We start from the raw sequence: 57,671 nt of genomic DNA, 5'->3' as shown, positions 1-57,671 counted from the left end.
AGACTTTAGCCTCAGGTGCTAATTCGTTAATTAACGACTGATACTCAGGTTCACAGGCAAAGACATTTAGCTGAGCAAATACGGGTTGAACACTGCCAACCAGCAGCAGTGTCAAACCCAATAATTTAGAACTGATGCGCACTGTGAGCTCCTAATGTCATAATGAACTGTAAAGTCACGCTGTGTTCATCTGTCGGCTTTAAACTTTCTTGACCTTGCTGGTTAGTGTATTGCAGACGGATCGTTGAGAAATGGCTGTGATGATAAGAAATTTGGAACTCAGTTTCTTTTAGTGATTGACGCTCTAACTCAACTTCATGTTTGCCGTCTTCTTCATGCTCATGAGCGACTTGTACATCAACACGACCGTAACGCAGCCCCGTAGACCACTTAGGTGACCATTGATATACACCACTTACATACCAACCTTGATGTGACTTATCATCCAAATCGTGTTGATGTTCATCGGCCGAAAATAAGTCCGTCATTCGGAAATATTCACCACTAAGCGTGAAGTGTTGATATTTAAAGTTACCATTTGGTGCCCATTTGTAAACCGCATCAACTCCGTAAAGATTCTTACCTGTGTATTTTGCACCGTGGTCATGACCAGAGTGCTTATCTTCACCTTTATGCTCGTCACCGTGATCATCGTCTTCTTCATGATGCAGCTCAGCAATACCATTTTGGTTATTTAAATAGCTTAAACCCATCATCCATGAGCTACTGTCATTAATATCACCACCAAACTTAGTGTAAGCCGTGTAAATTCCTACCTCTTTGGTTTTATGCTCATCGTTTTTAGCACGCATGTTTGCGCCCTTTAACGCTTCAACACCCATAGACCAATACAGATCAGTTGGTGCTACATAATCTAGACGCAAACCATCATCGAAATAATGTCCACCTAAGAATGCACGGTAAACCGCAGGGCGGTCAGTAAATGCATCGGTGTGCATGTGTAAGCTGTTAAGGTAACCGATATCAGATAAGAAACGACCACCACGAATAGAAAAACCAGCAGGAAGAGACATTGTCTGGATAAACGCTTCTTCCAGTTCAACTTCAGTTTCACTGCCGTCAGAGACTAAAACAGTGGTCATCTTACCGTAAAATGCATCATCAATATTACCGCTTAATGCCAGTTCCGTTTCACCTAAACCAAAACCTTTCTCACGATTCGACAATGCTTTTTGTTCACTTTGATAATAACCATTCAATACTGCACTGATGTTTAGCTGATTAGTCGCTGAACTTGCAGGTGCTTTCGCCGCAGCAAACATTGGGGTTGCTAACATTGATGCTAATAAAACTGATTTTGAGAATTTCATACATAACTCCATGTTCAGCTTACTTTATAAGTGGCTGATTTTTTTTATAACTTTAAACTTAAAACAATGGACGACAACGCAACGAAATACGGCTCGTAATACATAGCGTGGGGTTGACAACATCATGCACAGAGAGACAAAGAAGAAACAGCACTTCGTCTAGCGTTCGGGAAATCGTCGCCCATAACAAACACAAATGACTGGTTAGAAAAAGGAGTTAAAACGGGGGGGCTCTAGCACTGAAAAAAAACTCAAACTCAGCTGAGTGAGCTGTAACGACTTGCTCAACTTCAATATAAGTTTGCTGTGATACAGCAACAACAGGAACTGAGCTGCTGATGGTATGTTGCAGCTGATGATGATGAAAACAAAGAGTACAGTGCCCTGTAAGACCATCATTATCAGGATAATTTTGGGCGTGAACATGTGCAGAGCCAATCGCAGACAACAGCAGCAATACGGCACTAAGCCATATTATCCACTTATGTTGAAGTCGATGCTGGTGATTCACTGTTCAGTACTTGAGTTAACTAAGATTAGCTGCCGAGTGTAGATGATACAGTGTAACAATTTCAATGTTATTTTAATGAAAATTTTTCGACAACTTGATATCTCAGGTGTCTAGAACTTGGCAATGATTCGTAAATCCCAAAGGTCTCCACAGAAAAATCAAACGTTAAATCATTGACTTGCCTGACAAATACCTCGCATTCTTTGAGATGTAATTTTTTAGCTCTGATCAGAGAAATGTGAGGCACAAATTTCGTTTCAAATTGTAAATTGAGCGGTGTTAATGCCGTTAATACCTGTTCTCGGAGATCTGACAAATAACGGTTAGGCGTCGCTTTCGCCCATAAAATGGTTTGTCGCTTTAATGAAAAGTATCCACCACCAGTCACGCTCTGAATAAATGTGTTGGACTGAATATGTTTTAGAGCGTTAACCACTTGAGTGAGCTCTTCATTGGTGAGCCCACCTAAAAATGCCAAGGTAATATGAGGCTGTTCAAGTAATGAAGCATAGCCTAACGAAGTGAGTCGCTGCTGCCAAGGCTGCCAGATATCGTCAGGACACATGATCCCAATAAAAATTCGACGTCGCTTGGCAGTTTCCATCATCAGCGATATTTCTTCAGTTGGTCAGACACGTCTTCTTGTTCTGGTGCTTCAATGGTATGCACTTGATCCATAAAATGGCTGATGATCAGAGCCATCCCCATTATGGCCGCCAGCATATAGCTCAACACTTCGAACTGTTCAACGACATAACCTAAAATGAGCAAACCAACCAGCAAGTAAAAGCTCAGCATTTTTACTTGAGCAATACGAACATTCTTTCCTAGCCAAGCTTGGCAGTGATAACAGCGAATTTGAGACGCTAAACCATCACCCCGCTTTTCCTCAATTTTGGCCACCGACATATTCTTATGGCAATGTGAACACACTAATCCCATATTACCGCCCTGCTGCTACTACTTGTTTGGATTTGTTATGACTTTTAAACGGCTTTGAGCCCGTTTGTTTCGTCTTCTTTCCTTTACTCGATTTAGGATTAAATTGATCTTTACTAAATCGTGTTAACGCTCTTTGCCCATCTTTAGCGTTAATTGACGGTCTTCTTCGCCCCTGCTTCGACTCAGGCGGAACAAGATGATGAACACCATTACCAATCAAATCCTCTCTGCCCATATTCAATAAGGCTTCACGAATGAGCGGCCAACCGGCTGGATCATGGTAACGGAGCAAAGCTTTATGTAAACGACGTTGACGGCCTTTTTTCGGCACCATCACGTGCTCACTGTCTTGCTTCACATTGCGTAGTGAGTTTAGCTCAGTATGATAAATCGTAGTGGCATTCGCCATCGGCGATGGATAAAAGTTTTGCACCTGATCGAGCTTGAATTTTTGCGATTTCAGCCACAGGGCTAAGTTCACCATATCTTCATCACGAGTGCCCGGGTGCGCGGAGATAAAATACGGGATCAAATACTGCTTTTTGCCCGCTTCTTGCGAATATTTATAAAACAGCTCTTTGAATTTGTCGTAAGTACCCATGCCCGGCTTCATCATTTTCGACAGTGGGCCTTCTTCAGTATGTTCAGGAGCAATTTTCAAATAACCACCCACATGATGCTGAACTAACTCTTTGACGTAACGCGGATCTTCTGTGGCTAAGTCATAACGTACACCCGATGCAATCAACACCTTTTTAATGCCCGGAACATCACGGGCGGCACGATACAAATCAATCGTGTGTTTATGATCGGTATCCAAATGCCCACAAATGGATGGATATACGCAAGATAAACGGCGACAGGTGGTTTCAGCTTTTTCGCTAGAACAGCCTAATCGATACATATTCGCGGTTGGACCACCCAAATCAGAAATCACACCCGTAAATCCGGGGACTTTTTCTTGAATGTCTTTAATTTCACGAATGATCGAGTCTTGAGAGCGACTTTGAATAATGCGCCCTTCGTGCTCGGTAATGGAGCAGAATGAACAGCCACCAAAACAGCCTCGCATAATGTTAATCGAGGTTTTGATCATGTCATAAGCGGGGATTTTTGCTTTGCCATAGACAGGGTGAGGTACCCGCTGATACGGCAGATCAAACACCGCATCCATTTCATCGGTATTGAGTGGCCACGCTGGCGGATTTACCCAAACACCACGCTCACCATGCACTTGATACAAGGCTCGGGCACAACCCGGGTTTTGCTCTTGGTGCAAAATCCGCGACGCATGAGCATAGGAATAGTTATCTTTTGATACTTGCTCAAAGGTGGGCAGCAACACATAGGTTTTTTCCCACGGCTTAGGGCGTGGTGGTTGCACGCTAATGGCTTTAGGTTTCGACGGATCAAATACCTTGGCATTCGACGGACCCGACAAGTTCTGGCAACCGACATCATCAGCACCATAAGGGTTGGGAATGGGGTCAATTTTATGCAGCTGGTCGATTTTGCGTGAATCCATGCCTTTCCATTCAGGTAAGGGCTGATTACGCATCACCGCCGTACCACGAATGTTTTGCATGTCCGCAATAGTCTCACCCTTAGCAAAACGATGCGCGACTTCGGCCAGTGGCCTTTCTGCGTTACCGTAAATGAGAATATCGGCTTTTGAATCCATCAATACGCTGCGACGGACTTTGTCTTGCCAATAATCGTAGTGAGCAATACGGCGTAAACTGGCTTCAATGCCGCCAATCACTACAGGGACGCCTTTAAAGGCTTCTTTACAGCGTTGGGTATAAACAGTTACCGCGCGATCGGGACGTTTTCCGCCTTCATCGTTTGGGGTATACGCATCATCGGTACGAATTTTTCTGTCGGCGGTGTAGCGGTTGATCATCGAGTCCATGTTACCCGCCGTTACCCCAAAAAACAGGTTAGGCTTACCCAGCTTCATAAAGTCATTCTTGTTTGACCAATCTGGCTGAGAAATGATCCCCACCCTAAACCCTTGCGCTTCGAGCATTCGCCCAATCACCGCCATACCAAAACTTGGATGATCAACATAAGCATCGCCAGTTACGATAATGATGTCACAGCTATCCCAGCCTAACTTATCCATTTCCTTCTTAGACATAGGCAAAAACGACGCTGTGCCGTAGCATTCCGCCCAGTATTTTGGATAAGTAAATAATGTGGATTCGACTTGCATAACACCTCTAACGACAGAAAAGCCACCAACAAAAAAGCCGCTTATTTTAGCAGCTTTTTAAAGGGTGTTCTAAGGTTCAATTCAGCTGAGCGGTTTTTGCTTAAACTCATTCACCACAAATTCAATAAAGGTTCGTAAGCGCTGTGGTTGATAGCGACTTTTATGATAGATCAAATGTAGTGGTACGGATGCGATATGCCAATCATCAAAAACGGGGACTAGCTCGCTATTTTCCAGTGCTTGCTGACAATACAAGGTAGGCAGGCGAACAATGCCCTGATGCTGAATTGCCGCTTGAAGCAGCGCACGACCACTTTTACAGCGAAGACGCCCTTCCACATTCACTTCTGCCGCTGATTTAATATCATCTGCCGATTCAAATCGCCACTGAGAAACTGAGCCCGATAAACAGGTGTGTTGTTGCAGCTCTTGTGGATGCGATGGTTTTCCATGTTGTTTCAGGTACTCGGGACTGGCAAAGATATTAACGGCAATGTCACTGATTTTACGCCCGACAAACCCAGCGTCGTTCAGCTCACCCATTCGAAATGCGACATCAAATTGATCTTTGATCAAATCAATACGATGACTGCTGAAATCCAACTCCACATCAATATCTTTGTGCTGACTTAAAAATCGCGTCACTAACTCTGCCACCAGCTCTTCGCCTATCAAGCCGCCGACACTGTTTACATGTAAGCTGCCTCTCAGGTGATGTGTATCATCCACAGCTTGCTGCACCGCTTGCTCGATTGAGCCAAAGGCTTGTTTGCAACTGGTATAAAACTGCTGCCCGATATGCGTTAGTCGCTGCCTTCTTGTGGTACGCTCGATTAACGCCACCCCCATTTGTGCCTCGAGTGAGGCGAGTTGCCTTGAAACATGAGAGCGTGAGACCTGCATACGCTCCGCCGCTTGAGTAAAGCTGCCTTCTTCGGCAATTAATATAAACGCTTTGATGTCGAGGATATTGATGTGTTCAAGCATAACTTCTCTAGATCCACTAAATTTATTGTTGTTATACAGCAACAGTCTTTTGATCTAAGTACTGTATATCAACAATCGTTATACCTCTATTATGTTCACAACACAAAAAATGTTCGATAGAGGAAATACAATGAAAAAACTTGCTGTGATCACAGGTGCGAGCTCAGGTATCGGCGAAGCCATCGCCAAACGTTTTAGCGAAGCTGGTCATCCATTGTTATTAATTGCACGCCGTATTGAGCGTTTAGAAGCGTTAAATTTGCCAAATACCATTTGTGCCAAAGTGGATGTGACGGATGCAGAATCATTCAAAAACGCCATTACCGAGGCCGAAGCCGTATATGGCCCAACCGACTGTATCGTGAACAACGCTGGTATCATGTTACTGGGTCAAGTTGACGTTCAAGATCCTGCCGAATTTAAGGCTATGTTTGATGTGAACGTATTGGGATTACTGACAGGCATGCAAGCGGTATTAGCGCCAATGAAAGCCCGCAGAGAAGGCACCATCATCAACATCAGCTCAGTTGCTGGCCGTAAAGGATTTGATGATCACGGCGCTTACTGTGGCACTAAGTTCGCTGTACATGCGATTTCAGAAAATGTACGTAAAGAAGTCGCCAGCTCTAATGTCCGTGTGATCACCATTGCTCCGGGCGCTGTAGAAACGGAACTCCTCAACCACACCACATCAAAAGACATTGTTGATGGCTATGAAGAGTGGAAAGAGAGTATTGGTGGTGCGATTGAATCTGACGATATTGCTCGCGCAGTCACTTATGCTTACCAGCAACCGCAAAACGTTTGTATTCGTGAAATTGTGATTGCTGCGACTCGTCAAGAGCCTTAATAACAACGAACCCTGCAACATACAATCACTGTAATTCGTCATACTTGCGTGGGTATTGCGGATTAAACAAAATTCAAGTGCTTGAATTTACAAGAAAGGGTAAGCAATAAGCTGAATGTCCGAGGCATGGATACCGAGGACAAGCGCCCATGGATGGGCTTGCAGCGTTTCAGCGTTTGCTTATCCTCGCTTTCCTAAAAATGGGGATCACTTAGCCTTAGGGCGAAACGGCTTGATCACTTGCTCATCACATTCTAAAAATGGGCCTTCCATTAGGTCAATACAATACGGAATAGCAGGGAATACCGCATCTAAACATTCTCTGATGGATTTAGGTTTACCCGGTAAGTTCACAATGAGTGAGCTGCCACGCAGACCTGCAGTTTGTCGTGACAAAATCGCTGTCGGCACAAACTTTAACGATTCCGCTCGCATCAACTCACCGAACCCCGGCATCATACGATCGCACACGGCTTCTGTCGCTTCTGGCGTCACATCACGTTTTGCTGGGCCAGTACCACCCGTCGTTACCACCAAGCAACAACCTTGTTCATCCACCATTTTCTTTAAGGTGGCTTCGATTTGATCTTGCTCATCTGGGATCACTTGATACACAGGTTGCCAACTGGAGGTCAGATATTCTTTTAAGGTATTGATGATGCCATGACCGGAAATATCTTCATATTCACCTCGACTGGCGCGATCGCTCACAGTCACAATCCCAATTTTTGCTGTAGTCATTTGTGTTTCCAAAAATAAATAGTAATGGCTCAAGCCTATCATACTTATTCTGAAGATCCTTTGATGTTGATTCGTGTGTATTGCGGTTTTATACGATTTCCGTATGCTATCTGGATGACGATTTATATGTGGTTTGGCTGTTGGTATATCGCCATCAATACATTGACCTTAGTGCTATACGGCTATGATAAACACGCCGCTATTCGTAACAAATGGCGAATACCCGAAAAATATTTGCACCTAGTGAGCGTATTAGGCGGCTGGCTAACCGCTCGATTTTGCCAACATGGCTTTCGGCATAAGTTCAACAAATCAAGTTTTATGTGGCGATATTGGGGAAGTGTCATTTTGCACTTTGGGATCTTATTCGGTTTATATAAGTCGATTGGGTTCACCCACTGAAAACGTTCATAAAATAATGTCCTGAAGATTTTACTGTTAATACTAGGAGCAATAATACGAACGGCAACAGAAGCATACATCCATGTACTAACGACCATGACATCCTGTCATGGACGGTTGCCTTATCGCACTATTGCTCCTATTAGCCTTGTTCAATATCTTAAGGATCACACATCAGATTAAGACAATAACAATGAATAAAGAGACTGAGCAACCTTTGGTGATCGCGGGCCCCATACTAAGAAAGTGCGATACCGATAACTTTACCCTTTGGTTGGTGACCCGTGAGCCTTTGGTGAAGCCTGAGTTACAATTAGTGTGCTCTGGTAAACGTGACGTGTTCACAGAGTCAGAATTGCAGCTCAATCACATTCCTTTAGGCACTAATGCTCATCAGTACTTATTGCATGTTCAGCAGCCGAATTTATTACCGACAGAAACCCAAGTTCATTACCAACTCAACCATCAGCAAGGAAAGCCTGTCTTTGCTTCTATTGATGAACTCACATACCCGCAGCATTCATCACCACACTTTGTTTATAAGCCTGATATCAAACAGCTACTTCATGGCTCATGCCGTAATCCCCATCACCCCAGTGGTGATGGCTTAGTAAGAGCAGAGCAAACGTTAGCGATAAAACTCAATGATGATAACCGACCATCCTTGTTAATGCTCAGTGGCGATCAGGTCTACATCGATGATATTGCTGGTCCCATGCTTTTGGCGATTGCTCAGGTTGTAGACCAATTAGGATTAGTCGAAGAAGCCTTTGAACAAGCCCCCATCACTGGTAGTCGTGAGCTTAAATATGATGCGTTAAGCTTATATCACCGTGATAGCCAATTGTTGCCACAGGCCGAATATTTAACCGAACTTCACCTATTTAAATGGCGTAGAAAACACGAGATCTTTACCTCGCGCTTATCCCACAACCACCTCGTCAGCCTTGGAGAAATGATTGCCTACTACTTGCTGATCTGGTCGCCTGAACTGTGGCAGCATGTCGACTTACCCGAATCGTTACCGGGATTGTCAACCAAGCACCAAGCCCAATGGCACAAAGAGTGGCTAGCATTACAAGAATTCCAAAAAGGGTTAAGCTCAGTAAGGCGCTTGCTGGCTCATATTCCCACTTACATGATTTTTGATGATCATGATGTTACTGACGATTGGAACTTAAGTGCTCGTTGGGAACAAGCGGCTTATGAGCATCCGTTTGCCAAACAAATCATTGGTAATGCGCTTATCGCTTATGGGTTATTTCAAGGGTTAGGCAATACACCTGATAAATTGGCTCGGATGCAGCAACAGCTGAGTACTTTTTTTAAGGCGCCACAACCAAAAACACATCAGAATCTCATTCAATATATGTTGCGCTTTGAAGGTTGGCATTATGAACTCAATACATCCCCCAAAGTGATTGTGCTGGATACTCGTACTCGCCGTTGGCGCAGCGAAAATAGTCTCGCAAAGCCTTCAGGACTCATGGATTGGGAAGCGCTGATGGAGTTCCAAGAACAACTGATCGATCAAGACAAGGTGATCATTGTTTCTGCCGCGCCTATTTTTGGCGTCAAGCTGATTGAATCCATTCAGCGAATCGCCACATTTTGCGGCTTATCCCTACTGGTGGATGCCGAAAACTGGATGGCACATGGCGGGGCTGCCATGTGTTTACTCAATATGTTCCGCCACCGCCGAACTCCCAAAGAGTTTGTGATTTTATCGGGCGATGTACATTACTCCTTTGCTTATGATGTGAAGCATCGAAGTGAGCATTTTGATGCCAATATTTATCAGATCTGCTCCAGCGGCATTAAAAACCAATTCCCCGAAAAGTTGTTGCCTGTATTTGATAAGCTCAATGGTTGGCTTTACGGACACTATTCTCCATTAAACTGGTTTACCAAACGCAAACGTATGTCACTTCGTGGACGACGCCCCAATGGACATCGTAGCAAACGCTTAGTGAATAACAGTGGCATTGGCTTAGTGGCTTTAGATGAGAATGGCGCCCCAAGTAAAATTGCAGTATTGCATAGCGATAGTTCCATTACAGAATTCAAACCACCGCGCGATACCTATTTTGAATAATCTTTCTCAACAGACGGTTTGTTGATTAAATAACCATTAGTAAAAAATTAAAACTCATTCATTTTACTCATGATGGCTATTTTCTTGGGTGAAATAAGTAAATAATAAGAACCAACATTCACTAAGCCTTTAATTCAATGGTAAAAAATGGCTTTTCATGTGTACTGCTTCTAACTGTACTTTTGATTAGTTTGACAGCACAGGCCGATACGCCATATCAAAGACCATCCAACCCTAAATTCAAATCAGATGCAGTTGAAAGTTACATACAATCACAACAACAAAAGTTGAACTCTCCAGCATTATCGGCCTTATTCACACGTACTTTTCCTTACTCACTCGATAACACCGTATTTCAACAGAACGTTGATACTGCAACTGACATATATTCGCTAAGAACATATGTAGTAACGGGTGCCGATATACAGGCAATGTGGCTCAGAGACAGTACTAATCAACTGACCCCTTATGCATTCTTAATATCTAAAGATGAGCGACTATTTAAGCTATTAGTCGGCCTAGCCAATGCTCAAGCTGAATTTGTCCTAAAGGACAGCTTTGCCAATGCCTATGTTGTCCCTAATGGCGCTAACTCAACACATACTGACGATCAAACCTACAAGCAGTATCAGCAAGACGCTATGCACCCCCCTGTATTTGAACGTAAGTTTGAACCAGATTCTTTGGCCGCAGTCCTAAAACTTCAAAGAGTCATCCTCGAAAATGCAAGCACAGAACAAAAACAACAACTCATCGATGATATAGGGAAGTATTGGATGGGAGCTGACCACATCATTGTTAATGTGCTCAATGCTTGGACAGGTGATTTTGATGATCTCACAAACCCGACGAATCCATACTATTACTATTTTTCTCGGCCGGGTGCGAACGCATTAAATACACTTGAAAATGGTGTCGGAAAACCAAGTAAAACAACTGGGTTAGTTAGGACATTATTTCGGCCAAGTGACGATGCCACTGCACTTCCCTTTAACATTCCAGTTAATTTCATGATAGCCAGTGAATTAAAACGCCTTGCAACTCAATTTACCGCTATCGCCAACATTGATAATCAAGTCACTCCTAAATTAATTGAACTCTCAAACACAATCTTGCAAGCACTTAAAGTAAATTCAACAGAAGGCAGCAGCACCAGCACCCGATACTCGTATGAATTGGACGGCTTTGGTAATCGAAAGTTTATGGATGATGGTAATATTCCTTCCCTGCTTTCTTTACCTGTTATTGCCCCAAATTTATACGACACCACAATTTATCTGCAAACACGAAAGCAAATCTTAAGCTCAGCTATGAATCCTTATTTTTTTGAAGGAAATGACTCAATTCAAAGTGGGGTCGGCAGTCCACATACAGGACAAAACAGGATCTGGCCGTTGTCATTAATCAGCCAAGCAGAAAGCAGTACCGACGAAAACGAAATTAGGCAACTGCTTGCTGCACTCATTGATTCATCTCAAAAAAATGGTTTGATTTACGAGAGTTATTCATCATCAAATTATCAAGATATAACAAGGGAGAGTTTCGCTTGGGCAAATGCCGAGTTTGCCAACTTTGTCATTTGGCTCATAGACAAACACCCCAACATCGTATTAAAAAGCTAACAGGATATAGTTGGGGCAGCTCTTAAAGTACGGATTAGAAATGGAGATCACCTCAACCAACGTCGATTAGACCTTCCCTCTCTTAATAATTCGTTTAGCTTTTCTTTTTAACTTACTATCATCGCTCGATGATCTGGCTTGCTTCGCAAGCTTGATGGCTGCCTTCTTATCGCCTGACAATAATGTCAGTTGCGCCTCGCGAAGCTTAGGCCATTGTTCATAATATTTGGTCACAAACACAGGAGCGGTTTGAAATAACTGCACTGCCGCAATCGCTTTAGGCAACTCTAATTTCGATTCAACGGTATTTTTGGCTAACTCGTAATGCAGGATATACCAAGTGGCTTGCTTTTCTTCATCTTGTGGTTTTTTCAAGCTTATAGAGTCGAGCAATAAGGCATGATTATCGTTAAAACGTTTTTGGGAAAAATAATACCGAGAAGCCATTAATCTAAGTGGTAAATCTTGAGGGTAAGCCTTAAGTAAGCGTTGTAATTTGGCTTGCGCTTTTTCATCCTCACCCATGCCTTTGTAACTTGTAAAAATAGCTCGCCCACCTTCAAGCGGATGTGTTTTTTCAAGTTCTAACGCTAGCGCCAACGCCTTTTCATTATCACCGCCCACCATACTCGGTGCCGTGTTATAAAACCCAATGAGTGACTCTTGCACGTTCAACAAGTGGGGGGCTAACTCATACGCTTTTTGATAACTTTCTAAACAATCAGACGCATAGCCTGCCGCGGTAAAAATACTGGCATCCATGGCTTGATTAGCATACACATTACCTTTTAATACCCATTCTTTTGCTTGTGCTTTTTTATCGTCTTTCGGCAATACCTGTAAACGGGCATCAATCCATTCAATGGCGGTATCAAAATCTTTATTCCGATAAAACGCTATGACTTTATAACTGGCTAACTTGTAGGGTGCATCATCTTTTATTTCCGCGATCAGCGTATCCATTTTGTTTTCCGTTAATAGCTTTTTGGCTTGTTGCTCGGTATCTACGGCATGGAGCTGAAAACTGAGGAGTGCTGAAACAATGAGTAAGTTTTTTAACATTCTAAACCCCTTAAAATGAAACATATTGATAACAACAGAGTTAACCTACTTCATTAAGTTCACTTCGTCATTAACTGTTTAGTAAATATGTTTGTATTTGATAAGCTAAACTTACTATCAGTTTTGTCCTAATGGGTAAGCACGATGAGACGCCAAAATTACATTGATTATTGTTTTGCACAATTGCTAGAGCTGTTTGAACAAGCCAAACGTAATAAAACCAATTCGGAACTTAAAGCCCGAATCGAAGGTTTGTTTCAGGCGGGTAAAGTCCTTAATATTTATTCTGACAAAGAAGCTTTAGAGTTAATGGAACAGGCTCATTATCATGTATTTGGCGAAACCATGGCAGAAAGAAGTGAAAAGAAAACGGCCTTAAAACAAGCCATTGACCGTGGCGATGATGAGTTTATTGATATTCCAGCCTATGAGCGCCGTAATCAATAGCTCACATTTTATTAACAAGGCTTCATTCCTCATTCACGTCAACGTTATATACTGACCACTACACTTTCTTAATAAACATCATTAAGCAATAGAGAGTGTTATGTCGGTTCCAGTTTCACAACCACTTTTATCATTACATTCCGATGTGACTCAGTATTCTCCAAGTCATAAACCCTTTATATTTGATCCTCGTCGCAGCAGTCTACAGCGGTTTCAATCAACACCCGCATTCGTCGATTTTTCACGCAACTATAAAGAAGATATCAACGCCCTAGAAACACTTTGCTCTGCTGTATTAGATCATCATCAAGCCAGTTTAATTAATAATTATTTGATGCAATTAACTACAGAGTTACTCGATTGTCGGTCATTTTCAGATAATGAAGCACTGCAACTGGCCTATACCGACTTACGCCATAACTTCCGAGTCTTACTCAACCACTTACAAGCCAATAAGACCTTTCAAGCCTATGTATTACAAACTCTGTTTTTCACAGAATTTGAACCTACGTTGTGTCACATTCAAGAGTTGAACCAAAGTATTGTTGATATTATTCCTCAGCTGCCTATTCAAACTGATCCCAGACCGACCACTTCTACTTCACCAGCTCTGATCTCATCCCACAGTTCAAGTGACATGGGCACGTTAACTGAAGAGTCTTCCCAAAGTTCAGCCTCTTCTTTGCAACCAAGCCCAAAGCCAACTCAGCTTAAACATCGGCATAGAAAGCCCCCAAAACATAACAATCAACCCGTGCCAGAGGTAAAACAATCCGCTACAAAAGCACAAAGCAAAACTGAGCCTCAAACAGCCATAATCCATACACTCAAAGCAGAACTTGATGAGTTGAAGCAATCTGATGATATAAAATCGTATAACAAAAAGTGGGTTCCAAATATTTTTTTAGATGCCAGCGATAACGGCCTCTCGGAGCATCTCAGCCAACAACTCGCTTTGTCGACCAAATTTACTCATAGGTTAATGGTGTATGCATCAGGATTCATTGAACAGTTTGATAAGGCTGATCAACAAATTGTTCGTAGTCGTTTAAGATTGTGTTTAGCTGAAATTAGCATTAGTTCTAGCCTAACAACACCGCAAAAAATGTTGTTGACGCTAATGGCATTACCTTCTCAATTAAGCTGCTGCGAGGATTGGCTTCTCAGTACAGCAACAGTACATCGACTATCTACTCATAACTTGTCAGCAAGTTTGTTGATCCAAAGCCAACCTTTAGTAACACCTAATCGCCAAAATCTGAAGGAATGGGCCTTCATACTCAATCGAGATTGGGTATTTGCAGAGAGAGTTCCCCCTAAATCATCGCCCAAAACCAAACAAAGTAATCCACTCATGGAAGTATCTCCAGTACTAGACTCCGCAATAGTCGCTCAAAAATTTACTCTAGGGCAATTTAGACGATCTGTACTGTATATTGCCGATGATTTGTTTTATCAAGATAGCCGCTTAAGACAAGAGTTAAGTGTACTATTTCAAAGCCCTATCTATCAGTTAGTCCCGCAAGAAAATGCCAGTGAAAAAAAGCAAAAATCCTATAAATTGATCCAACAAATTTATCCTAGTTTTAATGTGAACCCCTTTGAACTGACGTCAAACGCTCAACGCCTTCAATTACAATTAGCCATAGTAGCCCTACTCCCTGGCACCCTCAGCGATAAGCAATGTTTCACTCAGCTCAAACAAGTGAAACACCTGCTCACACAATCGTTTGATACCTTAACAGGCCAATACCGCCTACTAACAGGGCAATCTCAAGATTTACCGGCTCACTTATTAGCCAGCAAGTTAGGTAATGATGACGTAGCGCAACGCCTGAAACCTCACATCTGCCAAAGAGTTTTCCAAACCTGTACCCTTGTATAACTAGGGCATAGATATGGCCTCTTCCAATATTGCTTTAGGTTAACAAGACTTGTCACTGATGCTCGATGAATAACATTAACCGCTAGATGTCTGAGTTTGCACCTCGTTTAAAAAGCCGCCATACTGAATGAATTCGGCACTAACAAGGTGAGAAAATTAAAATGACAACCATAAAAACACCCGTTGAAATGCTCGATTTCTGGGCCGACGCCCATGGAGACAAGGTTTATCTAAGACAACCGATTAATGGCCAATATCAAGATTACACTTGGCAACAAACTCGTCAAATGGCTCAACAAATCGCCGGCGGATTACGCCATCTAGGCTTTATGCCCGGAGATAAAATTGCTGTTCTGTCAAAAAACTGCGCCGAATGGTTTATTACCGACTTCGCTCTAATGCTTGGCGGCTATGTTAGTGTTCCTATTTATCCAACCGCCAATGCCGATACCATCAGTTATTCTCTAGAACACAGCGGTGCTAAAGCCGTATTTGTTGGTAAATTGGATTACTGGCAAGATCAAGAACCCGCTGTCGCAGGAGATATTATTCGTATTGCGTTTCCTTATGACACCATGCCAGCACAGTATCAATGGCAAGACTTTCTGAAAATGGGTGAACCATTAACTAATGAGCCTTATCCTCAGCTAAATGACTTAATGACCATCATTTACACCTCTGGCTCAACGGGCAACCCTAAAGGCGCGATGCAAACCTTTGCCAGTTACGGTTGGACTTGCGGTTGCGCGGCCAACCACATTCAAGTGACTGAAAAAGATCGCCTTATCTCATACTTACCACTGGCTCATATTACCGAACGTGTTGCCATCCTTGGTACATCCATCTACAACGGGGCTCAAGTGGCCTTTGTTGAAAGTCTCGATACCTTTATTGATGATGTCAATCGTTGCCAGCCAACCTTCTTTTTATCGGTTCCGCGTCTATGGAGTCTGTTTCAGAAAAACATTATTGAAAAAGCCGGTGGCGCTAAGAAACTGAATACACTATTGCGTATTCCAATTCTAAACAGCTTGATCAAAAGAAAAATCCGCAAAGGCTTGGGACTCAATCAGTGCCGCTTATTTGGATCAGGTTCTGCACCACTGCCAAAAGCCATTATTCAATGGTTTGCAGGCATTGGCATTGAAATCTGTGAAGCTTGGGGCATGACCGAAAACTGTGCCTACTCCATTATCAATTATCCATTTAATCCACAAAAAATCGGCACCATTGGTGTACCCGTTGATGGCTGCGATGTTCGACTAGGCGACCAAAATGAACTATTAGTACGCAGTCCAGGATTAATGACTGGCTATTACAAAGATGATGCCACTACAGCACAAGTCTTTGAAGCCGATGGCTTCTTCCACACTGGTGATGTCGCAGACATTGATGCCGATGGTTACATCAAAATTACGGGCCGTATTAAAGACAACTTTAAAACGGCTAAAGGTAAATATGTCGCACCAGTGCCGATTGAGCGTAAATTAGCACAAGATACCCATATCGAACTCTTATGTGTCATTGGGGCAGGCCTGCCACACCCAATCGCTTTGGTGCAATTAGCAGAAGGTGCATCACTGATGCCACGTAATGAGGTTCGTCATGCACTCAAAGCGACACTAGACAACATCAACCCAACACTGGAGTCCCATGCAACCTTAGATGCCATCGTTATCGTCAGTGAACCATGGACCACGGAAAATGATGTGTTAACGCCGACATTAAAAATTAAACGCCATATTCTAGAGCAGCGATTTACCAGCATAGTTGAGGGTACTCGTGGCGCTGAAGTTAAGTGGGAAGATGAGCTTTGATTGGGTTACATTACAAAAAGTAAAAAAATTAACCAACTTTACTTGCAAAACGAAATGAGAACGATTATCGTTAACTTGCGTTCCAAAACTCACTCTTGAATGGTTTATGCGTTTCTCTGTTGGTATTCTTGAGTGAGTCAGCAAACATTGCTCACACTCTTTCTGCCGGACTTTTTGTCCGGCATTTTTTATTCCCTTATTTATTACCTTGAATAACACTAATCTAATATTCAATGCATTCCGCTTTTGTCGGTTGATTAGGAGCAGTTTAAAAAAAAGACAAAAAAAGCTTGCACACACAAATGATAATGATTATTATTTACCTGCGTTCCAAACACTCATTCTTGAACTCTTCAGTATGTACGTTGGTTTTGTTCTTGGACGGGTATGCAAGCACAACATTGCTCACACACTTTTTGCCGGACTCTTAGTCCGGCATTTTTTTTGATAAGCTATTACCACTATTCACTCTCTATATCGAAACTATGACTGTTTCATCTGTTGAAGCTGTGATCCTCGCTGGCGGTCAAGGGCGACGCATGCACTATCAAGACAAAGGTTTGGTTAACTATAAAAATCAGCCTTTGGTGCAACACGTCATTAACGCCATACACTCTCAAGTCGATAACCTTATGATCATTGCGAATCGCAATATAGAGACATATAAAGACTTCGGCTTTCCTGTCTTTACTGATGAGTTATCAGGGTTTCAAGGGCCTTTATCAGGCTTGTCCACCGCATTAGGCCATTGTCAGTCAGACTTACTGCTCGTGCTGCCTTGTGATACTCCACATCTGCCAAGTGCTTTGCTTGAAAAAATGCAGTACGCTTTGCATCATCATAACACCGATATCATCGTCGCCAGAGATCAACAAAAAGAGCATGCGGTGATCATGTTACTCAAGCGTCACCTCAAATCGGATTTAGATAAGTATTTAGCGTCAGGAGAGCGACGTGTCATGGCATGGTATCGTCGACATCATTATCAAACCGTAGAATTTGATACCAAACACTTTATGAATTGCAACTCACTTGATGAATTGGCGTGATACTCCGTAGAAATTGGAACTAGAGAAAGCGAAATGGCACTGACTCGTAAACAATGGAATAACATTATCATTTTGGCTAGTGCAGCGATGATTGGGACTCTGACACTTCTGCACAACAAAACCGAAAAAGTGCCTGAAGGAGCCTTGCCACTATTTGATCAACATACGGCATTACAGCAATTACAGCTTGGCGATTACACCTTAATCCATGAAGACAATCATTGGCGTTGTATGCCGAGCTTTGATCAGTGCCAGACATGGCGACAAGCGTGGCATCAATTGCGGATCAGCCCTATTGCTTCACCGACCTTAAGTGACGATCAGCATGAGCGACTCACCATCATTGTTAAGCAGTCTCCGCAGCCTCTGCAATGGCGTTACTATATTGCCGATGGGTTGTTGCAATCCGCCTCTGGGCAATGGTACAAAATCCCTCCAAGCTTACAACATAGTTTACTGCCTTCACGGTTAACACAAAAATAGAGTTTCCCTAATGCCAGAACTACCCGAAGTAGAAGTCACCCGCCAAGGGATCAGCCCTCACATTCTTGAGCAAAGTGTTGCTAAGCTTATCATCCGCAATCACAGTCTTCGCTGGCCCATCCCTGATGTGGCACATAACATTGTCGGTCAAACCATTAAAAGTGTTCGCCGCCGAGCCAAATATTTATTAGTTGAAACCAATGCGGGGATCACCATTATTCACTTAGGTATGTCAGGCAGTTTGCGCGTGCTTGATGAAAAAACCCCAGTAGAAAAGCACGACCATGTAGATTTAGTCTTGGGTAACCATAAGGTATTAAGGTTTAACGATCCTCGTCGTTTTGGCGCTTGGCTGTGGTATGAACTGCCGATTGAAACCCATCCATTACTGACTAAGTTAGGTCCTGAGCCATTAAGCGATGACTTTAATGTGGAGCAATTAGCACAAGCACTGAAAGGCAAGAAAAAAGCCATTAAGCTGTGTTTGATGGACAACCATATTGTCGTCGGTGTCGGCAATATTTACGCTAATGAAGCCTTATTTGCAGTGGGAGTTCACCCAAAAACCCCTGCCAATCGAGTAGATGTAACCAAACTGCCAAAATTAGTCGAAACAGTCAAAATAATCTTAGCTAATGCCATCAAACAAGGTGGTACCACCCTAAAAGATTTTACCAATGCCGATGGAAAACCGGGGTATTTTGCTCAAAAGCTGCATGTGTATGGTCGTGGAGGGAAGCCCTGCCATGAATGTGGCACTTTATTGAGTGAAATTAAACTTGGGCAACGGACAACGGTGTTCTGCGAGCATTGTCAGCTATTTTAAAGCAAGCTTGGGGGTAAAGCTGAATATCCCGTCCCTACCAAACCTCTATCTTATACCGCTTACGCAAATACTTCTGGCGGTATTTGGGTCAGCTCATCAAAAGCAGCGAAAGCATTCTGAAGTTTATTTTCATTCAGGGTTAAAAGGTATTTTCGATCCTCAAAACAGCCTGAAACCTTAACAGGAACCGTCATCAGCCCACCATTATCAGGAAAGTCAAAAACACTAAAAAACGTGTAACATACCGCACCATCATTAATCTCTATGGTTATCTTGCAAGGCTGCCTTGCTATCGCAAGTGAAGCCAATTGTTGTACCACTTCTTCGGTCATACTTATTTGCATCGACGATGTATCCAATGACACCTTAACTTCATCGTTAACTGCTCTGCACCTCACACTTTGAAGTTGTTGACTAAGCTGTGCTTTTTCAATCAATGCCTGAACTGAAGCACACAATATCCTTTCTACCTCAATCGCATTAACTTTGTCGGGTACGGCTTCTAAATCATTGTTATCACTGACACTGCCATGTACTTCTATTTTCACTTCGCCTTGTTTATCTCGTTTGCACTTAAATCCTAACCCTTCTTTAGCGTGTAGTGGTGTCATAATTTTAATCGGTAAAATTACGTCTCCAATCGAGTTTTCTGCAGTGAGTTCCATCAACTTGATTTGCTCAGCAAGGCTTGGACATCGAGTACTGCTTCTGAGGCTAAATGATTCAAAAGCTCTTTGTTGCAATTCAAGAACTGGAACCATAACAAATTGATCAGTATTGACTTCACCAGCAATGGCATCCAACTGCTTTGATTTATAGACTTTTAAGTCTCCTTGTACTTGCTTGGCTTGGGTTAGCATGACGGTTAGATAAGCGTTTTCCATTAAACGCAGCACACCACCCTGAATAAGTTTTTGTTTAGCCGTTAAATCCTCAAATTCAATCGGCCTAAGTGCATTATTTATTCTTTGTTCAGTACGCTCAAAAAACTCAACCCATATTTCATTACGCGCAGTTAAAAGGCATTTGAAGTTTAATTCCTTCTCACTTGTAGATACTTTGATTTCCAAGCATTGCACGAATGTATCATCAAGCTCTTTATACACTTGGTGCTCGGCAGTAAAAAAAGCGTTGATTTTCTCCTGTTGAGCTTTTGATAGAGGTTTCGCTTTACCATCCGCCTGCACCATAAAATGATCTTGACTCAACTCAATTGGAGTCAAGGTTAAATTAGCCGCCGTTGCCATAGTTACCTCAAACTTTAAACGTAGTTGATTATTAATTCAGAACTCTTGTTGTAGGGCAAGTTAAAGTAAATTAATGGATATAGTGCTGGATACTGTTAAAATTTTGCTGAACTCTCAGCGAATAGATGTGTGAATAGGACATTCATGTTCTGGTGTACAAAGAGCGTGCGTTCAATCTTGTCGTTGTAATATGAAAACTAATCAGCTCACTCTGGCATTGTAAACAGGACGATTGGTAGCTGCAAAGTTCTCAAACAGCTCAATCGCTTGTTGATTCATAACGCCTTCAACAAGTTCAATCCCCCTACTTTCAAGTTCTTGACGCCAATTCGGCGTCATAGGCCCTTCATCAAATCCAGTGATAGCTTCAAGCTCAGCCCCAGCTCCCGCAATCATCACAGAACGCACACCTGACCATAAAATGGCACCAAAACACATAGCACAAGGCCGCCAATTAATGACGATTTGATGAGCAGGAAAACCACCTCGACCTAAATCATAATGAGATAGTACTTGTTGAGCCATCGACAATGCCATCACTTCTGCATGCGCTGAAGAGCATTGAGTTGGAACCACACGATTGACCCCCATTGCGACTAGCTTTCCTGTATCCCGTTCAAACACGCCAGCGGCAAACGGGCCGCCTGTATTCCTCTGAAAGTTATCTGTCGCGCACTCAAGCACCAATTGCATTTTCTTTTCATCAGAGTCAAAGTGTTGTGGCAAAGTTGATAATTTATGAGTTAACCATGAAGGTAAATCAAGTTGAAAACTCACTTGAGTCGGAATGAATGGAGTTTGTTGGCACATACGAAGAAACAGTCATTAACCATAATCGTATATGAACATATATAATCGCTTGATTTCAGTTAATTTTTATTAACAATAGCAATTAAAAAATAATTATTTCCTCTTCCAGAAGGCACTATGAAACACTCCCCGTTCCCATACGCTACATTGTTCATTGCCATATCTACATTCGTTTATTCGATGTACGTCACTTTCGATATCAGTGGTTCTGCGTTTTCCAATGTCAAAATTGTCCAATTAGAAAAATATGGAGCCATTCGCCTTGAACACTTATTACAACTTGAATTTTGGCGACTATTTGTCTCACAAATAATCCATGTTAAATCACTACACATGCTGTTTAATGTTTGCTCATTTATAGTCTTAGGTTTCTTGGTTGAGCGAAATATTGGAACTATTAAAATGTTAATGGTGTGGTTAATTGGTGGGTCTTTAGGAACTATATTTAGTACACTATTTGTAAAATACCCATGGAACTTGGGTACTGGAGGATCTCAAGCTATCATGGCTATTTCAGGACTTGCTTCAATTCTAATTTTCCGAAGAATCGACAGTTCTAAATGGCTAAAATTCGCCTTGGCATTTGCCTTTATTCCTGCGTTGTCGCTTGATTTGATTTTTTCTCATTACCCGAAACCAGGTCATACATTAAGCTTTATTTTTGGCTTAATAATTGGTGCATGGATGTTTAAGAGTGAAAGGGGGATTGTATCTAAGAAAGAGCCCCCTTTAAGGAGGCAAGGGTAAGTATTTAAATGAGTTTACAGCTTCGCTTTCACCGCCTTTACTACTTCAGGATGAGTAAAAGCACTGATATCGCCACCATGCCTGACCACATCTTTAACCAGTGTTGATGAAATAAAGCTATTTTCAGATTTTGGCATCAGTAATACGCTTTCCAAGGTTGGGTTTAAGGCTCGGTTCATATTGGCAAGCGTCAATTCATACTCAAAATCAATCGTGGTTCTAACACCTCGTAGTAATACATTGGCACCATGCTGTTTGGCAAAATCCACCAACAAACCACTAAAGCCTTGAACGTCGACGTTGCCAAATTGTGCAGTCACTTTTTTAACCAAGGCCACACGTTCTTCTAAATCAAACATCGGCTGCTTTGATGAACTGTTGGCTACGCCGATAAGCACTTTATCGAACAACTGACTACCACGAGCAATTAAGTCTAAGTGACCGTTGGTAACGGGATCGAAGGTTCCAGGATAAATGGCTATGTTCACGAGGTTTCCTTGAGAATTAAATGAGTTTGACGTACATCTTCACCTGATGGTGATTGGAACGCTCTTAAATCGAATTCGGGCAGAATAGCAAAAATATGATCAAAAATATCCGATTGAATGTCCTCGTAGGCATTCCAATTCGTGTCATTGGTAAACACATAAATTTCGATGGGCAAGCCCTGCGAAGTTGGATCAAGCTGCCGTACTAGTAACGTCATATCTTTATGAATTTTTTGATGATCATGCAAATAGGCTTTCAAATAAGCTCTGAAAGTACCCACATTGGTCAAACGGCGACCATTAACGCTTTTTTCAAAATCCACAATACCCGCATTAGTTTTTGCCAGCTCAGATTCGATGCGTGGAATGTAATCTTTTAAGTGATTGACCCGCAATAACTCACGTTTATCATCATCCGTTAAAAAGCGAACACTGGCTAAATCAATGTATACCGCACGTTTTATCCTGCGCCCTCCTGATTCAGACATGCCTTGCCAGTTCTTAAAAGCATCCGAAACTAGAGCATAAGCGGGGATCATCGAAAAGGTTTTGTCCCAATTTTGAACCTTAACCGTAGTCAATGAGACTTCAATGACTTCACCATCTGCGCCATATTTGTCCATTTGGATCCAATCACCCACGCTCACCATTCGATTAGCGGCCAATTGCACCCCCGCGACAAAACCTAAAATAGTGTCTTTAAACACAATGGCGAGTAAACCAGTGGCGACACCTAAACCACTAAGAAAGTAGAGAGGGGATTCATTAATGATGGCCGCTATCGCCAGTACGGCGCCGATAAGGAAAAGAAACAACTTTGTTAACTGTACAAAGCTTTTTGATGGTATCCGTCGACTCACTGAAGAACGTTCAAAGAGGGTTTCACCCACATCCAAAGCCGCATAAATAGCACGAATAATAAACACCACAGAAAATGCACTTAATATTCGCTGCACGCCAGTCGCCAGTGTCTGGTGCTCAGATAAAATGTAGGTCATCTGCTCAGACAACACTAAAATCGGCAACACCATTACCGCTTTATCAAACACTTTATGCTTGATAAGTAAATCATCCCATTGGGCTTTTGTACGGTGAATAAGGGCATGAATGAAACGCAAAATTACACTTTTGACCACTAAGTACAGCAGCCATACCAATACGATGGCAATAATAAGCATGATCATAGCCGTCAACGCTTCAGCTAAGCCTGTACTAAACCCATGTTGTAGTAACCAGGCATTGACATCGATAGGAAAATCTTTTTCCATTACGCATCCCTCTATTTGAATCAAACATCTAAACAATCATGGGATCTTTGGCAAAAATAGCCGCATCACCAATCAGGTTTATGGAGAATATATTATGTTATTGGGTCAACTTGCTTTACCTGAATTATTAGCGCACCTAAAGAATTATCCTGATTACGATGCTGATTATCAGGTTGATGTTGACAGTCTAACCCCTGTTTTAAATTTCAACAAAGAAATTACCATCTCAGTGATCATTGGCACTTGGTGCCCAGATTGCCATCGTGAAGTGCCACGCCTTGCTAAAGTCATTGACGCGATTAACGGTAAGCAGGTAACTGTGGAATATATTGGTGTGGATAAACAAAAAACCGATCCTGATAACATCAGCGCTCAGTTTGACTTTGAACGTATTCCAACCGTCATTGTGCAAGATGGAACACAAGAGTTGGGACGTATTATTGAACAGCCACAACAATCTTTAGAAAAGGATTTAGTGGCTATTTTGACTCAATGAGCATTAGATCAGTGAATACAGCACACCTTCACGCAAAGCACCACCGGATAAATTGACCGCGTTGAGATCCAATAGCTTAAAGAGCGCCAGCATAATTGCGACCCCGGCGGCGAGTGTCGGTGCTCTTTCTTGAGACAAGCCTTCAATATTACTCAGCTGATGGCATGATTCATTAAGGATCTCTGCTTTAATGCTTTGTAAAAACTCAAAGGTAATAGTCTGATCTTGTTCTCTATGCTTAAGCAGTTCAATCAAGGTTTGTAACGTTCCAGAAGCGCCGACGGCTTTTGTGCAGCCAAAAGCTTTAAGCTGAGTCAGACTGTCTCCCAGTTGCTCTGCAACCCGTTGTTCTACGGCATCAAAATCAGTATTTCGATATGGAAAGTGTGAAAAATGAGGATGATTCATGCTAACACAGCCAATCGCCTTACTCACTTTAAACAAAATATGATTACTATCTCCCACCACAAACTCGGTACTTGCTCCGCCAATATCAATCACCAAACGACGGTCATCACCTTGGGTGGTATGCCACATACCTTGATAAATATATTCAGCCTCTTCGTTACCAGAGATCACATCAATTGGAATTGGCAAAAGTTTAAACGCTTGATCAATAAAAGACTGGCGATTGGCTACCTGCCTTAAGGTCGCAGTAGCAATGATTTTTATATCATCGCTACTGAGTTGGTGATGTAGAACTTGCTTAGCAAAATACGCCAAACACCCTAACCCGCGCTCAAAGGCATCAACATCAAGATTACCGTTGTCATCAATGCCATCCGCCAAACGCACTTTTTGCTTGTACTTAGCAATCACCACAGGATGACCATCAACCGCTTCGGCCACCAACATATTAAAACTGTTAGAACCTAAGGTGATGGCGGAGATCAGTCGACTCATCTAGTTGGATCTACGATGTCTAGGGTTACGATTTGGACGTGAATTTCGGTTTTGATTGCCTGAAGTTCGAGTTCCTGAACGTTCCCTTGTGGTTCTTGGTGTATGACGACGATGGATCGGCGCTGGCTTTGGAATATCATCCAACAGCGCTTCACGGTCATAGCCAGTCACCGGAATAGAGTGTTCGATGTAGCTTTCGATTGCAGGTAGGTTGAGCGCATATTCTTCACATGCAAAGCTGGCTGATACCCCTTTTTTACCCGCACGCCCTGTACGACCGATACGATGTACGTAATCTTCACAGTCATCGGGCAGGTCATAGTTGTATACATGAGACACATCTGAAATATGCAGCCCACGAGCGGCAACATCGGTGGCCACTAAAATATCGAGCTGACCTTTAGTGAATTGATCTAAAATTCGAAGACGTTTCTTCTGTGGTACATCACCCGTCAACAAGCCCACGCGATGACCATCACCCTCAAGCCACGACCACAGTTTTTCACACACATGCTTGGTGTTCGCAAACACAATGGCTTTATCCGGCCAATCTTCTTCAATTAACGAGAGTAGCAGTGGTATTTTGTCTTCTGCCGAAGGATAAAACAGCTCTTCTTTGATATTTTTAGAGGTTTTTTCATCAGGCGCAATTTCAACTTTCACCGGATCGTTCATGTGATCGTACGCCAACTCTTGCACTTTCATGGAAAGCGTCGCTGAGAACAGCATATTTAAACGGTCTTTAGCATCTGGCATACGGCGGAACAAAAAGCGAATGTCTTTGATAAAGCCTAAATCGAACATACGATCCGCTTCATCGAGTACCACGGCTTGGATCGCACTCAGACTCACAACACCTTGACGCACATAGTCGATGATGCGTCCTGTGGTGCCGATAAGAATGTCGACCCCTTTTTCCAGCACCTTCATTTGGGTTTCGTAGCTTTCACCGCCGTAAACAATGCCCACTTTTAATTTGGTGTGCTTCGATAAATGCTTGGCATCTTTGGCGATTTGAATGGCTAACTCACGGGTTGGCGCCATAATGATGGCACGAGGCTGGTTTAGCTGACGAGTATTAGATGATGGCGTTGCTAATAAATGGTTAAAGGTCGCCACCAAAAACGCCATGGTTTTACCCGTACCCGTTTGGGCTTGTCCTGCAATGTCTTTGCCTTCTAATAGCACTGGCAACGATAACGCCTGAATCGGCGTGCAGTATTCGAATCCGTTCTCTTTCAATGCCGACAGCACTTGTGGCTGTAGAGGTAAATCGGCAAACTTCTGATTTGATAAATGTGTTTCGCTCATAGCGTCGGCATACCAGTTATGGGTTGCAACTTATGGGTTGCAACAAAATTCGTGATGGTTTGTAATATCGCCATCGGTTTTTCGGTCTTATCCTCAACAATAGGAAGACGTAACTTGGCAATGATAACATGATGATTAATTAATCAGGTCATTGTCAGGTAAATAAACCATCGAGTATGGTTGATTTATATACGACTCAGGCTTGAATCTTTCAAACTGAGTCCCAATATACAGGTTAAGCCATTAACAAACCAGAAATGGCAACCTAACTGGAGAACATCATGAGCGATAAAATTGTATACCTAAGCGATGACGCCTTTGAAGCGGACGTATTAAATTCAGATAAACCTGTCCTAGTCGACTTTTGGGCAGAGTGGTGTGGTCCTTGTAAAATGATTGCCCCAATCCTTGATGACATCGCTGAGGAATACGACGGTCAAGTGACCATTGCAAAACTAAACGTAGACCAAAACAACATTTCGCCAGCAAAATACGGTGTTCGTGGTATCCCTACTTTATTACTGTTTAAAAACGGTGAAGTAGCGGCAACTAAAGTAGGTGCAGTTTCAAAAACTCAACTTAAAGAGTTCATTGACGCACAACTATAAGCTCACCTCTGAGCTTATCAGGAGCGCTTCACTCAAATATTGAATTGTGAACGCTCCTTAACAGCCTTGCCGAAATAATTTTCATATAGTTTGCTATATTTCTGGACGTTCGCCCAAGTTAGTGCTAATTTGTTAGTCATAAAACATTCTAAAATCTACCTTCTAGACATAACTCATAATCCTTAACCACGACGCCTGAGAACCTTTCAGCCGTTTGTTGCGTAATACAAGATCCCCAACATGAATTTATCAGAACTTAAAGAAATGCCCATATCGAAGCTGGTTGAACTGGCTGAGAGCATGAACCTTGAGAACATGGCGCGCGCGCGCAAGCAAGACATCATTTTCTCTATCTTAAAAGCCCACGCCAAAAGTGGTGAAGACATTTTCGGTGGCGGCGTTCTAGAAATTTTACAAGACGGCTTTGGTTTCCTGCGTAGCGCAGGTGGTTCTTACCTTGCTGGTCCTGACGACATCTATGTCTCTCCTAGTCAGATCCGCCGTTTTAACATGCGTACGGGTGATACCCTTTCAGGTAAAATTCGTCCACCAAAAGAAGGTGAACGTTACTTTGCACTCTTAAAAGTTAATGAAGTTAACTTCGACCGCCCTGAAAATTCTCGCAACAAAATCTTGTTTGAAAACCTAACACCACTGCACGCTGAAGAGCGTATCCGCATGGAACGTGGTAACGGTTCAACTGAAGACATTACCGCTCGTATTCTGGATTTATGTTCTCCAATCGGTAAAGGTCAGCGTGGTCTGATTGTAGCACCACCGAAAGCCGGTAAAACCCTTCTTCTTCAAAACATCGCCCAGTCGATCACCAACAACAACCCAGAAGTGGTGTTGATGGTACTACTGATTGACGAACGTCCTGAAGAAGTGACCGAGATGAAGCGCCTAGTTAAAGGCGAAGTGATTGCATCGACCTTTGATGAGCCAGCCAGCCGTCACGTTCAAGTGGCTGAAATGGTGATTGAAAAAGCCAAGCGTTTGGTTGAACACAAAAAAGATGTAGTAATTCTGCTTGACTCGATTACACGTCTAGCTCGTGCGTACAACACTGTGATCCCATCATCAGGTAAAGTACTAACCGGTGGTGTTGATGCACACGCTCTACACCGTCCAAAGCGTTTCTTTGGTGCGGCACGTAATATCGAACAAGGCGGTAGCTTAACCATTATCGCTACTGCGCTGGTTGATACTGGCTCTAAGATGGATGAAGTCATTTACGAAGAATTTAAAGGTACTGGTAACCAAGAACTGCACCTTTCTCGTAAAGCCGCTGAAAAACGTGTCTTCCCTGCGATTGACTTTAACCGCTCTGGTACTCGTCGTGAAGAGAAACTGACCACGGCAGAAGAGCTTCAAAAAATGTGGATCCTTCGTAAGATCCTCAACCCAATGGACGAAGTCAGCGCCATGGAATTCCTCATCGACAAATTGGCTATGACCAAAACCAATGATGAGTTCTTCGAAGCCATGAAGCGCGCGAAGTCTTAATAGACCTTTATCGGTCAATAAAGCCAGTCATATTGTGACTGGCTTTTTATTTCATACCTTATTATCTACGGAATATCATTATGGCTTGGATACAATTACGCTTTCATTCCGACAAAGAACACGCAGAAACCCTCGGTGATTGGTTAATGGAGCAAGGCTCTCTATCCATCACCTTAGAAGACGGGCAAGATCAACCGATCTTCGAACCTAAACTCGGTGAAACCCCATTGTGGAACGACACTATTGTTATCGCTTTATTTGAAGCCGATTGGGATCTCAATCCTATCGTTACTGAAATGCAGGCGATGCCCGAATTCAACGGTAAGCTGAATTACAAAATTGAGCAAATCGAAGATAAAGACTGGGTTCGCGAATGGATGGATAACTTCCATCCGATTCAATTTGGCAAGCGCCTTTGGATCTGCCCAAGCTGGCGTGACATCCCTGATCCTGATGCCATCAACGTCATTCTCGATCCCGGTTTAGCTTTTGGCACGGGCACTCACCCTACCACAGCATTGTGTTTGGAATGGTTAGACGGTTTAGACTTAGCACAATCGGATGTTATCGATTTTGGTTGTGGTTCAGGGATTTTAGCCGTAGCGGCGCTTAAACTTGGTGCTAAAGCTGTAACAGGGATTGATATCGACTATCAAGCCATTGAAGCTTCAAAAGCCAACGCTGAGCGTAACGATTGTGCTGAGCAGTTATCTCTGTACTTACCTGAGCAAACCCCAGCTGATTTAAAAGCCGATGTATTAGTAGCGAATATTCTTGCAGGTCCTTTGCGTGAATTGGCACCGCAAATTGCCAGCCATGTCAAACAAGGTGGAAAACTGGCATTGTCAGGTTTACTTAAAGAGCAAGCCATCGAACTGGCTGAGCATTACAGCCAATGGTTTGAGATGGATGAACCTGCCCATAAAGAAGATTGGAGCCGGTTAACAGGCATTCGCAAATAAATTATCACTTATTGGCATAAGTGAAACAAAGGCTGTGAGCTTATGCCAATCTCATCTTTTGATGATAAATATGCAGTTTAGGGTGTATTTTCACTTAAAATGTAAAAATCATGTTTCACTAACTGTGTTACAGGTATCACATCAATACAATGTCAAGTAAAAAACTTGCGTCTAGGTTATTTATTGACCTTTTCAAGCCGTGCAAAAAGGGCTAATATAGCGCCCCTTTGACGCACAAGGTGATAGTACGCATGAGAATTGGACCCTATCAACTGAAAAATCAGCTGATCGTGGCGCCAATGGCAGGCGTCACCGATCAAGCCTTTCGCAACCTGTGTCTACGTCATGGTGCGGCACTTGCCGTATCGGAAATGCTGTCTTCAAATCCCAAGGTCTGGGATTCTGAAAAGAGCAAAAATCGCATGGCGCACTCAGGGGAAGAAGGCATTCGATCTGTGCAGATTGCAGGAGCCGATCCAGAGTTAATGGCGCAAGCCGCCCAGTTCAATGTTGAACAAGGCGCTCACATCATTGACATCAATATGGGTTGTCCTGCAAAAAAAGTGAATAAGAAGCTCGCTGGCTCGGCATTAATGCAAGATCCAGCCTTGGTAAAAAAAATCGTATCAGCTGTGGTTGAGGCGGTTGACGTACCTGTAACGCTGAAGATTCGCACAGGATGGGATCCTGAACATAAAAATGGGGTTCACATCGCCCAAATAGCAGAAGCCTGTGGTATTGCATCCCTCGCCGTTCATGGCCGAACGCGACAATGCATGTACAAAGGCGAAGCGGAGTACGACACCATTGCTCACATTAAACAATCGGTATCCATTCCGGTGGTGGCAAACGGTGACATTACGACGCCTGAAAAGGCACGCTTTGTACTGGAAAAGACCGGTGCTGATGCCATTATGATTGGTCGAGGCGCACAAGGACGACCTTGGATATTTAGAGAGATTGAGCATTACTTACAAACTGGGGAACATTTGGCTCCCGTCAGTGACACTGAAAAGCGTCAAGTCATGCTTGAGCACCTCAACAAGCTCTATGAATTGTATGGCGAGTATAAAGGCGTACGCTTTGCTCGTAAGCACATAGGCTGGTATTTCGACCAAGATTCACAGCGTGAATTTCGAGCTCAATTTAACAAGCTTGAAGACGCTGAGCAGCAGTATTCCATGGTGGAATGCTATTTTAGAGATTAAGGGTTAACCCCCTAGTACAGATTTAGATTAAGAGCAGAATACGAATGTTTGATCAGACAACTAACACAGAAGTTCACCCACTAACCGTAGGCAAAATCGAAACAGCGAGCGGCGCAATCAAGCCACAACTACTTCGCGACGCAGTAAAACGCGCTGTATCTAACTTCTTTCAACAGTTAGACGGTCAGGATGCAGAAGAAGTTTATGAAATGGTGTTATGTGAAGTGGAAGCGCCACTACTAGACATCATTATGCAACACACTCGCGGTAACCAAACTCGCGCAGCAAACATGCTAGGTATCAACCGTGGTACCCTTCGCAAGAAGCTTAAAAAGTACGGCATGAACTAAGAATCACTCAGTAATATACTGATATTAAAAAGGCTTAACCGTAATAGGTTAAGCCTTTTTTGATGCTATGCCCCCAATATGTACCCTCAAAATATTTCTAACCTTTCCAGAGTCCACTAAATGGCATTATTCGACTCAAAAGTTGAGGCGAATAACCATGATATTTGCCTCAACTTAATTGATGAAGAGATCAAATTTCCAGTAACAGCTGCATTTTCTCCACCAATTCAGCGTGATTAGCACTGATATCATGTGATAACAATGGCAACTCAGCATGTTTCGCCAATGGCTTAGGCAGTGGAATATCCATCTCTAAAATCTCATCAACGCTGTCTTTAAACTTTGCAGGGTGAGCAGTACACAAAAAGATCCCAATTTCATCAGCTTGTAACTGCTCTTCAAGTACTTGATAGGCAATCGCACCATGAGGTTCACATAAGTAATCTTGTTGCCATAATCGAGTCAGGCTTTGTTTCACCTCTTCATCGGTTAAACGCCCATGACCAATATCGGCCAATGACCAATCATACTTTTTGATCAGCGCTTCCACTCTTGGCCAATTATTGGGCTGACTCACATCCATTGCATTCGACAAGGTGGGCACTGTTGCATTGGGTGACCACTGTCCTGACTCTAAATATCTCGGCACAGTATCATTTTCATTGGTCGCCGCAATAAAACGTTTAACTGGTAAGCCCATGGCTTTTGCCAGCAGCCCAGCGGTAAGATTTCCAAAGTTACCCGAAGGCACTGAAATCACCGCGTGCTGACGTTGCTCTTTAGGTAATTGAGCCAACGCTTCAAAGTAATAACAGGTTTGCGCCAGTAGACGGCTGATATTGATGGAGTTGGCACTGTTAAGTCCGAATTTCTTTCTGAGCTCAGAATCATCAAACGATTGCTTTACTAAAGCTTGGCAGTCATCAAAGGTACCATCGACAGCCAGCGTGTGAATATTCCCACCAAGAGTACAAAACAGCTTTTCTTGCAGGCTACTGATTTTACCTTTGGGATAGAGGATAACGACGTTGATGTTTTCCAGCCCATAAAACGCATGAGCAACGGCGGCACCTGTATCACCTGAAGTGGCGGTTAGGATAGTAATTTGCTCCTCACCTCGAATGGCCGCCAAGCATTGCGCCATAAAACGGCCACCAAAATCTTTAAACGCCAGTGTTGGACCATGAAAAAGCTCTAATGCAGAAATGTTTTCAGCCACGTTGACTAATGGGGCGTTAAACTGAAACGCTTGCTCCACCAGCTGACTCACTTGCTCTTTTGAAAACTCATCACCTATTACAGCGGATAAAATTTTGCTGCTGCGCTGATTAAAATCCATATCCAACAGGGCATCCATATCATCAAAATGCGGTAAAGATGACGGGAAAAACAAACCTTGTTCACGACCAAGCCCTTGGCGTACCGCCTGCTTAAAGCTCACCTGCTCTTGGGGATCTTTTAAGTTATAAAGCTTCATAATTGCTGTCCTGTTTGACGCGCCCCTTGTGGATCTAAGCGGCAGATATGGCAAAAACCGTGTTCATTCTGTAAATAGTGTTGCTCAAGCCAATGCTGAATACGCTTGGCATCGTCTAGGCTTTGAGCAATAGCAAATAACGTTGGACCAGAGCCAGAAATGCCTGCGGCAATCGCGCCTGCATCCATCGCGCCCTGCCGAGCTTGACGAAAGCCATTAATGATACGGGCTCGATATGGCTCAGCCACCACATCTTCAATACAGTCTGCAGCCAATTTAGGTTGCTGGCTGTAACAGGCATGGATAAAACTGGCGAGATTACGCCCGTGTGCGATCACATCTTGTTTGCGATATTGTGCAGGTAAAATAGCGCGAGCTTTAGCTGTTGAGACTTCAATACCGGGGTAAGCCATCACCCAATACCAATCATCAAAGCAGGGAATGCTTTGGCTGATGATGCCACTGCGATCTGGCATTAATTGCAGGCCACCAAGAAAGCAAGGAGCCACGTTATCGTAATGTACAGAGCCTGAAATTCTGCCTTCCATTTCTCCCATTAATTCCAGCAATTCACTGTCAGAAAACGGGTTTCCATGAAAGTCATTCAGCGCCACCAGCGCCGCCACAATAGAACAAGCTGAGGAACCTAAACCTGAACCGATGGGCATATTTTTCTCAAGCGTCATAGACACTGTTTTAAGCTCGACTCCTTTGCTGTCGAGTGCCTGAGCAAAGCGGAGATAACTGTGATAAACAATATTATCGTCAGGGTTTGATGGCAGCTTATCAACAAATCGCCCACCAACATCAAAGCGAAACGTGTCAGCCGCCGCCACTTGAACGCGATCCCCCAACAGCGAGCCGTCAATCGGTGTTACAGCCGCACCCAAAACATCAAAGCCAACACTCACATTACCAATAGAGGCTGGGGCATAGACCAACACTGAATCCATGTTCATTTCATCCATCGTTATACTTCTCGCTTCCATGGCAAACATCTTAAAATATCAGCAAACACGCCTGCGGCCGTGACGGCACCGCCTGCACCATAACCTCTTAGCACTAGCGGAATCGGCTGGTAATAGCGAGTGTAAAAAGCGAGTGCATTCTCGCCGTCTTTGATTTTATTCATAGGGTCGTCAGCATCTACAGCAGTGACTTTAACTTCACATTGACCGTCGTTGATTTGTCCAATGTATCTCAACACTTTGCCCTCAGCGGCCGCTTTGGATTGCAGCTGACTGAAGTAACTATCGGCTTCTGGTAATCGAGCGATAAACTCTTCGACCGTACCTGAATCATCAAAATCGGGGGGTAACAATGGCTGGACTTTGATTTGGTCAAGTTCCAGCTCTAAGCCACACTCCCTTGCCAAAATCAGCAGCTTTCTTGCCACATCCATACCCGATAAGTCATCGCGAGGATCGGGTTCAGTAAAGCCTTTATCACGGGCAATTAAAGTGGCTTGCGATAGACTCATTCCCTCATCCAGCATGCCACAAATATAGGAAAGTGAGCCTGATAAGATGCCTGAAAATTGATTGAGGTCGTCCCCCGCAAATAACAAGTTTTGTAAGTTTTCAATGACGGGTAAGCCCGCGCCCACATTGGTGTCGTATAAAAATTTCCGACGGTTTTTATTAGCACTTAAACGAAGTTGACGATAATAGGCTTGGCTATCGGTATTGGCCTTTTTATTGGCGGTAACCACATGAAAGCCCGCTTCTAAAAAATCCACATACTGACGCGAAATGGCTTCTGAAGCCGTGCAATCCACAATCACAGGGTTAATACGATGACGCTGTTGGATCAGATTCGACAGTGCTGACAATGAAAAACTTTGCTGGCTCTGAGTCAATTGATCTTGCCAGTTGTTCAAATCAACGCCGTCCGCATCCAATAGCATCTTGTCACGGCTTGCAATCCCAATTACACGAATGACGGTTCCCTGCTGTGTCAATACCGATTGCTGACGTGCGATTTGTTGCAGTAGTTCACCGCCAACACCACCACGCCCCAGTACGAATACATCTAAAAATTGCTGGCTGTTAAAAAGGTTTTGATGACAGGCTCTTATCGCCTCTTTCGCTTTATCTTGTGAGACGACGGCTGAAATCGAACGCTCTGATGAACCTTGTGCAATCGCGACAATATTAATGTTGGCTTCAGCCAGTGAGTGGAACATACGTGCGGCTACGCCTTTAGCGGTTCGCATGCCATCGCCGACAACAGACACAATCGCAAGATCAGACTGATAATCAATAGTCTCCAATAAGTGATTGGCCAATTCCAATTCAAATTCCTGATTCAGCAATCGGTTCGCGGCATTCAAATCATCACTGGAAATACAAAAGCTGATGCTGTATTCCGATGAAGATTGGGTGATCAGCACAATGGAAATCCCACCACGAGAAAGGGTGGAAAATACACGGGACGCCATGCCAACCATGCCTTTCATTCCCGGGCCAGAGACATTCACCATGGTTAAATTGGCTAAACTTGAAATCCCTTTTATCGCTTGCTCATCACAACTTTCAGGGCCAACAAGCGTGCCTTCAGCCTGAGGATTAAAGGTGTTTTTGATCAAGCAAGGGATATGATATTGAGCGATCGGAGAGATGGTTTTTGGATGTAACACCGCGGCACCAAAGTAAGATAATTCCATGGCTTCAGCGTAAGACAAGCGCTTAAGCAATTGAGCATCCGGTACCACTCGTGGGTCACAATTATAGACGCCATCGACATCTGTCCAGATCTCACAACATTTAGCATCGACACAAGCTGCCAAAACGGCCGCTGAATAATCAGAGCCATTGCGTCCTAAAACAACGGTTTCCCCTTGGGCGTTAGCCGCGGTAAATCCGGGGAGTAACGAAATCGCACTCAAGTCTAGTGGTGATTGCGCCATTTTTAATTTTGAGGCTTCAATATCCACCATGGCTTCACAATAACATCCTTCAGCCAATAGATATTGCTTAGGTTCAAGTACCACTGCCGACATCTCACCACTTTGCAATAACGCTTGCATTATTGCTACCGACAAGGCCTCACCTTGGCTGACCATCTGTGCATAAATATTATTCGGGCACTGCCCCAACAACACGATGCCTTTGTGCAAACGCCCCAGTTGCTCAAGCCTTTCTTCTAATTGCTGCGTGAGCATGGCCACATCGAATCCAGCACGTTTTTCGGCTAAACCTTCTAACAGACGAGTGAAAATAATCTGCACATGAGCAAGATGTTCAGCGCCCTGTTGCACTGAGGCAGTGGCTTGAGTCAGTGCCACTAAATGATTGGTCACTTGAGCAGGGGCAGATAACACCACGGCTACCGCACTTTGCTGGAAAGTATTTTCAATAATGGCTCCGACTCGATAAAAGCAATCAGGATCAGCCAATGATGAGCCACCGAATTTAACTATACGCATTGTTGTTTCCTACCGTCTGTCTATTCCTTTGGAATAGTCCTTTATACTCATGCTGCTTGAAAATGCAGATATAAAAAAACCCGTACCTTGGATGGTGACGGGTTTCGATGTTTGCTTCTGTGTTATGCAGCCAAATCTAACCCGCTCCGCTTGTTGTGCGGGTGGTAATAATCATGGTTGTGGTAATGGCATTATGTTTCACAGTGTTCAAACTCTTGTTTTGTTGGTTAAGGCATTCAATATGCGGGCTTTTTCACCGCTTATTTATTAGTACGCATTTAGGTTTCTAAAGTCAATAACAAAATGAATTATTATTCAACTCAGCCGCAAGTTTCATCACGTTGTAACATTAACCTTTTGATGTAATAAGTAAGGTTCGAATAAACATGGGATATCTCTGTAATGCCTGTGTTACCCTCTTTGCATCGATTGATTGAATAAACTTATCACATGTATCGTTTACTATGTTCCCTATTGGTAGGGCTCCCAATTGCTACTCTTGCTACCCCACTTCCTCAATTACCTGAAGCCGTAACCAATAATGCTGTGGCTCAGGTTTCCGATGGCAAAAACAGCTACTTATTGAGTTTTATGGGATTGGCTAAAGGCAAGGATTATCAAGACGTTCACGCCAAAGCGTGGGGACTCAAACTTGATGGACAATCTAAATGGCAATCGCTTCCAGATGTGCCGCATATTGAAGCATTAGCAGGACGCCTTGCCGCAACCGCTGTCGGAATTAAAGATAAAGCCTATATTTTTGGCGGTTACACTGTCAGTAAAGATCATAGCGAAATCAGCACTCGTGATAATTATCAGTTTGACATAAATACTCGTCGCTATACCCGTATTGCTGATATGCCTGTTGCCGTCGATGACACCTCTGGGTTTACCTATCAAGACCGTTATATCTATTTGTTCAGCGGCTGGCATCAAACGGCTAATGTCAATTTAGTACAAGTCTATGATATCAAGAGCGATTCTTGGGCTCAGGCCACCCCTCTACCTATCCCTGCAACCTTTGGTCAAGCAGTCGGCATGGTAAATGGCAAGATAGTGTTGTGTGACGGCGTTAAAATCCAAACATTTACAGATAAGAAACGCACCTTTGCTCCATCGCCTGAGTGTGTTTATGGGCAAATTGACGTTAAAGATCACTTAACCATACATTGGCAGAATCTGCCTCATTTTAAACTCCCTCATCACCCGCAACCAACGGCCTTGTATCGCATGGCAGCAAGAGGTGTCGCACAGTCAGGTAAGCAAGGACAAATCGTCTTCATTGGCGGCAGTGACAATCCTTATAACTACAACGGCATTGGTTACAACAGCAAGCCTAGCGAACCGTCACAATGGATGCTGCGTTTTGACTTAGCCAAACACCAATGGCTTGATCCTATCAGGCTAAAACAGCCCAGTATGGATCATCGTGGGTTATTACTTTACAAGCAAAACCTTATTCGTATCGGTGGCATGACAGCTGATCAGCAAGTGACCAATCAAGTCTTTATCGACCCGCTCTATTAACTTAGGTATAAATCGGTTTAGCCGTGTCAAAACCACAAGGAAAACCTATGAAACTGGAAATGATCTGCACAGGTGAAGAAGTGTTAGCTGGTCAAATTATCGATACTAACGCCGCTTGGGTCGCCAATGAGCTAATGGATCAAGGCATTGAAATGCAACAGCGGATCACGGTAGGAGACCGACTAGAAGATTTATCTTCCACCTTTATCGAACGCAGTCATCATGCCGATGTCATTATCGTCAATGGTGGTTTAGGTCCAACAAGTGATGATTTATCGGCTGAGGCGATGGCTCAAGCCAAAGGTGAAAGTCTGATTGAAAATACTGAGTGGCGACAACGCTTAGAAGCGTGGTTTAGTAAAAATAATCGCCCTATGCCTGCTAATAATTTAAAACAAGCCATGCTGCCAGAAAGTGCCATAATGGTGGATAACCCCGTCGGTACTGCTTGTGGATTCAGAGTGAAGCTCAATCGTGCATGGCTGTTTTTCACACCTGGCGTGCCTTCTGAACTAAAAGTTATGGTCAAAGACCAGTTACTGCCGTTTATCGAACAAGAATTTGGTAATTCTGAGCCTACTAAAGTCACCAAAATGCTCACCATTGGTGCCGGAGAATCTTGGCTTGCGGAGCAAATTCAAAATATTGAGTTACCTGAAGGCATTAGCTTAGGTTATCGCTCATCGGCACCTTACATTGAAATTAAGGTATTCGCTCGTGGCAAAACCGCTATAAATCAACTCGATAAAGTATGCGAGCAAATTAAGCTTTGTTTAACAGATCTGATTGTTACTACCAATATTCCTAACTTACCTCAAGCGATTCATCAACAATTGACACAGAAACATAAAACCTTGGCAGTGGCGGAGTCTTGCACAGGTGGAATGATTGCCGAGCAGCTCATCGCGCTCGCTGGCAGCTCACAATACTTGCAACATGCCGTAGTGAGTTACAGCAACGAAGCGAAGCAAAAATTATTGAATGTCAAAACCGAAACCCTTGAGCAATTCGGGGCAGTTTCTCGCCAAACAGCTGAAGAAATGGCAGTTGGCGCTCGACAAGTACTCGATTCAGATTTTGCTCTTGCCACCAGCGGCATTGCAGGCCCGGACGGCGGCAGCGATGAAAAGCCAGTAGGAACCGTAGCGATTGCGTTGGCATACAAAGGCGGTGTCGACAGTCAATTATTGCAATTTCCTAAGCGATCACGCACCGTAATTAGACAATTAGCCAGTGCTGTTGCTTACGATATGCTCCGCCGAAAATTAGAAAATCAGTCGGTTATTGTTAACTATCCTTCATACATTAACAGAAACTAATCTCAGGTCTATTAGTCGAAATCTATACTTAAGTTACGATATCAATGCGATGGAATGACTAATATGATTTCGACCGTTTACCGTAAAGCCCCTACCAGTCACATGCTTTCAGCTAAGCAAGTGCAGGCTTATATTACTGGTAGCGCGGCAAGTCATCAGCCCATCAAGCTCACTTTTTTAGGGACACCTTGGGATTGCTTAAAAGACAACGTCGTTAATCACGGAAAAAAACAACGCTTTCTTACTCAATTTCACACAAGTTTCACTGAAGCTGTAACAAAATATTATAAAGACATCTTTAGTAAAACCTATGCTATGGCAAGGCCACTTACTCGTAGTCAATCTTTACGCCAACTCACCCCCGATGAGCAAGTCAGTCTACCCATTGTGAGTTTTGACGAAGAGATAGGTAAAGACGTCGTTCTTGAAGACAGTATTTTTATCAGTGAAGCTGAAAAACAAGCGCTCGATCAAATTGAAACTGAACCATTAGCGTCAGGCAAGCTTCAATCCTCAAAACCAAGGCCGATCACTCGCAGCCAATCTTTACGTCAACTCAACGCTGATGAGTACGTTAGTTTACCTGTGCTTGGCGTTGACAAAGGCTCAGGCCACCCCGTTCTTGTTGAAGACAGTGTTTTTATCAGTCACGCTGAAAAAGAAGATCTCAAAAAACTAGAGTCTGAACAATTAGCATCAGAGTATGTGAAACCTGAAGAAAGCTATACCTCTGCAACTCAACAACTGTTAGTAAGATTTACCTTACTCGTTCAACACATACCCGAATGTGAGCGCAAGGCCTATAGTTTGAAGCTGGAATACACCGATCGCGATCCTGTAGAAACCTATACTTTAAGCTTATGTCGTGACGGTAAACCATTTCATAACGTAAAAGTACCGAAATATAACAGTAAAGAAGCGTTGAGCCGAGATTATTGTAGCGTAGTGTTCGAAATCACTCGGATGAAATTTGAGCTAGTACTCACAGAACAGCCTTTATTATCACCTGAAAAATACTTGAAAGATAGGTGTAGTAAAGTCGAACAGAGTGCCTCTGGCCGTGAAAATTTAAATTGTTTAGGTATTTCTCCTTTCAAACAAACGGTGATAATACGCAGTATTAGACCTGACGGCAATGACTGGATATTAAATGTTGAATTTGCCAATCGTCAGAAGGCAGAACTGACTCTTTCGCATGAAGAATATCTGAGCTTAAAAGCAGAGCTAAAACCAAAAAGTGAATACCCATCATTGGAATACTTATTCAAAGTACACCTAAAAACATTCAATGAACACAAGTTCAATAGTTTTTACCTACCAATCATTGAGAATTTAGGCTCAATGCTAAATGTAAGTCCAGATAGAAAAGACCTTGCGCCATTTTTTACTCCCTATTTGGAAGTATTTGACCCTATTTACGTAGGTGACATCCCACTGTCGACTTACATAAGAGGTCCCAGATTTACCCCACTAAAAACCAGCTGGGATTAAATTTCCAGCTGGCTTCTATCACGCTTACCCAGTATTACGCATCCCAGCAGCAACCCCTGCAATGGTTAACATTAATGCTAACTCTTGCTCTTTATCCATTTCAGGCGCTTTACGAGTACGTGCTAAAAGCTCTACCTGTAAAGCATGCAACGGGTCGAGATAAGGGTTTCGCAAATTAATCGATTCACGACTCCAAGGCGTACTGGCCATTAAGGTATCAGACTCTATGAGGTGTAATAAGGTCTCTTTACCTGAATGTAACTTATCACTTAACCGATGACCGAACCCATGTAATTGCTCGGGCACCAAGCCCTTCTCATAATATTTAGCGATGCTGGTTTCGGATTTTGCATACACCATTTCCAGCATGGAGAGTCTCGAATCAAAGTATGGCCATTGCTTCACCATCGTTCGAAGCGTATCGGTATAGCCCTGTTTTACCACTTCTTTGATGGCATCGCCTGCACCTAACCAAGCAGGTAAATTTAAGCGATTTTGTGACCACGCAAATGACCAGGGGATCGCCCTTAAGCTTTCAATGCCACCATCTTGACGACGTTTCGCAGGACGACTGCCTAGAGGCAGTTTCCCAAGTTCAACTTCAGGCGTGGCATAACGGAAATATTCCACAAACTGAGGATCATGACGAACCACATTACGATAGGCATGCAGTGATGTTTCCGACATCAACGTCATGACCTCTCGCCATTCAGGTTGAGGCTCTGGAGGCGGTAAAATAGAGGCTTCTAAAACAGCTGAGGTATACAAAGCCAAACTCTTACAGGCCATCTTAGGCAAACCAAACTTAAAGCGGATCATCTCCCCTTGTTCGGTGACTCGAATGCGGCCATCAACAGAACCCGGTGGTTGAGATAAAATCGCTTGGTGAGCAGGGCCTCCACCTCGACCAATGGTACCGCCACGACCGTGGAATAACGTCAGTTTAATATCCCACTGTTTGCACACTTTAACTAATTGCTCTTGGGCTTCATATTGGGCCCAAGACGCCGCTATCACCCCTGCATCTTTCGAAGAATCTGAATAGCCAATCATCACTTCTTGCGAGCCATTGATGTGTTCGCGATACCAATCGACTTGTAATAATTGATTGATACTGTCAGAGGCATGATTTAAGTCATCAAGCGTTTCAAACAGTGGTACGACAGGCATCGCCCATTGGCAACCCGCTTCTTTCAGTAATAAAATCACCGCCAGTACGTCTGACGGTTCTCGCGCCATGGAAATCACATACGATCCCATTGCTTGCTGTGATTGCTGAGCCACAACACGGGTTGTATCCAATACTTCCTGCACATTGGCTGATGGTTTCCAGTGCTGCGGGATCAGCGGTCGTTTGTTTTGCAGCTCGGCTAATAAAAAGGCTTGTTTTTGTTCTTCTGTCCAGCTGTTGTAATCCCCAAGATCGAGATAACTGAGCAGTTCTTGGAAAACTTCAGCATGACGACCAGAATCTTGGCGAATGTCGAGCTTGAGTAAATACACGCCAAAACACGACAAGCGACGCAGCGTATCCAGTAACTTACCATTGGCGATCAATGTCATACCCTTTTCAACCAAACTGTCGTACATCATGGTCAAAGGCGCGGCGAGATCTCGAGTGTGCCAAATCAGTTTCTTAATCGGTAATTCGGCTTCTTTGTCTTCTAATTTGATATCTAGAGCTTTAATGGTGCGCTTCAAGCGCTTACGAAGTTGCCTTAGCATGGTTCGATAAGGCACGCTGTCTGTGCCTACCGCTTCAATGAGGGTGTCATTGGCTTCATCCATAGAGAGCTCTGAAACCAGCTCATCAAGATCATTTAAATAAAGTAATGCTGCCCGTTGACGGTTGCGATACAAGACTTCTTGCGTCACTTCAGCCGTCACAAAGGGGTTACCATCTCGGTCCCCTCCCATCCACGATGAAAATTTAAGCGGCATGATGGTCTTGGGAAGTTGACGATTGAAATGCTTTTGAAATTGCCCATTTAACTGACGCATAAAGTCTGGCACCGCTTGCCACAACGAGACTTCCATAGTGGATAAGCCCCACGTGGCTTCATCCACTGGCGTTGGTCGCTGCTGACGAATTTCATTAGTGTGCCAAATCTGGCTTACAAGCTCTCTTAACCGTTGACTGTATTTTTGGTGCTCATCCTCATCTAGGCGATCACTATCTAATACAGATAAACAATGGATGATAGAATTGTATTTTTTAATCAGGGTTCGACGGGAAATTTCTGTAGGGTGAGCAGTAAGAACAATATCAATGGACGTTTCATTTAGGCAATTGAGGATTTGCCTTTCAGCATCAGGTTGCGATTTTAACCGTTCAAATAAATCATCAATCGGCTGAGGCGCACAAACTTTTTCATCACAATCGTGACTGATGGTATGAAATTGTTCAGCAATGTTGGCCAAGTTAAGAAACTGGTTAAATGCCTTTACAAAAGGAACGAGTTCTTCATCAGGGAGTTCAGATAAGATGGCCAGCATTTTACTGCGAGCGGTTTCATCACCATTGCGAGAATCTTTTGCCAATACTCGGATTTGCTCAACTTTCTCTAGAAAGCCTGTCCCCAGATGGTTCGACATTGTCTCACCTAAAATCTGTCCAAGCAGGTTTACATTAGCACGCAATGGCGCATAACTATCTACAGATAACACTCCCATACTGACTTCCTTTTTACTAAGACTTGTCAGTTACCTTACCCTATCCATTCATAGAATCGAAGTGTTTTTCCAGCTTGATCTTAGAGGTTAAACCATCTGTGACAGGGGGCTCAATCTCAATTAACTGATAGTCGTTATTGATCAACATACAGAGCATGCCTTTAAATTGATTCATGGTTTTCACTTTCAGTACCTTGTAACCTTTTGTTTGCACCCACTGCTCTTGTGCTCGTAATAATTGCTGAGCAACCCCAAGGTTACGGTAATCTTTTGCCACGCCACCGAGCCAACTGTAGAACTGTTCATTAGACAAGGCATAACCAATTTTGAATCCAGCAGGCTCACCTTCAATATAAGTAATTGATATTAAATACGATTTACCCTGCAATCGTTGCTGAATATTTTCGGCCGTTACACCGCGGTCTAGCTCAGAAATTTGCTGGCTGATCTCAATGATATCTTCTAGTAGCTCAGGAGTAAGTTGCTCAGTTTGAGTTTGAGTAATTTGGTACATAAGTTTCCAATATTAACTGGTCAGTCCACTTAGGTTAGCAAATAATCGATCAAAAACAAAAAGTAGAGGAAATTTATGTGCACACACTCTTAAAATCTTACCGCTTGATTTCAATCAGTATTATTTGCAAGTGCACGATATTGTTCGGCAAGAAATAAATTCAAAGGCCATGACATGTTTATTTTAAAATCACCCCTGATGATTAAAACCTCACCATCTGTTGTCATTTGCTGAATTTACATTCACATTTTGTATATTTTTTTCAATATACCTTTAGGCGTTTATGCTACTATTCAGGGCCTTCAAGGAATGTAATCGAAATCTGAACAGTTGTAGGATGTTTTCATGTCAGGCTCCCTTTCCCCTAATAATTTACTCAAACTTCCAATAAGCCGACTTCAACAAGGTATGTTCATTGAGCGATTACATCACCATGATACCGCTTTAAATATCAGTAACGCTGGTCAAATTCGAGATCTCAGTATCATCGAAAAATTTCGAAAACATAAAATCAAATTTGTGTGGGTCAATGCTGAACGTTCTGATCCTGCCTGCGGCCTTTTACCAAACGCTCTGTCTAAAACTGAAACATCAACTGACATTAAAGCCAAATCTGATCAGCTAGAGTACAAGTCACGTAACGCCAAACAACGACAACTACTTCGAGCCCAACACCACACTAAAACCAAAGCCTTATTAGGTGAAGCCAAAGGCTTAGTTCGTAAAGTCTTAGCTGAGACCTTTGAAGGTAAAGCCATTGAACTTACTGAATTTGAAGTCATGGCGGATAAAATGATCCATACCGCACTGACCGATATTGACGCATTCAAGTGTGTTGCCGCTTTGCGAACCAAAGACGCCTATTTGCTAGAACATTCAATTAATGTGGCTTTCTTGCTGGTCACCTTTGGAAATTTTATGAAGCTTCCTGCCAATACCATCAAAGAAATGGTTGTCGGAGGACTACTGCATGATATTGGCAAAATTTATGTGGACGATGCGGTATTAAATAAACCGGGAAAACTAAGCCCTGAAGAATACGACATTATTAAACAGCATCAATATCACGCCATCGACATCATTGACACTACGCCAGGATTATCTCAAATAAGCAAAGACGTGTGCTTAATGCACCACGAAAAGCTCGACGGCAATGGCTATCCCAAAGGACTCAAAGGTGACGAAATACCACTCCATGGACGCATGAGTTGTATTGCCGATATTTATGATGCGCTTACTGCAACTCGTTGCTATAAAGAAGCCATGAGCCCTGCTGCCGCTTTCAAGATTTTATTAAAACTCACCCCGTTCCACCTTGATAAAGATCTGGTGTATCAATTTATCCGTTGTATTGGCGTATATCCTACAGGCTCATTGGTGGAACTGTCGGACGGTCGTGTCGGCATTGTGTGGGACTCTCAAGATAGAGACACACTGCATCCTGTGGTTAAGTGTTTTTATTCGACCGAACACAAACGCTATGTCGAGGTCGAATACATAGACTTACTTGAGCAAGACGACCTTCACATTGAGCGTGGTGTCTCACCAAGCTCACTAAACGTCGATCCAAATCCATTTTATTAGGTTAGTTAGGTAATGAAATCGTTACCCGTAACCCGTGTGGCTGAATATTTTCAGCTGTGATATGACCTTGATGTGCGGCAATCGCCGCTTGGCTGATCGCCAGTCCCAACCCACAACCACCAGAGTTGCGATCCCTTGCACTATCAGGGCGATAAAAAGGCTTAAAAATATTCTCTAATTCCGATTGTTCAATACCACAGCCATCATCCTCAATAATCAACAATAGCGTGTCTTCATCTTGTGTTGAACAAATACTGATGGCCGTTTCAGCATAACGAAGTGCATTTCGTAAAATGTTTTCAACAGCGCGACAGAGTAAGGTAGCCTCCACTTCAATATTGAGCTCAGAGTCAATCTCCACGGTAAATTGTTTTTGCTGTTGCTCTGCTTCAAACTCGACGTCGGAAATCACCTGCTCTAAACAATGGCCCAATGATAAACGCTGCTTTTGATGCATCGTCTGGTTACTGACGCGAGATAAGGTTAACAGCTCTTGGATCAAGGCTTCAAGTTGCTCTGCTTCATAGCCAATACGCTCGGTTTCTTTGGTTTGCTGCCCTTTTTTATGGGCAACAGCCAAGGCTAATTGCAATCGAGTGAGCGGGGTACGAAGCTCATGGGACACATCACCAATCAAGCGTTGCTGCTGATTCACCATCTGCTCAATGGCATTCGCCATACTGTTAAAAGCACGAGCTAACTGCCCAATTTCGTCACTACGATTTAACGTAGCGCTGTCCACTCGACTACTCAGCTCTCCTTTTGCAAGGTTATCCGCACTGCGTTTTAGCTGTTTGAGAGGACGACCTAAATGCCAAGCCAGCACACTACACAATAGTCCTGAGAGTAGAATAGCAAGCGATAAAGTTAGCAACTTATATTCGGTAAACCAAAAAAACCAAGGTCGTGGATGGCGGTTTTCCATACTGCCATAGAGTGAATAGGTTTTATCTTGCACCTTAAATTGATAAGGGCCAAAAAAGATCCGCTCTCGAAATTGATGGCGGATCGGTTTTTGGGCATCATCGGCCATTAAGATAAAGCGCCGTAAATCTTTGGAAAAGTGACGCCGATTGAGTATGCGTCCTTCCTCGTTGGCGATGAACAACACAAATCGTGGATTGAAGCGCTTCAGTTTAGATATACGTCGAAGGTTTTCAGGCTTAAGTAAGCTAGGGTTGTTCTGTAGCCTTTTACCCGCTTTCACCAAGATTTTTTGAAGGTTCGTGGGTAGCGGTGCTTGATCGTGTTTTTTTTGAATTAATGGTAATAAAGCGACAGCTCCCAATGTTAACGAGCTGCACAGCCAAAAACCGACCAATAGCTTGATGAAAATTCGATTTGCCACGTTCGTTCTCGCTCCTTAAGCCAACCAAATGTACCCTTTGCCACGCACCGTTTTGATCCTAGGTCGACCATCTTCACGCTCAGGCAACTTTTTTCGTAGATTGGATAAGTGCATATCTAAACTGCGATCAAACGGCATTAAACGCTTACCTAACACCTGAAGATTCAAGGTTTCTTTACTGATCATTTCACCACAATGTTCTATGAGTGCCTGCAACAGTGCAAATTCGCAATCGGTTAATGGCAGAACTTGTTGCTGACAACGCGCTTCTTGTCGTGAGGTATCAATACTAATGTCATCATGGTGCTGCTCCATAACCTGAGTCGTATTACCTATCCGGCGTAAAATAGCCCGAACTCGCGCCACCAGCTCACGATCATTAAATGGCTTAGGCAGGTAGTCGTCTGCGCCCATCTCAAGCCCGACAACGCGGTCAATTTCATCGCCCCTTGCCGTCAACATTAATACAGGCGTTTGTTTTTGCTCCCTTAATTGACGCAACACCTCAAAACCGTTGAGCTTAGGCAGCATCACATCTAATAAGATCAGATCGAATTCATCGGCTAAGGCGTAATTCAGCCCTTGGGCACCATCATGGGCTAGAGTGAGCTCAAAGCCTTCCAGCTCAAGTAGCTGTCCTAATAACTCTGCCAAACCCTGATCGTCATCTACCAATAAAAGTCGTGCCATTAACTCTGCTCACTCAATTCTATTTTCGCTAATAATAGCAATATCTTATCAATTACCTTACTCATCTTTACTTAGCTTTACGTTTTACATATTCAAACTTACATTGCAATCCTTACACTTGCTAGCAACCCAGTTGATTTTCCCCAACGTAAGGAAGGTTGTTATGACTATTTCTACCCCTAAAAAACTGCTTGCCGCAGCCATGTTAACCTGCTCAGTACTGGCCCCTGTAGCCGTTTATGCAAAACCTGACACGGGTGCAAAATGCATGCAACAAGTGCAAAAGCGCAGTTTTCATAGAGTCATGAAGTTCTATCGTAAGCTTGACTTAACCGATACTCAAAAGCAGCAAGTAAGAGATATTTATAAAGCTTACAGACAAGAGCAAAAATCACTCAGACCAACTAAGGAAGACCGTCAAGCATTTGGTGATCAAGTCAAAGCATTGGTGCAAGCCCCAGACTTTGATCCACAAGCAGCAACAAACCTTGTTGATCAACGTAGCCAACTCCGTCAGCAACAAGCCGTTGCCAACATAAAGCTACGTCACGATTTGTATCAAGTACTAACGCCTGAGCAACAAGCGAAAGCAGAGGAATTGAGAGCCGCGAAAAAAGCGCGTTCAGATCAATAAACTCAGCTTAATACTACCATTTCTCCTTTTAGTGCCTGAATTTTCAGGCACGCCCTCTTTTTCCCCACTTTATTGTCGCCTATAATTTTAACATTCTGATTATTGGTCACTAAACCATGACTCAACAAACCGATTACGTCTTTTGGGTTAAATTCGCTAGCCGTGCTTCAGTACTGGTCGCGCTCACGCTTATCTGCGCTAAACTTCTTGCTTGGCTTTATTCTGGCTCTGCCAGTATGTTGGCCTCATTAGCCGATTCAACCTCTGATCTCGCCGCCTCTTTAGTCAACTTTTTTGCTTTGCGTATCGCCATTGCGCCAGCAGATGATGATCACCGCTTTGGTCATGGTAAAGCTGAGTCGTTAGCGGCGCTTGCTCAGTCAGCTTTTATTACCGGTACGGCATTGGTGCTGGTTTTTTATGGTGGAGAGCGCCTACTTGAACAAACTTCTGTAGAGCGTACCAATTTGGGAATAGGCGTCAGTGCATTTGCGATAGTGTTAACCTTTGGATTGGTTTTATTGCAGCGTGTGGCGCATGCCAGAACCCAAAGTCGTGTCATTGCCGCAGATGCGCTGCATTACAAAAGTGATTTGTTGCTTAATCTTTCTGTGCTTATCGCCTTGGTATTGTCGCAGTACGGTCTATGGTGGAGCGATGGTGTGTTTGCCATTTTGATTGCACTATATTTAGGTTGGCAAAGCTTACAATTGGGTAAAAATGCCATTAACGAACTGATGGATAAAGAACTCAGTGAAACCGTGCAACAACAGATTTTTGATATCGCAGTATCGCACCCTCAAACCCAAGGCGTGCATGATATTCGCACCCGCCAGTCTGGTCGCATGGTATTTGTTCAATTACATTTAGATTTAAATGCGGAGCTTTCTCTGTTCCAAGCCCATGAAATTGCGGACACCATCGAGAAGCAAATCATGCAGTTATTCGAACACTCAGAGGTCATTATTCATCAAGATCCGGTAAACAGCGACGGAACCCATACATAAATTTAAACCTAGAAAGTGCTCTTAAGGCTTGGTGCTTAATCCACACTTTGTTGTTATGTTAGGCAAGAAACCATTTGAAAAATGAGGTATCAATGACAGAAATTGGCGTATTACCCAACATTCGAGCAGCGCAAGCCTTAGCCGATTATCTCAAAGGTCAAGGTATCGCTTGTGAATTAGCCCCATCAGGCGAAGGGATCATTCTCACTATTATCGAAGACAGCCAAGTCGAAACGGCGGAACACATTCTCGACCATTTTCTGAGTCATCCTAATGATCCGCGATATTTACAGGCCTCATGGGATCATGGTGATACCCGTAATCGAATCAACTACGGCAGCTCAACGCAAGGGATCATTCAGCAATTTTTGCATAATAGTGGCCCACTCACGCTCATCGTTTTTGGTGTTTGTATCGCAATTTTTGCGTTAATGAATTTCGGATATGCTAATCAAATTTTCAATCAACTCTCTTACTTTGGTGCCATTGGCAGTGTTGGAAGTGAAACGGGTGAATGGTGGCGATTTTTCACTCCAAGTCTGTTGCACTTTTCTCTGATGCACATCAGCTTCAACCTACTCTGGTGGTGGTACTTTGGCGGCAAAATTGAAAAAAGAGTTGGTGTAGTCACCCTAGTCACTTTGTTATTAGTTGCAGGCACCTTACCCAACTTACTGCAAGCACACTTTACTGGTCCTAATTTCGGCGGTTTGTCCGGTGTCGTCTATGCCTTAATTGGTTACGTGTGGGTAATGCAACAACGCTGCCCCCAAAAAGGCTTAGCCATGCCACCAGCACTAATGATCATCTCTGTCTTGTGGATGGTATTGGGTTTTGCAGGGATCTTTCCCACAGCAACCGCCAATAGTGCGCATCTTGGAGGCTTGTTGATCGGGTTAGCACAAGGTTTCATTGACAGCAGACGTTTTCAATAATCTTTTCCCAAGCTGGCTTTACGCCAGCTCAATCACTTTAGCCACCATTTTATGGATACCGCTATAGGCTTCAGAAACGGAAGTAGCTAGCATGTAAGCAGGCGTACTCACTACCTTATTGGCTTCATCGACCACGATACTGTGGACATCAGCTTGTTGATGTACCCCTCCCATTTGAGTAAAGGCCGCTGCGGTATCCAAATCGGTACCTATTGTGCCTGTTGCTCCTTGACCAAACAGAGCCGGAATCATCATAGGCGCAATACACATTAATCCAATAGGCTTGTTGGCTTGTTTAAAGTTGTCCACAGTCATAACTACGTCTTGATTGATCTGACACTCAGTGCCTTTTACGGCAAAGTCACACAAGTTTTTCGCCGCGCCAAATCCCCCCGGAATAACCAGAGCATCAAACTCATTCACGTTCAGTGTTGATAGCGCTTTAATTTCCCCACGTGCAATACGGGCTGACTCCACCAGTACATTTCTCGTTTCACCTTCCACTACTTCGCCAGTAGCGTGATTAATGACATGCAGTTGCTCCATGTCTGGTGCAAAACATTGATAACGTCCTCCCTGTTGCTCAATGGACAATAACGTCAATACGGATTCGTGGATTTCAGCGCCATCAAAAACGCCACAACCACTTAAAATAACGGCTACCTGTTTCATTGTTGATTCCTACTCCAAAAATATTGTGAAAAATTGGTTAAATTTTAATTGATATGTACAAAAAACCTGCTAACTTAGATAAGGTTACACGCACTTAGGGATAAGATACATCAACACGGATCGATCTGCATGATCAGAATTAAATCCACAAATAACGATGAATTTTCAATCGTTTACCCCTCCCAAGAAGTTAAGATGCAAAACCATTAAAAACAATAGGTTAGCAAACAACATTGTTTTAGATCTATGATCGTATCACAGGATCAACTCACATAACTCACAGACTTATCCACAGGCTGTGAATTTTTGTCATGGCTGAAATTACTTGGATATGGCATGCTATCAACCAAGATCACTCATCAACTAATAATGCTTCGTCAATTATGCCAACAATCAAAGAAAATCCACTTGTTCTCGTCGACGGTTCTTCGTACTTATACCGTGCCTATTATGCTCCACCTCACCTAACGAATTCCAAAGGTGAAGCGACGGGTGCAGTTTATGGCGTAGTAAACATGTTGCGCAGCTTATTAAAGCAGTATTCCCCAAGTCATATCGCGGTCGTTTTTGATGCAAAGGGCAAGACATTTCGCAATGATATGTATGCCGATTATAAAGCTCATCGTCCTCCTATGCCGGATGATTTACGCAGCCAAATTGAACCACTCCATCGCATTATTAAGGCTTTGGGGTTACCGCTGATCTCCATTCCCGGCGTCGAAGCCGATGATGTTATTGGTACCATCGCAGTAGAAGCAAGCAGAGACGGTCGCAATGTGCTGATCAGTACAGGCGATAAAGATATGGCGCAATTGGTGGATGAAAACGTCACTCTGATCAATACCATGACAGATACCATCATGGGACCAGATGAAGTCACCACTAAATTTGGCGTTGGCCCAGAACTGATTATCGACTTATTAGCCTTAATGGGCGATAAAGCCGATAACATTCCGGGGCTTCCGGGTGTGGGTGAGAAAACGGCGCTCGCCATGCTGACTGGAGTGGGTGGCGTTGATAAGCTACTGGCAGAGCCTGAGAGCGTAATAGAGGTCGGTTTCCGTGGCAGTAAAACCATGCCGAAAAAAATTCGTGAAAACGCCGATGACCTCAAACTGTCTTATGAATTGGCTACCATTAAAACCGATGTTGAATTAGAGCAAACTTGGCAAGAATTACAGTGTCAACCAGCCAATAAAGATGAACTGATCAAATGCTATGGCGAGATGGAATTTAAACGTTGGCTAGCAGAACTGCTCGATTCCAACACCAATGTCGCTACTGCAACAGCTGATGTGGAAGATGAAGCCACACCAGAAGCCATTGATGCCGAATACGAAACCATTCTCACTGACGACCAGTTAGCCACTTGGCTAGATACCCTTGGCAATGCAGAACTAATTTGTATTGATACCGAAACCACCAGTCTTAACTATATGGATGCAGAGCTGGTTGGCTTATCCTTTTCCGTTGAAGCAGGCAAAGCAGCATACTTACCACTGGCACACGACTATTTAGATGCACCGCAGCAATTAGATAAAACTACCACACTTACTAAACTGAAACCGATTCTAGAAAACCCAGCCATTGCCAAAGTGGGGCAAAACCTAAAATACGATATCGCCATACTTGCCAATGTAGGTATTACGCTTAAAGGCATAGAATTCGATACCATGTTGGAGTCTTACGTATTTAACTCGGTCGCTTCTCGTCACGACATGGACGGCATGGCACTTAAATACCTTGGACATAAAGCCATTAGCTTTGAAGAGGTGGCTGGTAAAGGGGCTAAACAGCTGACCTTTAATCAAATTGATTTAGACACCGCCGCACCTTATGCCGCTGAAGATGCCGATATTACGCTGCGTTTACATCAGCATTTATGGTCACGCATAGAAAAAGTGCCATCGCTAGCCAGTGTGTTTAAAGACATTGAGCTGCCCGTATTGTCGATACTGTCAAAAATGGAGCGTAACGGTGTTCTGATTGATAGCATGCTGCTATCACAGCACAGTCAGGAGCTGGCGCAAACCATCTCTGATCTGGAGCAAAAAGCTTATGACATTGCTGGTGAGAAATTTAATTTAGGCTCGCCAAAACAACTTGCGGCGATTTTCTTTGAAAAGCTCAACTATCCGATCATCAAAAAGACACCAAAAGGTGCGCCTTCAACGGCAGAAGAAGTATTAGTCGAGCTGGCGCTAGATTATCCACTGCCAAAAATCATTCTAGAGCACCGCAGCTTGTCAAAGCTGAAAAGCACTTATACCGACAAACTGCCACTAATGGTCAATGGCCGAACGGGTCGAGTACACACCAGCTATCATCAAGCCAATGCGGCAACAGGTCGATTGTCTTCTAGCGATCCGAATCTGCAAAACATTCCGATCCGCAGCGAAGAAGGTCGTCGTATCCGCCAAGCTTTTATTGCACCAGAAGGTAAAAAAGTCTTAGCCGCCGATTACTCACAAATTGAGTTGCGGATCATGGCGCATTTATCACAAGATAAAGGTCTCCTAACTGCCTTTACTGAAGGTAAAGACATTCACAGTGCTACCGCGGCAGAAGTCTTCAGTGTTGATTTTACTGATGTGACTTCCGAGCAACGTCGCCGTGCTAAAGCCGTCAACTTTGGTTTAATTTATGGCATGTCAGCCTTTGGATTAGCAAAGCAACTCGATATTCCACGTGCTGAAGCGCAGTCTTATATCGATACCTATTTTGCTCGCTATCCAGGTGTTAAAAAATACATGGAAGACACGAGAGCAGTTGCATCAGAGCAAGGCTATGTAGAAACCTTATTTGGTCGCCGTCTGTACCTACCTGAAATCAACGCCCGCAATACCATGCGCCGTCAGGCTGCTGAACGTGCAGCGATTAACGCGCCGATGCAAGGCACCGCTGCGGATATCATCAAAAAAGCGATGATTATTGTCGATAACTGGATTGAAACGGAAACTCACGGCGAGATCACCATGCTAATGCAGGTTCACGATGAACTGGTATTCGAAGTCGATGAATCACAAGCCGATGCCCTTCAAGCAAAAATTTGCGAGTTAATGGCAACTGCGGCTGATTTAGATGTGCCACTATTAGCAGAAGCCGGTATTGGCGATAACTGGCAACAAGCTCACTAAAAAGCTCTATTAAGCTGGCGATCAAGCGTTTATTGGTCGCCATTTAATCAAAATCAAGATCCACTTCACATTATTTAACTTAAAAGCAGAAAACTGTTTTCCAATTTAGAACAAATCACGTAGTATCACTTCTGTAGGGTACAGAGGTTAAGATGTTCTATCTTTCAGACCTTTATTTCACTTTATAGTGACAGCCAAATTATGGCGCCTCAGCAACTTTTGCTGAGGCTTTTTTCTTTTTAGCCTTCCCATTTTTTATCTCTACTTCCAAGCAAAATCTACTTAGCAATTAATTATTTCTGGCTCTAAATAAAAAAGGCCAGCAATTTGCTGACCTATAGAAAAACAATTAATCAATTACTCATGTTCAAGTTCAGTTTCATCTTCATCAACAAATTCAACACGCTCTTGATACCAAGTGTTTAATATATTGAGCACTTTTGGCTTTCCTAAGCCTTTTAATGACGAAAACGGCTCAACTTGCACAGAGTCGCCAAAATCCGCTAACTTCTTACGGACTTGATTGACGGTTTTCATACGCGCACTTTGGGCCAATTTATCGGCTTTGGTTAACAGCGCCAATACGGGAAGTTCACTATGTACTGCCCATTCAATCATTTGCATATCAAGATCTTTTAACGGGTGACGACAATCCATCAATACAACAACCCCAGCCAAAGACTCCCGTTTTTGTAAATATTCACCTAAGGCTTGTTGCCATTTTTTCTTCATCGCCAGTGGCACTTGAGCAAAACCATAGCCAGGCAAATCCACCAAACGACACGCTTCGTTTATCTCAAAAACATTAATAAGCTGTGTTCGTCCCGGTGTTTTACTGGTTCTTGCCAAGCCTTTTTGTTCAGTTAATGCATTCAAAGCACTGGATTTTCCAGCATTAGAGCGACCAGCAAAAGCAATCTCAATTCCTTGACTCTCACCCAAGTGCTGATCCAAATGTTCAATATCTGGTGCACTGATCACAAACTTTGCTTTACGGAAATCTAATTCAGAGGCAGCCACGGTTTACTCCAACTTATTCAATCTCAATACTATAATTCAATTCGAATTACTTACTTTTCTACATTTTCGTGTAGAATATTAGGTTGATAACAATATTACCACGCTTACGGGCTTTGCTTGTAAGTTCAGGACAATAATCTTAACAAGAAGTTGGAACGCCATGAAAAAGTTAGCTCTTGTGCTGTCTGTCATTATTGCCGCAATTTCTGCACCAGCATTTTCAGCAGAAGGCAATGCAGAAGCCGGAAAAACCAAAGCAATGTTATGTGCTGCCTGCCACGGTGTAGACGGTAACAGTTTAGTCCCAATGTACCCAAAGCTAGCAGGGCAACACGCAGAGTACCTTGCAAAGCAATTACATGATTTTAAGAAAGGTTCAGCTTCTGCTGGCAAAGAAGGTCGTTTCGATCCAATCATGGCTGGCTTTGTTGCGACATTAAATGATCAGGATATTGCAGACTTATCTGCTTATTTTGCAAGTCAAAAATCAAAACCTGTAGCCGTTGCTGATGTGCCAGCAGCTGGAAAAATGTTGTATGAAGCAGGTGATGCTAAGCGCGGTATTACTGCATGTATGGCATGTCACGGCCCACAAGGTAAAGGCATGGGCATGGCAGGTTTCCCACACCTAGCAAGCCAGCAACCAGACTATATCAAAGCACAATTGACTAAATTCCGTAGCAAGTCGCGTCACAACGACTTAAACGGCATGATGCAAGATATTTCAGCGAAACTGACCGATGCAGACATTGATGCATTGTCTAAGTACATCGCTAGCTTAAAGTAAACACAATAAGCTATTGAATACTGAGCATTAGTTTTTTGTGAGTATAAAAAGGGCATTTTAATGTCCTTTTTTAACCCCAAAAAGCTTACGTTAACGTAAAGGTAATATTAACCACTTTTTTATTGACATTAATTTGTAACTTGGGTTTAATGCGCCTGTACCAAGAAAAACCCAGCTGTCGAACAAAGAAAAATAACTCCGTCGAACAGTTCTTGGCACAGATTATTTAAGAACAAGAATAAAGTTATCAATAATAAAAATACGATTTAAACCGCTCTCTAATAATAATAAGAGTTGAGGTTTCAACTTGAAACCCAGGTTCGCTACCGTTGTAAGGAACAGGTTAAATTTGACCAACCGCTCAATAGCATTGCCTTACTCAACAACAATAAAATAAACATGGATGGTTGATTCAGCATCAAAGAGGATGTTCGGACACAAATTAAAGTGTCACTCAGTCGTAATTACGACACTAACCAATAAAATGTCTGGATGACTCATAATAAAAAATGGTGCAGGGACAGCTGTTAGTAAAGATACCGACCGGGAGCGTCGCTACGCAGGTAAGGAAACTTGGTCAAGATGAATAAGGTGTCTATACACTTGTGCTACAGGCGGCAGAATCACTCTGCCGCCTTTTTTATTTTCAAATCCCGTTCGTGTTATACTCCCGCCAATATTTTCTTCTACCTAAAAAATTTGTTCCAATAAGGTTTTAGGTTTATCACTGGGATAAATATCCAATGGCTCGCAGTAAAAAAACACGCAAAGTGGGTGACAGTGCCCCTAAAAATGCTCCTCGCACAAAAAAGGCTGAGCGTATCGTCTCTAAGAAAAAGCGTAAGACCGGTAAAGCCTCAGGTAACCGTCATAACGAAGTCACACTCAAAAAGTCATCACCGACTTATGATCCCAGTAAAGATCCTCGCCATGGCAGTAAAAAAGCCATTCCGTTAACTGTTGAGCCAAAAACAGAAACAAAAGTAGCCAAAACTGCCTCTAAGCTACCAAAAATGAATGACGAGCAACGTCTACTCAGCTTGGAAGAAGATCCTCGTTTGAATCAGCTGTTAGATCAATTAGAGGAAGGTCGTACCTTAAGCGCAGAAGATCAGCAGTGGTTAGATATTCAATTAGATGAAATTGAACGTCTAATGAAAAAGCTGGGACTTGATGAGCAAGCCGAACAAGCACCTGCAAAAGTGTCTGATGATGATGCCTTATTCGACCGCTTTGAATCTGGTGCTGACGCGCTTCAAGATTATCAATAAGGGCAAATAACCATGACGGCTAGTCTACTTATTATTCCTGCAGTGTTGATTGTGGCAGCGTTAGCTGGCTATGCCACTTATTTGTTACTACAGCTTCGTAAACAAAATCAAGCTAAGGCAAAAGCGGAAGCGGACTATCAACAACAGTTGAAAGATAAACAAAACTCGGTAATAGCAGACATTCGTTACATTGCCGCAGCAATGCTTGAAGATCGCTGTGAGTTATCCGAGGGTGTTATGCGTATCGCACGGCTGTTTGAAGTCGCTTTACTGACTGAGCGTGTATCCAATCACTATCCGAATTTATACACGCATTTTGAGTGTATTAAAGATCATCCAATCAGAGAGCAACGCAAAGCACTGCCCAAACAAGAGCGAATGAAATTGGATTTAGCGCGGATGAAATCTGAATCAGCATTAGAAGCACCAATTCTGAAAGAAGCCGAATCACTGCAGCATTTTGAATTGGCAAAATTCAGCCATTAAGTCCTTATGAAAATATAGAGCCGCTGTTGCGGCTCTGTTCTCAGGTTAAGTTATCAACTATTCAACCACTCTCCCCGTTTTAATCACTACACTCGGCTGTTCAAGCAATCGAATATCACTCAATGGATTACCTTTCACTGCCACAATATCAGCACGCTTACCCTTGGCTAAATGACCAATATCATCCACGCCTAACACTTTAGCAGCCACTGAAGTGGCACTTTGTATGGCTTTCATCTCTGGCATACCTGCATTCACCATCAGTGCAAACTCTTTGCCGTTCTCCCCATGGGCGCCAACACCCGCATCGGTTCCAAAAGCAATGGTGACACCTGCTTTGTAGGCTCTAGAGAACATATCTTGCATTTTCGGACCAATGCTTGCCGCTTTGGGTCGTACGATTTCAGGGAAATAGCCATCAATTTTGGCTTTTTCAACCACAAAGGCACCGGCACTTAACGTGGGCACTAAAGCCACATTGTGCTTCTTCATCAAAGCAAAGG

General features: G+C 43.2%; 52 protein-coding genes and 1 pseudogene (2 of these 53 running past the window's edge). 28 read left to right on the top strand and 25 right to left on the bottom strand.

The window, feature by feature from the left end:
• The 7 genes and pseudogenes from E2H97_RS00900 to E2H97_RS00870 form a co-directional block, all read right to left on the bottom strand.
• A protein-coding gene (locus E2H97_RS00900) for a metal ABC transporter solute-binding protein, Zn/Mn family (RefSeq protein WP_133405376.1) crosses the window boundary here: on the bottom strand, positions 1-142 show its 5' end (the start). The gene continues 764 nt to the left of window position 1, outside the view; the window shows 142 of its 906 coding nt (coding positions 1-142); it begins with the start codon at positions 140-142; the stop codon falls past the left edge of the window.
• A complete protein-coding gene (locus E2H97_RS00895) occupies positions 126-1,331 on the bottom strand; it encodes a hypothetical protein (RefSeq protein WP_133405375.1) in 1,206 nt (401 codons plus the stop codon). The genes E2H97_RS00900 and E2H97_RS00895 overlap by 17 nt, the downstream gene beginning before the upstream one ends.
• Positions 1,332-1,548: 217 nt before the next feature.
• Entirely contained in the window at positions 1,549-1,842 is a 294-nt protein-coding gene (locus E2H97_RS00890) for a hypothetical protein (RefSeq protein ID WP_133405374.1), read from the bottom strand.
• A gap of 67 nt (positions 1,843-1,909) precedes the next feature.
• Entirely contained in the window at positions 1,910-2,449 is a 540-nt protein-coding gene (gene thpR, locus E2H97_RS00885) for an RNA 2',3'-cyclic phosphodiesterase (protein ID WP_133405373.1), read from the bottom strand.
• Entirely contained in the window at positions 2,449-2,784 is a 336-nt protein-coding gene (locus tag E2H97_RS00880) for a hypothetical protein (RefSeq protein WP_133405372.1), read from the bottom strand. The genes thpR and E2H97_RS00880 overlap by 1 nt, the downstream gene beginning before the upstream one ends.
• A gap of 76 nt (positions 2,785-2,860) precedes the next feature.
• Positions 2,861-4,999: pseudogene (locus E2H97_RS00875) on the bottom strand (YgiQ family radical SAM protein); the annotation flags it as partial.
• Between the two features lie 81 nt (positions 5,000-5,080).
• Positions 5,081-5,986, bottom strand: a complete 906-nt coding sequence (locus E2H97_RS00870) for a LysR family transcriptional regulator (RefSeq protein ID WP_133405370.1) — start codon at positions 5,984-5,986, stop codon at positions 5,081-5,083.
• 130 nt (positions 5,987-6,116) lie between these two features.
• Between E2H97_RS00870 and E2H97_RS00865 the strand changes: the two genes are divergently transcribed.
• Positions 6,117-6,836, top strand: coding sequence for an SDR family oxidoreductase (locus E2H97_RS00865; protein ID WP_133405369.1), 720 nt, complete (start codon positions 6,117-6,119; stop codon positions 6,834-6,836).
• Positions 6,837-7,043: 207 nt separating this feature from the next.
• On the opposite strand, the gene mog is transcribed toward E2H97_RS00865, so the two are convergent.
• On the bottom strand, positions 7,044-7,577 hold the full coding sequence (mog, locus tag E2H97_RS00860) for a molybdopterin adenylyltransferase (RefSeq protein WP_133405368.1): 534 nt from the start codon (positions 7,575-7,577) through the stop codon (positions 7,044-7,046).
• A 24-nt stretch (positions 7,578-7,601) separates the two neighbouring features.
• Between mog and E2H97_RS00855 the strand changes: the two genes are divergently transcribed.
• The 3 genes from E2H97_RS00855 to E2H97_RS00845 all read left to right on the top strand — a co-directional run bounded on the left by E2H97_RS00855 (position 7,602) and on the right by E2H97_RS00845 (position 11,696).
• The gene (locus tag E2H97_RS00855) at positions 7,602-7,979 is read left to right on the top strand and encodes a DUF1294 domain-containing protein (protein ID WP_218938230.1); all 378 of its coding nucleotides are present in this window, start codon (positions 7,602-7,604) and stop codon (positions 7,977-7,979) included.
• 193 nt (positions 7,980-8,172) lie between these two features.
• On the top strand, positions 8,173-10,074 hold the full coding sequence (locus tag E2H97_RS00850) for an alkaline phosphatase D family protein (RefSeq protein WP_133405367.1): 1,902 nt from the start codon (positions 8,173-8,175) through the stop codon (positions 10,072-10,074).
• A 191-nt stretch (positions 10,075-10,265) separates the two neighbouring features.
• The gene (locus E2H97_RS00845) at positions 10,266-11,696 is read left to right on the top strand and encodes a glycoside hydrolase family 125 protein (protein ID WP_170308215.1); all 1,431 of its coding nucleotides are present in this window, start codon (positions 10,266-10,268) and stop codon (positions 11,694-11,696) included.
• A gap of 66 nt (positions 11,697-11,762) precedes the next feature.
• Here E2H97_RS00845 and E2H97_RS00840 read toward each other — a convergent pair whose 3' ends face one another.
• The gene (locus tag E2H97_RS00840; protein ID WP_133405365.1) at positions 11,763-12,758 is read right to left on the bottom strand and encodes a tetratricopeptide repeat protein; all 996 of its coding nucleotides are present in this window, start codon (positions 12,756-12,758) and stop codon (positions 11,763-11,765) included.
• 144 nt (positions 12,759-12,902) lie between these two features.
• Between E2H97_RS00840 and E2H97_RS00835 the strand changes: the two genes are divergently transcribed.
• The 6 genes from E2H97_RS00835 (at position 12,903) to mutM (ending at position 19,265) form a co-directional block, all read left to right on the top strand.
• Positions 12,903-13,205, top strand: coding sequence for a hypothetical protein (locus tag E2H97_RS00835; protein WP_133405364.1), 303 nt, complete (start codon positions 12,903-12,905; stop codon positions 13,203-13,205).
• Positions 13,206-13,305: 100 nt separating this feature from the next.
• Entirely contained in the window at positions 13,306-15,090 is a 1,785-nt protein-coding gene (locus tag E2H97_RS00830) for a hypothetical protein (RefSeq protein WP_133405363.1), read from the top strand.
• A gap of 161 nt (positions 15,091-15,251) precedes the next feature.
• Positions 15,252-16,907, top strand: coding sequence for an AMP-binding protein (locus E2H97_RS00825; protein WP_133405362.1), 1,656 nt, complete (start codon positions 15,252-15,254; stop codon positions 16,905-16,907).
• Between the two features lie 485 nt (positions 16,908-17,392).
• Positions 17,393-17,956 carry a molybdenum cofactor guanylyltransferase MobA gene (gene mobA, locus E2H97_RS00820; RefSeq protein WP_133405361.1) on the top strand — a complete coding sequence of 188 codons (564 nt, stop codon included), beginning with the start codon at positions 17,393-17,395 and terminating at the stop codon, positions 17,954-17,956.
• Positions 17,957-17,989: 33 nt separating this feature from the next.
• On the top strand, positions 17,990-18,439 hold the full coding sequence (locus E2H97_RS00815; protein WP_133405360.1) for a hypothetical protein: 450 nt from the start codon (positions 17,990-17,992) through the stop codon (positions 18,437-18,439).
• Between the two features lie 10 nt (positions 18,440-18,449).
• Positions 18,450-19,265 carry a bifunctional DNA-formamidopyrimidine glycosylase/DNA-(apurinic or apyrimidinic site) lyase gene (mutM, locus tag E2H97_RS00810; protein ID WP_133405359.1) on the top strand — a complete coding sequence of 272 codons (816 nt, stop codon included), beginning with the start codon at positions 18,450-18,452 and terminating at the stop codon, positions 19,263-19,265.
• A 59-nt stretch (positions 19,266-19,324) separates the two neighbouring features.
• Here the strand turns inward: mutM and E2H97_RS00805 are convergent, their stop codons facing one another.
• Together E2H97_RS00805 and E2H97_RS00800 are read right to left on the bottom strand one after the other, a co-directional pair.
• Complete coding sequence (locus E2H97_RS00805; RefSeq protein ID WP_133405358.1) at positions 19,325-20,512, bottom strand: hypothetical protein; 1,188 nt, start codon at positions 20,510-20,512, stop codon at positions 19,325-19,327.
• A gap of 201 nt (positions 20,513-20,713) precedes the next feature.
• On the bottom strand, positions 20,714-21,322 hold the full coding sequence (locus E2H97_RS00800; RefSeq protein ID WP_218938229.1) for a nucleoside deaminase: 609 nt from the start codon (positions 21,320-21,322) through the stop codon (positions 20,714-20,716).
• Positions 21,323-21,439: 117 nt separating this feature from the next.
• Here E2H97_RS00800 and E2H97_RS00795 point away from each other — a divergent pair, with 117 nt between their 5' ends.
• Positions 21,440-22,069: a rhomboid family intramembrane serine protease gene (locus E2H97_RS00795; RefSeq protein ID WP_133405357.1), complete on the top strand. Its 630-nt coding sequence runs from the start codon at positions 21,440-21,442 to the stop codon at positions 22,067-22,069.
• A 14-nt stretch (positions 22,070-22,083) separates the two neighbouring features.
• Here the strand turns inward: E2H97_RS00795 and coaD are convergent, their stop codons facing one another.
• On the bottom strand, positions 22,084-22,557 hold the full coding sequence (gene coaD / locus E2H97_RS00790; RefSeq protein WP_133405356.1) for a pantetheine-phosphate adenylyltransferase: 474 nt from the start codon (positions 22,555-22,557) through the stop codon (positions 22,084-22,086).
• On the bottom strand, positions 22,554-23,825 hold the full coding sequence (locus tag E2H97_RS00785) for a mechanosensitive ion channel family protein (RefSeq protein ID WP_133405355.1): 1,272 nt from the start codon (positions 23,823-23,825) through the stop codon (positions 22,554-22,556). Before E2H97_RS00785 ends, coaD begins: the two co-directional genes overlap by 4 nt.
• A gap of 94 nt (positions 23,826-23,919) precedes the next feature.
• Here E2H97_RS00785 and E2H97_RS00780 point away from each other — a divergent pair, with 94 nt between their 5' ends.
• Positions 23,920-24,321: a thioredoxin family protein gene (locus E2H97_RS00780; RefSeq protein ID WP_133405354.1), complete on the top strand. Its 402-nt coding sequence runs from the start codon at positions 23,920-23,922 to the stop codon at positions 24,319-24,321.
• A 3-nt stretch (positions 24,322-24,324) separates the two neighbouring features.
• Here the strand turns inward: E2H97_RS00780 and E2H97_RS00775 are convergent, their stop codons facing one another.
• Positions 24,325-25,224 carry a Ppx/GppA phosphatase family protein gene (locus E2H97_RS00775; RefSeq protein WP_133405353.1) on the bottom strand — a complete coding sequence of 300 codons (900 nt, stop codon included), beginning with the start codon at positions 25,222-25,224 and terminating at the stop codon, positions 24,325-24,327.
• The gene (gene rhlB / locus E2H97_RS00770) at positions 25,225-26,535 is read right to left on the bottom strand and encodes an ATP-dependent RNA helicase RhlB (RefSeq protein WP_133405352.1); all 1,311 of its coding nucleotides are present in this window, start codon (positions 26,533-26,535) and stop codon (positions 25,225-25,227) included.
• Between the two features lie 281 nt (positions 26,536-26,816).
• Between rhlB and trxA the strand changes: the two genes are divergently transcribed.
• The 5 genes from trxA to fis all read left to right on the top strand — a co-directional run bounded on the left by trxA (position 26,817) and on the right by fis (position 31,169).
• Complete coding sequence (gene trxA, locus E2H97_RS00765; protein WP_133405351.1) at positions 26,817-27,143, top strand: thioredoxin TrxA; 327 nt, start codon at positions 26,817-26,819, stop codon at positions 27,141-27,143.
• A gap of 240 nt (positions 27,144-27,383) precedes the next feature.
• Positions 27,384-28,649 (top strand): transcription termination factor Rho, encoded by a 1,266-nt coding sequence (gene rho, locus E2H97_RS00760; RefSeq protein ID WP_133405350.1) that lies wholly within the window; start codon positions 27,384-27,386, stop codon positions 28,647-28,649.
• A gap of 80 nt (positions 28,650-28,729) precedes the next feature.
• Positions 28,730-29,611, top strand: coding sequence for a 50S ribosomal protein L11 methyltransferase (prmA, locus tag E2H97_RS00755; RefSeq protein ID WP_133405349.1), 882 nt, complete (start codon positions 28,730-28,732; stop codon positions 29,609-29,611).
• Between the two features lie 251 nt (positions 29,612-29,862).
• Entirely contained in the window at positions 29,863-30,819 is a 957-nt protein-coding gene (gene dusB, locus E2H97_RS00750) for a tRNA dihydrouridine synthase DusB (RefSeq protein WP_133405348.1), read from the top strand.
• Positions 30,820-30,863: 44 nt separating this feature from the next.
• A complete protein-coding gene (gene fis / locus E2H97_RS00745; RefSeq protein WP_121839688.1) occupies positions 30,864-31,169 on the top strand; it encodes a DNA-binding transcriptional regulator Fis in 306 nt (101 codons plus the stop codon).
• Positions 31,170-31,359: 190 nt separating this feature from the next.
• Here fis and thrC read toward each other — a convergent pair whose 3' ends face one another.
• The 3 genes from thrC to thrA are packed head-to-tail and all read right to left on the bottom strand — an operon-like array spanning position 31,360 to position 36,073.
• Positions 31,360-32,646, bottom strand: coding sequence for a threonine synthase (thrC, locus tag E2H97_RS00740; protein WP_133405347.1), 1,287 nt, complete (start codon positions 32,644-32,646; stop codon positions 31,360-31,362).
• The gene (gene thrB, locus E2H97_RS00735) at positions 32,643-33,614 is read right to left on the bottom strand and encodes a homoserine kinase (protein ID WP_133408532.1); all 972 of its coding nucleotides are present in this window, start codon (positions 33,612-33,614) and stop codon (positions 32,643-32,645) included. The genes thrC and thrB overlap by 4 nt, the downstream gene beginning before the upstream one ends.
• 2 nt (positions 33,615-33,616) lie before the next feature.
• Entirely contained in the window at positions 33,617-36,073 is a 2,457-nt protein-coding gene (gene thrA, locus E2H97_RS00730; RefSeq protein ID WP_133405346.1) for a bifunctional aspartate kinase/homoserine dehydrogenase I, read from the bottom strand.
• Between the two features lie 450 nt (positions 36,074-36,523).
• Between thrA and E2H97_RS00725 the strand changes: the two genes are divergently transcribed.
• The 3 genes from E2H97_RS00725 to E2H97_RS00715 all read left to right on the top strand — a co-directional run bounded on the left by E2H97_RS00725 (position 36,524) and on the right by E2H97_RS00715 (position 40,410).
• Positions 36,524-37,600, top strand: a complete 1,077-nt coding sequence (locus E2H97_RS00725) for a Kelch repeat-containing protein (RefSeq protein WP_133405345.1) — start codon at positions 36,524-36,526, stop codon at positions 37,598-37,600.
• A 47-nt stretch (positions 37,601-37,647) separates the two neighbouring features.
• Positions 37,648-38,919: a CinA family nicotinamide mononucleotide deamidase-related protein gene (locus E2H97_RS00720; protein WP_133405344.1), complete on the top strand. Its 1,272-nt coding sequence runs from the start codon at positions 37,648-37,650 to the stop codon at positions 38,917-38,919.
• A gap of 63 nt (positions 38,920-38,982) precedes the next feature.
• A complete protein-coding gene (locus tag E2H97_RS00715) occupies positions 38,983-40,410 on the top strand; it encodes a hypothetical protein (RefSeq protein ID WP_133405343.1) in 1,428 nt (475 codons plus the stop codon).
• A 24-nt stretch (positions 40,411-40,434) separates the two neighbouring features.
• Here E2H97_RS00715 and ppc read toward each other — a convergent pair whose 3' ends face one another.
• On the bottom strand, positions 40,435-43,083 hold the full coding sequence (gene ppc, locus E2H97_RS00710) for a phosphoenolpyruvate carboxylase (RefSeq protein WP_133405342.1): 2,649 nt from the start codon (positions 43,081-43,083) through the stop codon (positions 40,435-40,437).
• A 40-nt stretch (positions 43,084-43,123) separates the two neighbouring features.
• Positions 43,124-43,597, bottom strand: a complete 474-nt coding sequence (locus E2H97_RS00705; RefSeq protein WP_133405341.1) for a GNAT family N-acetyltransferase — start codon at positions 43,595-43,597, stop codon at positions 43,124-43,126.
• A gap of 345 nt (positions 43,598-43,942) precedes the next feature.
• On the opposite strand from E2H97_RS00705, the gene E2H97_RS00700 reads away from it, so the two are divergent.
• Positions 43,943-45,181 carry a cyclic di-GMP phosphodiesterase gene (locus tag E2H97_RS00700; protein WP_133405340.1) on the top strand — a complete coding sequence of 413 codons (1,239 nt, stop codon included), beginning with the start codon at positions 43,943-43,945 and terminating at the stop codon, positions 45,179-45,181.
• 1 nt (position 45,182) lies between these two features.
• Here E2H97_RS00700 and E2H97_RS00695 read toward each other — a convergent pair whose 3' ends face one another.
• Both E2H97_RS00695 and E2H97_RS00690 read right to left on the bottom strand, forming a co-directional pair.
• A complete protein-coding gene (locus E2H97_RS00695) occupies positions 45,183-46,529 on the bottom strand; it encodes an ATP-binding protein (RefSeq protein ID WP_133405339.1) in 1,347 nt (448 codons plus the stop codon).
• Between the two features lie 15 nt (positions 46,530-46,544).
• Positions 46,545-47,219, bottom strand: coding sequence for a response regulator (locus tag E2H97_RS00690; RefSeq protein WP_133405338.1), 675 nt, complete (start codon positions 47,217-47,219; stop codon positions 46,545-46,547).
• Positions 47,220-47,382: 163 nt separating this feature from the next.
• Here E2H97_RS00690 and E2H97_RS00685 point away from each other — a divergent pair, with 163 nt between their 5' ends.
• The 3 genes from E2H97_RS00685 (at position 47,383) to glpG (ending at position 49,795) form a co-directional block, all read left to right on the top strand.
• Positions 47,383-47,853 (top strand): Spy/CpxP family protein refolding chaperone, encoded by a 471-nt coding sequence (locus E2H97_RS00685; protein ID WP_133405337.1) that lies wholly within the window; start codon positions 47,383-47,385, stop codon positions 47,851-47,853.
• Positions 47,854-47,969: 116 nt separating this feature from the next.
• On the top strand, positions 47,970-48,860 hold the full coding sequence (gene fieF, locus E2H97_RS00680; protein WP_133405336.1) for a cation efflux pump FieF: 891 nt from the start codon (positions 47,970-47,972) through the stop codon (positions 48,858-48,860).
• A gap of 92 nt (positions 48,861-48,952) precedes the next feature.
• Positions 48,953-49,795 (top strand): rhomboid family intramembrane serine protease GlpG, encoded by an 843-nt coding sequence (gene glpG, locus E2H97_RS00675; RefSeq protein ID WP_133405335.1) that lies wholly within the window; start codon positions 48,953-48,955, stop codon positions 49,793-49,795.
• A gap of 18 nt (positions 49,796-49,813) precedes the next feature.
• Here the strand turns inward: glpG and elbB are convergent, their stop codons facing one another.
• Complete coding sequence (elbB, locus tag E2H97_RS00670) at positions 49,814-50,467, bottom strand: isoprenoid biosynthesis glyoxalase ElbB (protein WP_133405334.1); 654 nt, start codon at positions 50,465-50,467, stop codon at positions 49,814-49,816.
• A 383-nt stretch (positions 50,468-50,850) separates the two neighbouring features.
• On the opposite strand from elbB, the gene polA reads away from it, so the two are divergent.
• Complete coding sequence (gene polA, locus E2H97_RS00665) at positions 50,851-53,604, top strand: DNA polymerase I (protein WP_133408531.1); 2,754 nt, start codon at positions 50,851-50,853, stop codon at positions 53,602-53,604.
• A gap of 357 nt (positions 53,605-53,961) precedes the next feature.
• Here the strand turns inward: polA and yihA are convergent, their stop codons facing one another.
• On the bottom strand, positions 53,962-54,624 hold the full coding sequence (yihA, locus tag E2H97_RS00660) for a ribosome biogenesis GTP-binding protein YihA/YsxC (protein ID WP_133405333.1): 663 nt from the start codon (positions 54,622-54,624) through the stop codon (positions 53,962-53,964).
• A gap of 160 nt (positions 54,625-54,784) precedes the next feature.
• Here yihA and E2H97_RS00655 point away from each other — a divergent pair, with 160 nt between their 5' ends.
• The 3 genes from E2H97_RS00655 to E2H97_RS00645 all read left to right on the top strand — a co-directional run bounded on the left by E2H97_RS00655 (position 54,785) and on the right by E2H97_RS00645 (position 57,168).
• Positions 54,785-55,411 (top strand): c-type cytochrome, encoded by a 627-nt coding sequence (locus E2H97_RS00655; protein WP_133405332.1) that lies wholly within the window; start codon positions 54,785-54,787, stop codon positions 55,409-55,411.
• Positions 55,412-56,154: 743 nt separating this feature from the next.
• Positions 56,155-56,682, top strand: a complete 528-nt coding sequence (gene yihI / locus E2H97_RS00650) for a Der GTPase-activating protein YihI (RefSeq protein WP_133405331.1) — start codon at positions 56,155-56,157, stop codon at positions 56,680-56,682.
• A 12-nt stretch (positions 56,683-56,694) separates the two neighbouring features.
• Positions 56,695-57,168: a DUF2489 domain-containing protein gene (locus E2H97_RS00645; RefSeq protein WP_133405330.1), complete on the top strand. Its 474-nt coding sequence runs from the start codon at positions 56,695-56,697 to the stop codon at positions 57,166-57,168.
• A gap of 57 nt (positions 57,169-57,225) precedes the next feature.
• On the opposite strand, the gene E2H97_RS00640 is transcribed toward E2H97_RS00645, so the two are convergent.
• Positions 57,226-57,671, bottom strand: partial view of a metal-dependent hydrolase family protein gene (locus tag E2H97_RS00640; protein ID WP_133405329.1) — the final stretch only. 835 nt of this gene lie beyond the right edge of the window; the window shows 446 of its 1,281 coding nt (coding positions 836-1,281); its start codon lies beyond the right edge, outside the window; its stop codon occupies positions 57,226-57,228.

Source organism: Parashewanella tropica (assembly GCF_004358445.1).
In the GTDB taxonomy this organism is placed as follows: Bacteria; Pseudomonadota; Gammaproteobacteria; order Enterobacterales; family Shewanellaceae; genus Parashewanella; species Parashewanella tropica.
Note: the sequence above shows the minus strand (reverse complement) of the source record. Positions and strands in the feature narration are given on the sequence as shown.

Bases quoted from the DNA above. Each gene is read 5' to 3' on its own strand.
- E2H97_RS00895 (WP_133405375.1), bottom strand. From the start codon at position 1,331: ATGAAATTCTCAAAATCAGTTTTATTAGCATCAATGTTAGCAACCCCA.
- thpR (WP_133405373.1), bottom strand. From the start codon at position 2,449: ATGATGGAAACTGCCAAGCGACGTCGAATTTTTATTGGGATCATGTGT.
- E2H97_RS00880 (WP_133405372.1), bottom strand. From the start codon at position 2,784: ATGGGATTAGTGTGTTCACATTGCCATAAGAATATGTCGGTGGCCAAA.
- E2H97_RS00870 (WP_133405370.1), bottom strand. From the start codon at position 5,986: ATGCTTGAACACATCAATATCCTCGACATCAAAGCGTTTATATTAATT.
- E2H97_RS00865 (WP_133405369.1), top strand. From the start codon at position 6,117: ATGAAAAAACTTGCTGTGATCACAGGTGCGAGCTCAGGTATCGGCGAA.
- mog (WP_133405368.1), bottom strand. From the start codon at position 7,577: ATGACTACAGCAAAAATTGGGATTGTGACTGTGAGCGATCGCGCCAGT.
- E2H97_RS00855 (WP_218938230.1), top strand. From the start codon at position 7,602: ATGGCTCAAGCCTATCATACTTATTCTGAAGATCCTTTGATGTTGATT.
- E2H97_RS00850 (WP_133405367.1), top strand. From the start codon at position 8,173: ATGAATAAAGAGACTGAGCAACCTTTGGTGATCGCGGGCCCCATACTA.
- E2H97_RS00840 (WP_133405365.1), bottom strand. From the start codon at position 12,758: ATGTTAAAAAACTTACTCATTGTTTCAGCACTCCTCAGTTTTCAGCTC.
- E2H97_RS00835 (WP_133405364.1), top strand. From the start codon at position 12,903: ATGAGACGCCAAAATTACATTGATTATTGTTTTGCACAATTGCTAGAG.
- E2H97_RS00830 (WP_133405363.1), top strand. From the start codon at position 13,306: ATGTCGGTTCCAGTTTCACAACCACTTTTATCATTACATTCCGATGTG.
- E2H97_RS00825 (WP_133405362.1), top strand. From the start codon at position 15,252: ATGACAACCATAAAAACACCCGTTGAAATGCTCGATTTCTGGGCCGAC.
- mobA (WP_133405361.1), top strand. From the start codon at position 17,393: ATGACTGTTTCATCTGTTGAAGCTGTGATCCTCGCTGGCGGTCAAGGG.
- E2H97_RS00815 (WP_133405360.1), top strand. From the start codon at position 17,990: ATGGCACTGACTCGTAAACAATGGAATAACATTATCATTTTGGCTAGT.
- mutM (WP_133405359.1), top strand. From the start codon at position 18,450: ATGCCAGAACTACCCGAAGTAGAAGTCACCCGCCAAGGGATCAGCCCT.
- E2H97_RS00805 (WP_133405358.1), bottom strand. From the start codon at position 20,512: ATGGCAACGGCGGCTAATTTAACCTTGACTCCAATTGAGTTGAGTCAA.
- E2H97_RS00800 (WP_218938229.1), bottom strand. From the start codon at position 21,322: ATGTGCCAACAAACTCCATTCATTCCGACTCAAGTGAGTTTTCAACTT.
- E2H97_RS00795 (WP_133405357.1), top strand. From the start codon at position 21,440: ATGAAACACTCCCCGTTCCCATACGCTACATTGTTCATTGCCATATCT.
- E2H97_RS00785 (WP_133405355.1), bottom strand. From the start codon at position 23,825: ATGGAAAAAGATTTTCCTATCGATGTCAATGCCTGGTTACTACAACAT.
- E2H97_RS00780 (WP_133405354.1), top strand. From the start codon at position 23,920: ATGTTATTGGGTCAACTTGCTTTACCTGAATTATTAGCGCACCTAAAG.
- E2H97_RS00775 (WP_133405353.1), bottom strand. From the start codon at position 25,224: ATGAGTCGACTGATCTCCGCCATCACCTTAGGTTCTAACAGTTTTAAT.
- rhlB (WP_133405352.1), bottom strand. From the start codon at position 26,535: ATGAGCGAAACACATTTATCAAATCAGAAGTTTGCCGATTTACCTCTA.
- trxA (WP_133405351.1), top strand. From the start codon at position 26,817: ATGAGCGATAAAATTGTATACCTAAGCGATGACGCCTTTGAAGCGGAC.
- rho (WP_133405350.1), top strand. From the start codon at position 27,384: ATGAATTTATCAGAACTTAAAGAAATGCCCATATCGAAGCTGGTTGAA.
- prmA (WP_133405349.1), top strand. From the start codon at position 28,730: ATGGCTTGGATACAATTACGCTTTCATTCCGACAAAGAACACGCAGAA.
- dusB (WP_133405348.1), top strand. From the start codon at position 29,863: ATGAGAATTGGACCCTATCAACTGAAAAATCAGCTGATCGTGGCGCCA.
- fis (WP_121839688.1), top strand. From the start codon at position 30,864: ATGTTTGATCAGACAACTAACACAGAAGTTCACCCACTAACCGTAGGC.
- thrC (WP_133405347.1), bottom strand. From the start codon at position 32,646: ATGAAGCTTTATAACTTAAAAGATCCCCAAGAGCAGGTGAGCTTTAAG.
- thrB (WP_133408532.1), bottom strand. From the start codon at position 33,614: ATGGATGAAATGAACATGGATTCAGTGTTGGTCTATGCCCCAGCCTCT.
- thrA (WP_133405346.1), bottom strand. From the start codon at position 36,073: ATGCGTATAGTTAAATTCGGTGGCTCATCATTGGCTGATCCTGATTGC.
- E2H97_RS00725 (WP_133405345.1), top strand. From the start codon at position 36,524: ATGTATCGTTTACTATGTTCCCTATTGGTAGGGCTCCCAATTGCTACT.
- E2H97_RS00720 (WP_133405344.1), top strand. From the start codon at position 37,648: ATGAAACTGGAAATGATCTGCACAGGTGAAGAAGTGTTAGCTGGTCAA.
- E2H97_RS00715 (WP_133405343.1), top strand. From the start codon at position 38,983: ATGATTTCGACCGTTTACCGTAAAGCCCCTACCAGTCACATGCTTTCA.
- ppc (WP_133405342.1), bottom strand. From the start codon at position 43,083: ATGGGAGTGTTATCTGTAGATAGTTATGCGCCATTGCGTGCTAATGTA.
- E2H97_RS00705 (WP_133405341.1), bottom strand. From the start codon at position 43,597: ATGTACCAAATTACTCAAACTCAAACTGAGCAACTTACTCCTGAGCTA.
- E2H97_RS00700 (WP_133405340.1), top strand. From the start codon at position 43,943: ATGTCAGGCTCCCTTTCCCCTAATAATTTACTCAAACTTCCAATAAGC.
- E2H97_RS00690 (WP_133405338.1), bottom strand. From the start codon at position 47,219: ATGGCACGACTTTTATTGGTAGATGACGATCAGGGTTTGGCAGAGTTA.
- E2H97_RS00685 (WP_133405337.1), top strand. From the start codon at position 47,383: ATGACTATTTCTACCCCTAAAAAACTGCTTGCCGCAGCCATGTTAACC.
- fieF (WP_133405336.1), top strand. From the start codon at position 47,970: ATGACTCAACAAACCGATTACGTCTTTTGGGTTAAATTCGCTAGCCGT.
- glpG (WP_133405335.1), top strand. From the start codon at position 48,953: ATGACAGAAATTGGCGTATTACCCAACATTCGAGCAGCGCAAGCCTTA.
- elbB (WP_133405334.1), bottom strand. From the start codon at position 50,467: ATGAAACAGGTAGCCGTTATTTTAAGTGGTTGTGGCGTTTTTGATGGC.
- polA (WP_133408531.1), top strand. From the start codon at position 50,851: ATGCCAACAATCAAAGAAAATCCACTTGTTCTCGTCGACGGTTCTTCG.
- E2H97_RS00655 (WP_133405332.1), top strand. From the start codon at position 54,785: ATGAAAAAGTTAGCTCTTGTGCTGTCTGTCATTATTGCCGCAATTTCT.
- yihI (WP_133405331.1), top strand. From the start codon at position 56,155: ATGGCTCGCAGTAAAAAAACACGCAAAGTGGGTGACAGTGCCCCTAAA.
- E2H97_RS00645 (WP_133405330.1), top strand. From the start codon at position 56,695: ATGACGGCTAGTCTACTTATTATTCCTGCAGTGTTGATTGTGGCAGCG.